The sequence below is a fragment of the Actinomadura decatromicini genome (assembly GCF_008121305.1).
GTDB classification, from domain to species: Bacteria; Actinomycetota; Actinomycetes; order Streptosporangiales; family Streptosporangiaceae; genus Spirillospora; species Spirillospora syzygii.
In genome coordinates this window covers 1-57,671 of record NZ_VSRQ01000009.1, presented here as the reverse complement: position 1 = coordinate 57,671, position 57,671 = coordinate 1, and the positions used below count along the sequence as shown (strand labels likewise).

The window sequence follows — 57,671 nt, the reverse complement described above, 5'->3', positions numbered from 1 at the left end:
CATCGCCATGCGACTCGCCTACCGGCCTGTGCGACCATTCCACCTTGTAAAGGGAATCGCTCGTCCCGCCGGCCGACGTGAGTTGTTCGGGTGACACCGTCCGGGCCGCCAGGGATTCCACGCTGAGCACCGCGCGACCGTTCTCGTCCGCGACCGTCATGCTGGTTGGGCCGCCGTCCCGTCCCAGCCGGGTGTGAACGCGCAGCGCCGACGCGCCAGAAGCGTGCAGTTTCACCCCGCTCCATTCGAAGGGGAGCTGAGTTGCGCCGTCCGGACGTTCGACGTCGAGCAGTTCGGCGTGCATGCTCGCGTCGAGCAGGGCCGGGTGAAGTCCGAACCGTTCTGCGTCGGCCCGGGCCTGTTCGGGGAGGACGGCTTCGGTGTAGAGGTCGTCGCCGTGCCGCCAGGCGGCCCGCAATCCCTGGAAGGCGGGGCCGTAGGCGTAGCCGTCGTCGTGCAAGCGCAGGTAGGCGTCGTCCAGGTTCACGGGGACGGCACCCGGCGGGGGCCACGCGGTCAGGTCGACCGGCGCGATATCGGCACCGGTTCCCAGCACCCCGGTGGCGTGCCGTTTCCACTCCTGGTCGGACGAACCGTTCTCGGGCCGCGAGTAGATGCTCACCGGCCGATCGCCGGAGGCGTCCGCCTCGCCGACCACGATCTGGACGGCGACACCGCCGCGCTCCGGCAGCACCAGCGGCGCCCCGAGCGTCAGTTCCCGCAGCGCGTCGCATCCGACCTCGTCACCCGCGCGGATCGCCAGTTCGACGAACGCGGCGCCCGGCAGCAGGACGGTCCCCAGCACCTCATGGTCGGCCAGCCACGGCTGCGATTCGGCGGACAGGCGTCCGGTCAGCACGGCCCTGCCGGAGTCCGGCGCGACGACCACGGCACCGAGCAGCGGGTGATCGACGGCCTCCAGACCGGCCGAGGTCACGTCCCCGTCCCGGCCGGAGGAGTCGAGCCAGTAGCGCTCGCGCTGGAAGGCGTAGGTCGGCAGCTCGACCACACGGGCCGCGCGTCCGGCGAACACCGCACGCCAGTCGACGTCCAGGCCGTGCGCATGGACCTGCCCCAGGGCCGTCAGCAGTTCCCTGGCCTCGGGACGGTCCCGGCGCAGCACGGGCGCGACGATTTCGGTGTCCGAGTCGCCCCGCACCATCGCCGTCAGCACGCCATCGGGACCGATCTCCAGGAACCGGGTCACACCCTGGTCACGCAGGTCAGTCACGGAAGCGTGGAACCGGACGGCGTCGCGGACGTGCCGCACCCAATACCCAGCGTCCGCCTCCGCGCCCAGGACAGGAATGGAGGGTGCCTTGAAGGTGACGGATTCGGCGACCGGGCGGAAGTCGTCCAGCATCGGGTCCATCAGCGGCGAATGGAACGCATGTGACACCCGCAACCGGGTCGTCTTGCGTCCCAGCCCGACGAAATGTTCGATGATCTTTGCGACGGCGTCCTCGGCACCTGAAACCACGACCGACTCGGGCCCGTTGACCGCCGCGAGACCGACGACCGTCGAGTCCAGCAGCGCAACGACCTCGTCCTCGGTCGCCTGCACAGCCGCCATTGCCCCACCCGGCGGCAGCGCCTGCATCAGGCGACCCCGAGCAGCCACCAGCCGGGCCGCGTCCTCCAGCGAGAACATCCCGGCCACATGCGCGGCCGTCAACTCGCCGATCGAATGACCCGCGAGGAAATCAGGCCGGACAGCCCACGACTCCAGCAACCGGTAAAGCGCGACCTCGACCGCGAACAGACCGGTCTGAGTGAAAACGGTCTGGTTCAGCAGCTCAGACTCAGACCAGACCACTTCCTTCAGCGGCCGATCCAAGTACTCATCCAGTTCCCCACACACCGCGTCGAACGATTCCGCGAAGGCCGGGAAGGCGGCATGCAACTCCCGCCCCATCCCGACGCGCTGGGAACCCTGACCCGAGAACAAGAACGCCGTCTTGCCGTCCGAGCGAACAGGACGGCGCGGCTCCCCGGACGCCAAGCGTCCAAGCCCTGCGAGCAGTTCCGCGCGGTTCTCGCCCACCACGACCGCACGATGCTCGAACGCCGCCCGCGCCGTGACCAGCGAGAACCCGACGTCTTCAGGAAGCAACTCAGGCCGCTCCCCGACGAAATCGAGCAGCCGCGCGGCCTGGGCGGGCACCGCGTCCCGGCTCCGCGCCGAGATCACCCACGGAACCACGCCCGCCTCAGGCGATCCCGAACGCGGCTCCTCCTCCACCGAAGGGGCCTGCTCGACGATGACGTGCGCGTTCGTCCCGCTGATCCCGAACGACGAAATCCCGGCCCGCCGCGGCCGCTCCCCGTCCGGCCATTCACGCGCCTCGGTGAGCAGTTCGACACTCCCAGCCGACCAATCCACGTGCGGTGTCGGCTCGTCAACATGCAGCGTCTTCGGCAACACACCATGCCGCATCGCCTGGACCATCTTGATGATCCCGGCCACCCCTGCAGCCGCCTGCGTATGCCCGATGTTCGACTTGATCGACCCCAGCCACAACGGACGCCCTTCCGAACGTCCCTGGCCATAAGTCGCAAGCAATGCCTGCGCCTCGATCGGGTCGCCTAGGTTCGTCCCCGTGCCGTGAGCTTCGACCGCGTCCACATCAACGGCGCTGAGCCCGGCGCTCGCCAATGCCTGGCCGATCACCCGCTGCTGCGACGGCCCGTTGGGAGCCGTCAAGCCGTTCGACGCGCCATCCTGATTGACCGCCGAGCCACGAACCACGGCCAGCACCGGATGCCCGAGCCGCCGAGCATCGGAAAGACGCTCGACCAGCAGCATCCCCGCGCCCTCGCCCCACGACGTCCCGTCCGCCGAAGCGGCGAACGACTTCGCGCGGCCATCCGCGGCGAGGCCCCTTTCCAAGCTGAATTCGATGAACGTCCCCGGTGTGGCCATGACGGTCACGCCTCCGGCGAGCGCCAGGGAGCACTCCCCGGACCGCAGCGCCTGCACCGCCAGGTGCAGCGCGACCAGCGACGACGAGCACGCCGTGTCCACCGTGACGGCGGGGCCTTCCAATCCCAGCGTGTAGGCGATCCGCCCCGAGACGATGCTGCCGTTGCTGGAGCTGTTGCCGTAGTCGTGGTACATCAGCCCGGCGAACACGCCGGTCCGCTCGCCGTGCAGGGACGACGGGTCGATCCCCGCCCGTTCGAGCGCCTCCCACGACACCTCCAGCAGGAGCCGCTGCTGCGGGTCCATCGCCAGCGCCTCACGCGGGCTGATCTTGAAGAAGGCCGGGTCGAACTCGGCGGCGTCGTGCAGGAAGCCGCCGGTGCGGACGTAGCTCTTGCCGGGCGTGCCGGGTTCGGGGTCGTAGATGCGCTCGGTGTCCCAGCCACGGTCGGACGGGAACGGCGACACCGCGTCCACGCCGCCCGCGACGAGCCGCCACAGGTCTTCCGGCGAGGCGACGCCGCCCGGATACCGGCAGGCCATGCCGACGATCGCGACGGGTTCGGTGGCGGCGGCCTCGAGCGCGGCGCTGTGCCGCCGGAGCCGCTCGTTCTCCATCAGCGAGTCGCGGAGCGCCTCGATGATCTCTTCGACGGACGCGTCCACGGTCAGCCTCCGACCTCGTCCAGGAACTCCGCCAGCACGTCGGTGAAGCGCGCGGGCTCCTCCAGGTGCGGCACGTGGCTCGACTCCTCGAAGACCACCCACCGCCGGACGTCCGGGATCAGTTCCGCGTAAGGGCGCACGGTGGCGGGCGTCGCCTCGTCGTGCCGCCCCGAGAGCAGCATCGTGGGGACGGCGACGCGCGGCAGGCGGTCCTCCACCGTCCAGTCCCGCAGGGTTCCGATCACGTGGAACTCCGACGGGCCGTTCATCGTGCCGTAGACCGTGGAGTCGTTCTGGATCTCCATCAGCGACGCGACGAGATCGCGCGGCCACGGCCGCACCCGGCACAAATGTTTCTCATAGAAGATCTGCATGGCTTGCATGTATTCCGGGCTGTCGGTCGTTCCGGCGGTTTCGTGCTCGGTGAGGGTTTCGTTCACTCCGGGCGGGAGCGCCTCCCTCAGCACTTTCATTTCCTGACGCCACAGCGGATACGAAGCGGGCGAATTCGCGATGACGAGTGCGCGGAGCCCGGCGGGACGGGTCGCGGCGTGTTCCGCCGACAGCAATCCGCCCCACGACTGCCCGTAGAGGACGTAGTCGTCGGCGATTCCGAGCTCGTTCAGCAGGTTGTCGAGCTCGTCGAGGAACAGCCGCACGGTCCAGAATTCCGGGCCGCGGCCGGGCAGCCGCGTGGAGCCGCCGTTGCCGAGCTGGTCGTAGTGCACGACGGGCCATCCGCGCTCGCTGAGCGAGGCGAGGTTCAGCAGGTAGTCGTGGGTGCTCCCGGGCCCGCCGTGGACGACCACGAGCGGCGGGCGGCCGGCCCGGAGGTCCCCCGTGACGCGGTACCAGGTCCCGTGTCCACCGAAGGGCGCTATTCCCTTGGCACTGGGCGCCAATGACACCTGGTCCCCCCTAATTCGGCTCGTGCGGCCGGTGAATTGCCCGCCGCAGGACGGTCCCCCGGACCGGCGGCAGTCCAACTCGACACTAGTGGGGGCCGGCCCGGGCAATGCCCCCTGAACCGACCCCTCCGACCCCCTATTCGCGACGTGCGGGGACGGGTTTCAGTCCAATGCGCGGATCCACTCGTCCACGATCGCGGCGGTGCTCTCCGCCTCGTCCTGCACCATCGAGAAGTGATTTCCGGGTGCCGTTTCGAGGACGTGCGCGGAATCCCAGGGCTTCGCGAGCCGGTCCTCCCCGCCGCCCTCGGTGATGAACGACTCGGCGGCCTGGACGAACAGCACCGGCGCCCGCAGCGCTTTCGGCGTGAACTGGATGAGCAGCTTCGTGTAATGGCCCATCGCGGACAGCCGGGCGCTGTCGAAACGCCCGAACGCCGGTTCCATTTCCAGCATCGCCATCGCGAGCGGCTCGCGTCCGGCCGTCATGGCCTTGTCCCGGGGCTGGAAGGTGTCGAGCATGACGACACCGTCCGGCACGACGTCCTTGACCGTCTCAAGGCGGCGCGCGACGGCGTGCGCGATGAGCCCGCCCGACGAGTAGCCGAGCAGGACGAACGGCTCCCCGTCCGCGGCGCGCAGCACGCTCTCCGTGACCACCTCGGTCAGGGCCGCCAGCGACTTCGCCAGGCTCTCGCCCGGCGCGAAGCCGGGCAGCGGCAGCGCCGACACGTGCCGGTCCCCGCCCAGGTGCGAGACCAGCCGGGCGTGCTGGTGGACGCCGCCCACCACCATCGGCGTGGACACGCAGATCAGGCGCGGGCGCTCGGGCCCGTCCGCGAGGACGACCGGCGCGGGCACCTCCGGCAGGTCGGCGACACCGCCGAACCTCGGACGGATGTCCGCGACCGCGCTCAGCAGGACGAACCCCTGCATCGAGTTCCCCGACAGGACCGCCGAGCGGAACAGGTCGCTGAGCGTGTCCCCGCCGGAGTCGGCGGCCGGTGTTCCGCCGGTCCCGGCGGCGCCGTCGAGGTGCGCGGCGAGTTGGGAGTGGACGTAGCGGGCCAGTTCGCCCGGGTTCTTGGAGTCGAACACGGCCATCGCGGGGAGCCGCAGGCCGGTGGCGGCGTTGAGCCCGTTTCGCAGCTCCATCGCGGTGAGCGAGTCGAAGCCCGCTTCGAGGAAGTCGCGTTCGGGGTCGACGGCGTCCGGGCCCGCGTGTCCGAGGATCCCGGCGGCGTGGGTCAGCACCAGCGTCCGCAGTTCGCTCTCCCGCTCGTCCTCCGGGAGGGCGGCGAGGCGGCGGCGGAGCGCGTCGGCGTCGGCCCGGCCGCCCGCCGCCGACGCGCTGCGGCGGGTCCTCGGCACCAGCCCGCGCAGGATCGGGGGCGTCTCGTCGCCGGTCGCGGCGGCGAGGGCCCGCAGGTCCAGCCGGATCGGGACGAGCGCGGCGGCGTCCAGCGCGCCCGCCGTGTCGAACAGGGCGAGGCCCTCGTCGGTGGGGAGCGCCTCGACGCCGGAGCGGTTGACGCGCTGCATGCCGCCCTCGTCGAGGCGTCCGGCCATGCCGCTGTCGTTCGTGCTCCACAGGCCCCAGGCCAGGGACTGGGCGGGCAGGCCGTGCGCCCGGCGGTGCGCGGCCAGCGCGTCGAGGTAGGCGTTCGCGGCGGCGTAGTTGCCCTGGCCTGGCGTGCCGAGCACACCGGCCGCCGACGAGAACAGAACGAACGCCGCCAGGTCCATGTCGCGGGTCAGTTCGTGGAGGTTCCAGGCGGCGCCGACCTTGGGGCGCAGCACCGTGTCCACGCGCTCGGGCGTGAGGGAGGTGATCACGCCGTCGTCCAGGACACCGGCCACGTGGACGACACCCGACAGCGAGCGTCCCTCCAGCAGCGCGGCGACGGCGTCGCGGTCGGCCATGTCGCACGCCGCCAACTCCACCTCCGCGCCCAGCTCGGACAGCTCGGCGCGCAACTCCGCCGCACCCGGCGCGTCCGCGCCACGGCGACTGGTCAGCAGCAGACTCCGCACGCCACGCTCGACCACCAGATGCCGCGCCACGACCGCACCCAGCGCGCCCATGGCGCCGGTCACCAGGACCGTCCCGGAGAACTCCGCCGCCTCCGGCTCAGCCGAGTCGGCGGGGACCTTGGCGAGGCGAGCCGCGCGGACCGCGCCGTCCCGCAAAGCGACCTGGGGTTCCCAGCCCGCCGCCGCCAGCGCGGGCAAAACCGCCTCGACGTCACCTGGGTCGGGGACGTCGGCGAGGACGATCCGTCCCGGGTCCTCCGACTGCGCCGACCTGATCAGCCCCCACACGGCCGCGCCCGCGAGGTCGGTGACGTCCTCGCCGTCCACGGACACCGCGCCGGACGTGACGACCACGAGCCGCGCGCCGAGGAACCGGTCGTCCTCGAACCACGACCGGGCCGCCGCGAGGACGTGGTTCACGGCCGTCCGCACCGAGGCGGGGTCCGCGCCGCCGGTCACGGGCAGGACGACCACGCCGGGGACGTCGCCGTCAGGTTCGAGCGCATCCCAATCCGTCCATTCCACGGAGGGGACGGACGGCGCCGCAGGCACCGGACTCCATTCCAACTGGAACAGCGACTCGTGGAACGGCGACCCCGCCGCCGCGGAGAGCTGCCCGGCGGTGATCTCCCGCAGGGCCAGCGACGCGACCGACGCGACCGGCTCCCCGGTTCCGTCGGCCACCGTCAGCGCGACGACGCCCGGCCCGGACGGCGTGACCCGCACGCGGAGCTTCGCGGCACCCGAGGCGAACAGGTCCACGCCCGTCCACGCGAAGGGCAGCAGTACGCCATTCCCACTGGTCACGGCGTCGCTGAGGGCGACCGCGTGCAGGGCGGCGTCCAGCAGCGCGGGGTGGAGGCCGAAGTCGTCCGCCGCCACCTCCTCGGGGAGCGCGACCTCGGCGAAGACCTCGCCGTCGCGCCGCCACGCGGCCGTCAACCCCTGGAAAACGGGTCCGTACTCCAGGCCCGCCAGCGCCAGCCCCTCGTACAGTCCGGTGACGTCGACCTCGGACGCGCCAGGCGGCGGCCACTGCTCCAGCCCCGGGCCCTGCGGTGTCGCGACGGCCGTCAGCGTGCCGGTCGCGTGCCGGACCCAAGGCGCGTCAGTGCCCACGCGCGAGTAGATCTCCAAGCTCCGGTTGCCGCCCGGCTCCTCGGCCGCACCGACCACGACCTGGACGGACGCCCCGCCGTCCTCCGGTAGGACGAGCGGCGCCTCCAGGGTCAGCTCCTCGACGTGTCCGCAGCCGACATGGTCTCCGGCGCGGACGGCCAGTTCCACGAACCCGGTGCCGGGGAAGAGCACCACCCCGGACACGGCGTGGTCGGCGAGCCACGGCTGCGCGCCGACCGACAGGCGGCCGGTGAGCGTCACGCCGTCCGATCCGGGGGCGGGGACGACCGCGCCGAGCAGCGGGTGCCCGGGCAGGTCCAGGCCGAGGGACGTGGCGTCGCCCGCCGCCGCCGTCGCGCCGGCCCAGTAGCGGGCGCGCTGGAAGGCGTAGGTCGGCAGGTCGACGTGGCGGGGACGGCGCCCGGCGAAGGCGGCGGACCAGTCGACGTCCGCGCCGCCCGCGAACACCTCGGCGACGGACGCCGTGAAGCGGCCGAGGCCGCCTTCGCCGCGCCGCAGCGACCCTGCCGTCACGCCGGTCACGCCCGCCGATTGCAGCGTCTCCTCCAGCCCGACCAGCAGGCCGGGGTGGGGGCTGCATTCGATGAACGCGGTGAAGCCGTCGTCGAGCAGCGCGCGGGTCGCCTCCTCGAACCGGACGGTCCGGCGCAGGTTCGTGTACCAGTACTCCGCGTCGAGGACGGCGGTGTCGGCGAACCCGCCGGTCACCGTCGAACAGAACGCGATCCGGGACGTCCGGGGCGACAGGCCGTCCAGTTCCGCGAGGATCCTCTCGCGGACGCCTTCGACGAACATGGAGTGGGAGGCGTAGTCGACGGGGATGAGGCGGACGCGGACGCCGTCCTCCTCCAGAGTCCCCTTGAACTCGGCGAGCGCGTCGACCTCTCCGGCGACGACGACCGAGGTGGGTCCGTTGACGACGGCGAGTTCGAGGCGTCCGTCCCATCCGGCGAGCCGCCCGGCGGCCTGCTCGGCGGACAGCGCGACCGACAGCATCCCGCCCTGTCCGGCCAGGTCCTCGCCGATGATCCGGCTGCGGACGGCGACGACGCGCGCCGCGTCGTCCAGGGACAGCGCGCCCGCCACGCAGGCCGCCGCGATCTCGCCCTGCGAGTGGCCGACCACGGCGCCCGGCTCGACGCCGAACGCGCGCCACGTCTCCGCGAGCGCCACCATCACGGCCCACAGGACCGGCTGGACGACGTCGACCCGTTCGAGGGCCGTCCCGTCGCCGCGCAGGACCTCGAACAGGTCGAAGTCGACGAAGGGCGCCAGGGCGCGGGCGCATTCGGCGAGCCGGTCGGCGAACGCGGGCGAGGAGTCGAGGAGGTCGACCGCCATGCCCGCCCATTGCGAGCCCTGGCCGGGGAAGACCAGGACGGGGCGGGCGCCGCCGCCGCGTCCGGCGCCGCTGACGACGGCCGCGTCGGCGGCGCCCGCGGCGATCGCGTCGAGTCCGCGCAGCCCGGCCTCCGTGCCGTCCGCCAGGACGACCGCGCGGTGCTCGAACACCGTCCGGGAGGTCGCCAGCGAGTATCCGACGTCGGCGGCGTTCAGGTCGTCGCCGGAACGGACGGCCTCGGCGACGCGAGCGGCCTGGGCGCGCAGCGCCTCCGGAGTGCGGGCCGTCACCACCCACGGGACGACGCCCGGCTCAGTGCTCTCGGGTTCGGCGTGCTCAGGTTCGGTGTGGTCGGGCTGCTCCAGGATGATGTGCGCGTTCGTGCCGCTGATCCCGAAGGAGGAGATGCCGGCGCGGCGCGGGTGGCCGTTCCGCTCCCATTCCCGCGCCTCGGTCAGGAGCTCGACGCGTCCCTCCGTCCAGTCGACGTGCGGGGTGGGCTCGTCCACGTGCAGGGTCTTCGGCATCAGGCCGTGCCGCATCGCCTGGACCATCTTGATGATCCCCGCGACCCCGGCGGCGGCCTGCGTGTGCCCGATGTTCGACTTGATCGAACCCAGCCACAGCGGCCGGTCGTCCGGTCGGCCCTGCCCGTAGGTCGCGAGGAGGGCCTGCGCCTCGATCGGGTCGCCGAGCCTGGTGCCGGTGCCGTGCGCCTCGACGACGTCGACGTCCGCCGTGGTCAGGCCCGCGTTGGCGAGCGCCTGCCCGATCACGCGGCGCTGCGACGGGCCGTTCGGCGCGGTCAGCCCGTTGGACGCGCCGTCCTGGTTGGTCGCGGTGCCGCGCACCACGGCGAGCACCGGGTGGCCGTTCCGGCGGGCGTCCGACAGCCGTTCCAGCAGGATCATGCCCGCGCCCTCGCCCCAGCCGGTACCGTCGGCGGCGGCGGCGAACGACTTGCTGCGCCCGTCCGCGGCGAGGCCCCGCTGCCTGCTGAACTCGACGAACGTGACCGGCGTGGACATCACGGTGACGCCCCCGGCGAGCGCCAGCGAGCACTCCCCCGACCGCAGCGCCTGCGCCGCGAGGTGCAGCGCCACCAGCGAGGACGAGCACGCCGTGTCGACGCTGACCGCCGGACCCTCCAGCCCGAGCGTGTAGGAGACGCGGCCCGACGCGATGCTGCCGCCGCTGCCGCCGCCCGCGTAGTCGTTGTACATCACACCCGCGTACACACCGGTCGCCGTGCGGCGGAGCGACATCGGGTCGATGCCCGCGCTCTCCACCGCCTCCCACGCCGTCTCCAGCAGCAGCCGGTGCTGCGGGTCGGTTTCGAGGGCCTCGCGCGGCGAGATCCCGAAGAAGTCGGCGTCGAAGTCGCCCGCGTCGTAGAGGAACCCGCCCTCGCGGGTGATGGACCGCCCCGGCTTCCCCGGCTCCGGGTCGTAGATGCCGTCCACGTCCCAGCCGCGGTCGCGGGGGAACTCCGAGACGGCGTCGACGCCGCCCGCGACCATCCGCCACAGGTCGTCCGGGGAGGCGACGCCGCCGGGATAGCGGCAGCCCATCCCGACGATCACGATCGGGTCGTCGTCGGACGGCGCCGCCGTCCGGGCGGCCGGGACGGCGGTGTCGTCGGCCGCGCCGAGCAGCTCGTCCAGGACGTGCAGCGTGACCGCCTGCGCGTTGGGGTGGTCGAACACGAGCGTGGCGGGCAGGCGCAGGCCGGTCGCGGCGGTGAGGAGGTTCCGCAGCTCGACCGCCGTCAGGGAGCTGAACCCGAGCTCGCTGAACGCCTTCTCCGGGTCGACCGAGCGGCCGTCCTCGTGGCCGAGGACGGCGGCGACGTGCGTGCGGACGAGGTCGAGGACGGCCCGGTCCCGCTCCGCCTCCGGCAGCCCGGCGAGGCGGCGGCGCAGCGACGCCGCGCCGCCGGACCGCGCGGCCTGCCGGGCGGGCGCCCCGGTCAGGCCGTGCAGGATCGCCGGGACGCCGCCCGAGCCCGCGAACGAGCGCAGCAGGGGGATGTCGAGGCGGACGGGCGCCAGCACCGCGTCGCCGGCCGCCAGCGCGTCGTCGAGCAGCGCCAGCCCTTCGTCGGCGGACAGGGGCGGCATCCCGGAGCGGCGCAGGCGCTCCGCTCCGGCGTCGTCGAGCCCGTCCGCCATGCCGCCGGCCTCGGCCCACGGCCCCCACGCCAGCGACACGGCCGGGAGGCCGAGGGCGCGGCGATGCTCGGCCAGGGCGTCCTGGAACGCGTTCGCCAGCGCGTAGTTGCCCTGACCCGCGCCGCCGAGGATGCCCGCGACGGACGAGAACAGCACGAACGCGTCCAGCTCCCGGTCCAGGCCGAGGTCGCGGATCAGCTCGTGCAGGTGCCAGGAGCCGTCGGACTTCGGCGCGAGGACGGTGTCCATCCGCTCCGGGGTCAGCGCGGAGACCACGCCGTCGTCCAGGACGCCCGCCGTGTGGATCACAGCGGTCAGCGGTCGCCGCACGGTGGTGAGGAGGGCGGCGACCGCGTCGCGGTCCGCGACGTCGCAGGCCGCGATCTCGACGTCCGCGCCGAGGTTTGTCAGGTCGGCGCGCAGCTCTCGTGCGCCGGGCGCGTCCAGGCCGCGGCGGCTGGTGAGCAGCAACCGCCGGACGCCGTGCGCGGACACCAGGTGCCGCGCCACCAGCGAGCCGAGCCCGCCCACCCCGCCGGTGATCAGGACGGTTCCGTCCGGGTTCCAGGTGCGGGCTGGTGCGGTCTCGCTCTGTTTCCTGGTCAGGCGCGGCACGCGGATCTCGTTGCCGCGCACCGCCAGCTCCGGTTCGCCGGAGCGGGCCAGCGCCGACAGCGTTTCCGGGGTGATCTCCGTGTCCAGGTCGACGAGGACGAAGCGGTCGGGGTTCTCGTTCTGGGCCGTGCGGACGAGGCCGCGGAGCGCCGCCCCGGCCAGGTCGGCCGGGTGCTCGCCGTCCGCGGTGACGGCCGCGTTCCGGGTCACCACCAGCAGACGGGACGCCTCCAAGCGCTCGTCGTCCAGCCATTCCTGGACGATCCGCAGCCCCGCGTAGGCGGTCTCGCGGACGCTGCCGGGCACGTCGTCCGTGGTGGTCGGGGACGCCGCCCAGACGACGGTCTCCGGGACGGTCTCCTGGGCGGCGAGCATCGCCACGTCCGCGAAGGCCGGGACGTCGGCGGGGAGCCCGAGCCGGTCGGTTCCGAGTACCGCGATGTGCGCACCGGGCTGTGTTTCGCCGAGCGGCTTGGCGGTCCACGTGATGGTGAACAGCGCGTCGTTTCCGTCTTCGGGGACGTGCAGTTGCGACGGGGAAACCTGCCGCGACAGCAACGACCCCACGGAGAGGACGGGCTGCCCCGTTTCGTCGGTGACCAGCAGGCTCACCGCGTCGGGGCCCGTCGGGGAGATCCTCACCCTGATGGCGGACGCACCGGCCGCGTGGAGGCGAACGCCGCTCCACTCGAACGGCAGCGGCGCTCCCCCGGCGTCGTCGCCTTCGCCGCCGGACAGGAGGATCGCGTGCATCGCGGCGTCCAACAGGGCGGGGTGAATGCCGTAGGACGCGGCCTCCGCCTGGTCGTGTTCGGGGAGCGCGACCTCGGCGAACAGTTCGTCGCCGCGCCGCCAGGCCGCCCTGAGCCCCTGGAACGCCCGGCCGTAGCCGAAGCCTCGGTCGGCCAGTACTTCGTAGGCGCCGTCGGTGTCCAGTGCGGTGGCGTGCTCCGGCGGCCAGACCGCCTCGTCATGGGCGGGCGCCGCGCCTCCGGCGCCCAGGAGTCCGCCGGCGTTCCTGGTCCACGGGACGTCCACGGGCGCGTCGTCGCGGTGGGAGTAGACGTTCACCGGGCGGGCGCCGTTCTCGTCCGCCGCGCCGACGACGACCTGGACGTCGACACCGCCCTTCTCGGGCAGGACGAGCGGCGACTCCAGGGTGAGCTGTTCGAGGACGTCGCAGCCGACCTGGTCGCCCGCGCGGATCGCCAGTTCGACCAGCGCCGTGCCGGGCAGGAGGACGGCGCCGAACACCTCGTGGTCGGCCAGCCACGCCCGGGATCCGAGGGCGAGCCGTCCCGTCAGGACCACACCGTCCGCGTCCGGGGACATCACGGCCGCGCCCAGCAGCGGATGCTCGGTGGGAAGCTGCCCGAGCCCGGACGCGCCGCCGGACGTCACCGGAGCCTCGAGCCAGTAGTCCTGACGCTGGAAGGCGTAGGTCGGGAGTTCGACCAGGCGGGCGGCGCGTCCCGCGAAGACCGCGTGCCAGTCGACGTCCATGCCGTGCGCGTGAAACTGCCCGATGGCCGCCAGCAATTGCTTGGTCTCGGGACGGTCCCGGCGTAGGACGGTCGCGATGGCGGCATCGTCGATGCTGCTCTGCGCCATTGCGGTGAGGATGCCGTCGGGTCCGATTTCCAGGAATCGGGTGACGCCGCTGTCGTGCAGGTGGGTGAGGGTGTCGTGGAACCGGACGGCCTCAAGGACATGCCGCACCCAATACTCGGGGTCGGGCTCTGCACCGACGACGGGAAGGGTGGGTGTGGTGTAGGCGATGGAGTGGGCGACCTGACGGAAGTCCTCCAGCATCGGATCCATCAACGGGGAATGGAACGCATGCGAGACCCGAAGCCGGGTCGTCTTGCGTCCCAGGCCGGTGAAGTGGTCGATGATCCGGGTGACCTCGTCCTCCGCACCGGAGACCACGGTGGCCTGCGGACCATTGACAGCGGCGATCCCGACCTCACCGGTCAGCAGCGGAGTGACTTCGTCCTCGGTGGCCTGAACCGCCGCCATCGCACCGCCAGGCGGGAGCGCCTGCATCAGCCGCCCTCGCGCAGCGACGAGCTTCGCGGCGTCCTCCAGCGAGAACATCCCGGCGACATGCGCGGCGGCAAGCTCACCGATCGAATGACCCGCCACGAAGTCAGGGCGGACACCCCACGATTCCAGCAGGCGGAACAACGCGACTTCGATGGCGAACAAGCCGGTCTGGGTGAAGGCCGTTTGGTCTAGGAGGCCGGGGTTGGACCAGATGACGTCCTTCAGCGACTGGTCCAGGTGTTGGTCCAGTTCGGCGCAGACGGTGTCGAAGGCGTCGGCGAACACCGGGAACGTCTCATACAACTCCCGACCCATGCCCAGGCGCTGTGATCCCTGGCCGGAGAACAGGAAGGCCGTGCCGCCCGAACCGGCCACGCCGCGAAGCACGTCGGAATGCGGCTGGCCTGCGGCGAGCGCGGTCAGGCCGTCCAGACCGGAGTCCCGGTCACCGGCGATGACGACGGCGCGATGATCCCATCTGGCGCGAGCGGTCGCGAGGGACAGCCCGACGTCGGCATGATCGAGTTCCGGGTGACCCGCAAGATGGGCATGGAGCTTTTCCGCTTGCGCTTGGAGTGCTTCGGCCGTCCTGCCGGACACGATCCATGCCGAAGGCCCAGGGGTGTCGGTCTCGGGGTCTGGAGTCTCGTCGGCCGGGGCCTGTTCGAGAATGACGTGGGCGTTGGTGCCGCTGATTCCGAAGGAGGAGACTCCGGCTCGGCGCGGGTGGCCGTTCTGCGGCCAATCACGCGCCTCGGTCAGCAGCTCGACGTTCCCGGATGACCAGTCGACGTGCGGGGTCGGCTCGTCCACGTGAAGCGTCTTGGGAAGGACGCCATGCCGCATCGCCTGAACCATCTTGATGATGGCGGCGACTCCGGCGGCGGCCTGCGTGTGACCGATGTTGGACTTGATCGACCCCAGCCACAAGGGCCGGTCCTCAGGACGGTCCTGGCCGTAGGTCGCAAGAAGCGCCTGCGCTTCGATCGGGTCGCCGAGGGTCGTTCCCGTGCCGTGGGCTTCGACCGCGTCCACGTCCGCGGTGTCCAGCCCGGCGTTGGCCAATGCCTGCCGGATCACCCTCCGCTGCGACGGGCCATTCGGCGCCGTCAGGCCATTCGAGGCGCCGTCCTGGTTGGTCGCCGTGCCGCGCACGATGGCGAGCACCGGGTGTCCGTTGCGGCGAGCGTCGGAAAGGCGCTCGACGAGGAGCATTCCCGCGCCTTCGCTCCAGGACGTCCCGTCCGCTGAGGCCGCGAAGGACTTCGCTTTCCCGTCCGGTGCCAGGCCGCGCTGGCGGCTGAATTCGACGAACGCCTCCGGCGTCGCCATGACGGCCACGCCACCGGCCAGTGCCAGCGAGCATTCACCCGAACGCAGCGCCTGCGCGGCCCAGTGCAACGCGACCAGGGACGAGGAGCAAGCCGTGTCCACGGTGACGGCCGGGCCTTCCAATCCCAGCGTGTAGGAGATGCGTCCGGACGCGACCGAACCCGTACTGCTGTTGTGCGCGTAATCGTGGTACATGACGCCCGCGAATACGCCCGTCGCGCTCCCCCGCAGCGACGACGGGTCGATTCCGGCGCGTTCGAGCGCCTCCCACGACACTTCCAGGAGGAGCCGTTGCTGCGGGTCCATGACCCACGCCTCGTTCGGGCTGATCCCGAAGAACTCCGCGTCGAACCCGGCCGCCGAGTAGAGGAAGCCGCCCTTGTCCACGTAGGTCTTGCCGGGACGGCCCGGCTCCGGGTCGTACAGTTCTTGGAGGTCCCAGCCCCGGTCGACCGGGAGGCCGGAGATTCCGTCGCGGCCGTCCGCGACCAGGTTCCAGAGGGCGTCCGGCGAGGTGGCGTCTCCCGGATAGCGGCAGGCCATTCCGATGATGGCGATCGGCTCGTCGTCCGCCGGAGCGCGCACCGCGACCGTCCGACCGGCCGACGACGCCGCGCCCATCACCTCGTCGGCCAAGTAGCGGGCCAGCACGACCGGAGTCGGATAGTCGAAGACGAGTGTCGCCGGCAACCGCAGTCCGGTCACCTGGTTCAGCCGGTTGCGCAGTTCCACCGCCGACAGCGAGTCGAATCCCAGGTCGCGGAAAGCGCGGGTGGTGTCGATGTCGTCGGGCCGGTCGAATCCGAGGACCTGTGCCGTCCGGCCCCGCACGATTTCCAGCAGGATCGGCGGACGTTCCGCCTCGGGCAATGCGGCCAGTCGTTGCCGCAGGGCGTCCGCTTCACCGCCGCCGGATGCGGCTGTCCGGCGGGTGCGGGTGGCGACGAGGCCCCGGAGAATGTGCGGCAGTTCGTCCCCGGCACCGGTGAGCGCCTTCGTGTCGAGCCCGATCGGGACAAGGAACGGCTCGCTCAAAGGGGTCGCCGCGTCGAGCAGGTTCAGGCCCTGCTCAGTGGTCAGGGCCCGCACCCCGGACTTGGCCATTCTGCGGACGTCTTCGTCGTCCAGGTGCCCGGCCATCGAGGCGCCGTCCGCCGCCCACAGGCCCCAGGCCAGAGATTGGACGGGCAGGCCCAGCGAAGCGCGATGCGCGGCGAGCCCGTCCAGGAAGGCGTTGGCCGCCGCATAGTTGCCTTGGCCGGGCGAGCCCAGGATTCCCGCCGCGGACGAGAACAACACGAATGCCGACAGGTTCAGGTCGCGGGTGAGTTCGTGCAGGTTCCAGGCCGCCGACGCCTTGGGACGCAATACCGCGTCCATTCGGTCAGGGGTCAGCGACGAGATCACGCCGTCGTCCAGGACACCGGCCGCATGGACGACGGCCGAGATGTCGCGTCCCACCAGCAGCCCGGCAAGAGCGTCACGGTCGGCAATGTCGCAGGCCGCCAACTCGACCTCGGCGCCCAAGCCCGCCAGCTCGCCCCGCAGGTCGGACGCGCCCGGCGCGTCCGCGCCCCGGCGGCTCACCAGCAGCAGACGCTCAACGCCGTGCTCGGTCACCAGGTGACGCGCCACCAGCGCGCCCAGGCCACCGGTGCCGCCGGTGATCAGCACCGTTCCCTCGGTGCGGAACACCGGTTCGGCATCCGACCGGGCCGGGACCTTGGCCAGTCTCGGGACATACGCGGCCCCGCCGCGAAGGGCGAGTTGCGGCTCGTCGGTCCGGGCAGCGACCGCCACGGCTCCGGCCGGGTCCGCCGGGTCGTCGGTGTCGACCAGGACGATCCGTCCCGGATCCTCCGACTGGGCGGAGCGGATCAGGCCCCACGCCGCCGCGCCGGGCAGGTCGCGCACGTCCTCGCCGTCCACGGCGACCGCGCCGCTGGTCGCCACCACCAGGCGGGACGCGGCGAACCGCTCCTCGCCGAGGAACGCCTGCACGACCGCGAGCACGCCGTGGAGGGTGGACGCGGTGTCCTCGGCCCGGCCACCGGCGACCGGCAGCGCCACGACCTCGGGGACGTCGGCATCCGCGTCCAGGTTGTCCCAGCGCGCCCAGGACGACGGCTCGGCGGCCGGCTGGGACGCCGCCGGAGACCAATGGAGCCGGTAAAGCGAATCGTGGAACGCGGACGCGGAAAGCCGGTCCGCCGCGACCGGACGGGACACCAGGGAATCGGCGGCCAGCACGGGACGGCCCGTCCCGTCCGCCAAAAGCAGTTCCATCCCGCCCTGGCCGGTCGGCGTGAGACGCGCCCGGACGGATGATGCGCCCGATGCGTAAAGGCGGACGCCATTCCACGCGAAAGGCAGCACCAGTTCGTCGTCGGACTGCTCGTCCCGGGTGACGAGAGCGGTGTGCAATACCGCGTCGAGGAGAGCGGGGTGCAGGCCGAACGCGGCGGCGTCGTGGCGCGAGTAGTCCTCCTCGTCTGGAAGGGCGACCTCGGCGAACAATTCCGCTCCGCGACGCCAAACGGCGCGCAGCCCTTGGAAAAGGGGGCCGTAATCGTAACCGGCGGCGGCGAGTTCCCCGTAGGCCCCGTCCAGCGGGACGGGCTCGGCGTTCTCCGGCGGCCATACGGCCAGGTCGGAGTCGGTTTCGCCGCTTCCCTCGGCGAGCACGCCGGTGGCGTGCCGGACCCAGACCTGGTCGGACACGTCCGGCTGCGAGTAGACGCCGACCACGCGCCGTCCCGACTCGTCGCCCGGCTCCACCACCACCTGCACCGCGACGCCGCCCTGCTCGGGCAGTGCCAGCGGTGCCTGCAACGTCAGTTCCTCGACCACCGGGCAGCCGACGTGGTCGCCCGCGTGGATCGCCAGTTCCAGCAGCGCCGTGCCCGGCACGACCACGCCGCCGAACATCCGGTGATCGGCGAGCCAGGGCTGCGCGTCGGACGAGAGGCGCCCGGTCAGCACCAGTCCGCCCGATTCGGGCAGCGCCATCACCGCGCCGAGCATCGGGTGCTCGGCGCGTCCGAGGCCGAGGGACGCGGCGTCCTCCGCGCCCGCCGCGCCGTGCAGCCAGAAACGGTCGCGCTGGAATGCGTAGGTGGGCAGATCCACCTTTCGGGCGCCTCGGCCGCCGAAGAAGGCGTCCCATCCGATCCGGGCGCCGTTCACGTGGAGCGTGGCGAGTGCGGTGAGGAGCGCGGCGGGCTCGGGTCGCTTGGCGCTCATCACCGGCACGGCGACGATCTGATCGGACGGTTCGAGAGCGGCCTGCGTCATCGCCACCAGGACGCCATCGGGGCCGATCTCCAAGAACTGGGTGACGCCGTTCTCATGAAGGCCGGTGAGCGTGTCGTGGAACCGGACGGCGTCGCGGACGTGCCGCACCCAGTACTCGGCTTCGGGCAGGGCACCCGCGACGGCGATTTCGGGGGCGGTGTAGGTGATGGATTCGGCGACCTGGCGGAAGTCGTCGAGCATCGGGTCCATGAGCGGGGAATGGAAGGCGTGGGAGACCCGGAGGCGAGTGGTCTTGCGTTCGAGCTTCTTGAAATGCTCGACGACGCGGGCGACTTCGTCTTCGGACCCGGAGACGACAACGGCTTGTGGGCCGTTGACCGCGGCGATGCCGACCTGTTCGCCTAGCAGCGGGACGACCTCGTCCTCGGTGGCTTGGATCGCCGCCATCGCTCCGCCGGACGGGAGCGCCTGCATCAATCGGCCCCGGGCCGCGACCAGTTTCGCGGCGTCCTCCAGCGAGAACATCCCGGCCACATGCGCGGCAGCCAGTTCACCGATCGAGTGACCCGCCAGGAAATCGGGGCGCACGCCCCACGACTCCAGCAGACGGAACAGCGCCACCTCGACCGCGAACAGCCCGGTTTGGGTGAAGACCGTCTGATCGAGCAGTTCGGGCTCAGACCAGATCACGTCTTTCAGCGGGCGGTCCAGGTGCCGGTCCAGTTCGGCGCAGGCCGCGTCGAAGGCGTCGGCGAAGACCGGGAACGCCTCATACAGTTCGCGTCCCATCCCGGGACGCTGCGAGCCCTGGCCCGAGAACAAGAACGCGGTCAGCTTCGGTGCGGCGACGCCTCTCACGGCGGCACGGCCGGATTCGCCTTGCGCGAGTTCCTCCAGACCTGACAGCAGTTCGTCGCGGTCCTGGCCGATCACCACGGCGCGTTGCTCGAACAGGGCGCGCGTCGTGGCCAGGGAGAAACCGATGTCGAGCGGCGAAAGCCGTTCGTCCGCGCGGACGAACGAGGCCAGGCGAGCGGCCTGGGCGCGCAGCGCGGTCTCGCTCCGCGCCGACACGGCCCAAGGGACGACCGGCAACGCCACCTCAGGCGCCCGCTCGTCGTCAACGGCCGGGGCCTGTTCGACGATCACATGCGCGTTCGTCCCGCTGATTCCGAAGGAGGAGATTCCGGCGCGGCGCGGGTGACCGTTCTGGGGCCATTCCCGCGCCTCGGTCAGCAGCTCAACGTTTCCGGATGACCAGTCGACGTGCGGGGTCGGCTCGTCCACGTGCAACGTCTTCGGCAGCAGCCCATGCCGCATCGCCTGAACCATTTTGATGATCCCGGCGACCCCGGCGGCGGCCTGCGTGTGACCGATGTTGGATTTGATCGAACCCAACCACAGCGGCCTGTCCTCCGGACGGTCCTGACCGTACGTCGCAAGCAATGCCTGCGCCTCGATCGGGTCGCCGAGCGTCGTTCCCGTGCCGTGCGCCTCGACCGTGTCGACCTGGTCGGCCGAGAGTCTCGCGCTGGCGAGCGCCTGCCGGATCACCCTCCGCTGCGAGGGGCCGTTCGGCGCCGTCAGGCCGTTGGACGCGCCGTCCTGGTTGACCGCCGAACCGCGCACGACGGCGAGCACCGGGTGCCCGTTGGCGCGGGCGTCCGAAAGGCGCTCGACCAAGAGCATTCCCGCGCCTTCGCCCCACGATGTGCCGTCCGCCGCAGCGGCGAACGACTTGGCTCGGCCATCGGCCGCCAGGCCGCGCTGACGGCTGAATTCGACGAACGCCTCCGGCGACGCCATGACGGCCACGCCACCGGCCAGCGCCAGCGTGCATTCACCCGAACGAAGTGCCTGCACCGCGAGATGCAAGGCGACCAGTGACGACGAGCACGCCGTGTCAACCGTCACGGCCGGGCCCTCGAAGCCCAGCGTGTAGGAAATGCGTCCGGACGCGACCGAACCGGTACTGCTGTTGTGCGCGTAGTCGTGGTACATCATCCCCGCGAAAACGCCGGTGGAACTGCCGCGCAGGGACGACGGGTCGATCCCGGCGCGTTCGAGCGCCTCCCACGACACTTCCAGCAGCAGCCGTTGCTGCGGGTCCATGACCCACGCCTCATTCGGGCTGATTCCGAAGAATCCCGGGTCGAATTCCGCGGCGTCGTGGAGGAAACCGCCGGTCCGGACGTAGCTCTTGCCGGGTGTGCCGGGCTCGGGGTCGTAAAGGCCCGTGTCCCAGCCACGGTCGGCGGGGAACTCCGAGAGTCCTTCCGCTCCGCCGGCGACAAGCGTCCAGAGGTCTTCGGGGGACGTGACGCCGCCCGGATACCGGCAGGCCATGCCGACGATCGCGATCGGCTCGTGGCGATCGGCCGTGATCTTGCGCTGCTGGGCGCGCAGCCGCTCGGTCTCCTTGAGCGATGCCCGCAGTGCGGTGAGGAGTTTTTCGTCATTTTCGGGCATCGTCGTTCACTCTTCCCGCGTCGTGTCGTCGAGGGTCGCGCCGTCGAGCGCCATGCTGATCAGGCTTTCGGCGTCCATCGCATCGATCGAGTCCCGCTCCGCGCCGCCGACCGCGGGCTCGCCGCGGCCGGTCGCGCCGGCGAGTTCGAGGAGGCTGTCCATCAGGCCCGCGTCCCGCAGGCGGCTCAGCGGAATGGCCCGCAGAAGGCTCCGGACCGTCTCCTCGTCGGAGTCGCCGCCGTCCTTTTCCGGAACCATTTCGGCGGCGATGTGGGCGGCGAGGACGCGGGCGTTCGGATAGTCGAACACCAGCGTCGCCGGGAGGCGCAGCCCGGTCACCGAATTCAGGCTGTTGCGGAGTTCGACCGCGCTGAGGGAGTCGAATCCGAGTTCCTTGAAGGCCCGTTCCGGCTCGATCGCGCCGTGCCCGCCGTGTCCGAGGACGGCCGCGGCGTGCCCGCGGACGACCTCCAGCAGGGCGTCCTCCCGCTCCGGCGGGGCGAGCCCGGCGAGGCGCCGCGCCAGCGCCTCGGCCGCGCCCGCGTCGGCGTCGACGACCCGCCGGACCGTCCTGCCGATCAGTCCCCTGAACAGGTGGTGCGGTTCGCCGTCCGCGGCGGCGAGCGCCTTGAGGTCGAGGTGGATCGGCACGAGGACGGGGGTGCCGAGCGCGTTCGCCGTGTCGAGCAGCGCCAGTCCTTCGTCGACGTCCATTCCGTCGACGCCGGAGCGGGCCGTGCGCTGGGCGCCGGAACCGTCCGCCATCCCGGTGCCGCCCGTGATCCAGGGGCCCCAGGCGAGCGACTGCGCGGGCAGGCCGTGCGCCCGGCGGTGGACGGCCAGCGCGTCGAGGAACGTGTTCGCGGCGGCGTAGTTGCCCTGGCCCGGCGTGCCGAGCACACCGGCCGCCGACGAGAACAGGACGAACGCCGCCAGGTCCATGTCGCGGGTCAACTCGTGCAGATTCCAGGCCGCGTCCACCTTGGGACGGAGGACGCCGTCGAGCCGTTCTGGCGTCAGCGAGGCGATCACTCCGTCGTCCAGGACTCCCGCCACGTGGACGACACCCGACAGCGAGCGTCCCTCCAGCAGGGCGGCCACGGCGTCGCGGTCGGCCATGTCGCACGCCACCAAGTCCACCTCCGCACCCCACTCGGACAGCTCAGCGCGCAACTCCGCCGCACCCGGCGTATCCGCCCCACGGCGACTGGTCAGCAGCAAGCTCCGCACGCCCCGCTCGACCACCAGATGCCGCGCCACCACCGAGCCCAACGCGCCCAAGGCGCCGGTCACCAGGACCGTGCCGTCAGCGGGGAAGGGCTGCGGCTCGGTCGGTTGCGCGGACACGCGCGCCAGCCGCATGGCGAACGCCGTGTCTCCGCGGATCGCTACCTGCGGCTCCTTGGTGCCCATCGCGGCGGTCACGTTGTTCGGGTCGTCGAGGTCGGCCAGGACGATCCGTCCCGGGTCCTCCGACTGCGCCGACCTGACCAGGCCCCATACCGCCGCGCCCGCCAGGTCGGTCACGTCCTCGCCGTCCACGGACACCGCGCCGGACGTCGCGACCATCAGCGTGGACGACGCGAACCTCTCCTCGCCCAGCCATGCCTGTAGCGCGGCCAGGACTTCGCGCGTGGAGTGGTGGACGGCGGCGGCGCCCGTTCCACTTGGCACGGCCAGGACCACGACGTCTGGAACCGGGTCGGCGTCGCTCAGATCGTCCCACCGCGCCCAGGACGGGTCGCCGGGCGGGACGAGCGGGATCGGCGACCACTCCGGCTGGAACAGCGATTCGTGGAAGCCCGGACCGCTCGCGGCCGACATCTGCTCCGCCGAGACCTCCCGCAGCGCGAGCGAGCCGATCGCCGCGACGGGACGTCCGGACACGTCCGCGACCTGCAACGACACAGACCCGCCAGGTGCCCGGACGATGCGCACCCGCAACGAGGCCGCCCCCGTCGCGAAGAGTTCCACGCCCGACCACGCGAAGGGGAGGGACGGGCCGTCACCGGCCGTTCCCCCCAGCGCGATCGCGTGCAGGCCCGCGTCGAGAAGTGCCGGGTGCAGCGCGAATCCGTCCGTGGTCTCCGCTGCGGGCAGGGACACTTCGGCGAACAGTTCGCCGTCGCGCCGCCATGCCGCTGTGAGGCCCTGGAACACCGGCCCGTACTCCAAGCCCGCCATTGCCATGTCGGCGTAGAGGCCGTTCGCTTCGAGGGGGACGGCGTCCACGGGCGGCCATTGCCGCAAGTCGAATTCCGGGTCGGTTTCGGCGGCGGACATTTGCCCTGCCGCGTGACGTGTCCACGGCATTTCAGTTCCGGTCCGGGAATAGACGGTGACCGTTCGCCGGTCTTCTTCGTCCGCCGCGCCGACGACGACCTGGACAAGCGTGTGGCCGTCCGCGGGGAGGACGAGCGGTTGTTCGAGGGTGAGCTCGTCGATCCGGCCGCAGCCGACCTGATCTCCCGCACGGACGGCCAGTTCCACGAATCCCGTGCCGGGGAAGATCACGACGCCGCCAACGGCATGGTCGGCCAGCCAGGGTTGCGTGTGCACCGACAGCCGGCCCGACAGCACCACCCCGTCCGACTCGGGCGAGGTCACCACTGCGCTGAGGAGTGGGTGGTCCGCCGATCCCAGCCCCATGGACTCGGCGTCGCCACCGGCCTGCGGAGCCACCAGCCAGAACCGCTCACGCTGGAAGGCGTAGGTCGGCAGTTCGACGAAGCGGGCGGCGTGGTCTGCGAACATCACGTGCCAGTCGACGTCCGTGCCGTGGGCGTGGATTCGGCCGAGAGCCGTCAACAACTGCTTGGCTTCTGGACGATCCCGGCGGAGGACGGGCGCGACGACCGCATCGTCCACGCTGCCGCGCACCATAGCGGTCAGCACACCGTCCGGGCCGATCTCCAGGAATTGCGTGATGCCTTGGTCGCGGAGATCGATAACGGTGTCATGGAATCGGACGGCGTCGCGGACGTGCCGCACCCAATACTCGGCGTCAGGTTGCGGCCCCGCGAGCGGAATCGCGGGTTCGTTGAAGGTGATGGATCCGGCGACCTGACGGAAGTCGTCCAGCATCGAGTCCATCAGCGGGGAATGGAAGGCGTGCGACACCCGCAGCCGGGTCGTCTTGCGCCCCAGCTCCGTAAAATGCTCCACGAGCCGGGAGACTTCATCTTCCGCGCCCGACACCACGACCGAGTCCAGGCCGTTCACCGCCGCGACGCCGACCCGGTCGTTCACATGCGGGACGATCTCGTCCTCGGTCGCCTGCACCGCTGCCATCGCCCCACCAGGCGGCAGCGCCTGCATCAACCGACCCCGAGCAGCCACCAACTTCGCCGCATCCCCCAGCGAGAACATCCCCGCCACATGCGCCGCCGCCAACTCACCAATCGAATGACCCGCCAAGAAATCAGGCCGGACACCCCACGACTCCAACAGCCGATAAAGCGCGACCTCGACCGCGAACAGACCCGTCTGAGTGAACACCGTCTGGTCCAGCAACTCAGGCTCAGACCACACGACCTCCTGCAAAGGCCGGTCCAGATGCTTGTCCAATTCAGCGCAGACCGCGTCGAACGCTTCCGCGAACACCGGGAACGCCTCATACAACTCCCGGCCCATCCCCACACGCTGCGAACCCTGACCCGAGAACAGGAAAGCCGTCCCGCCCAGGGCTGTCGTGCCGTGCACCACGTCAGGGTGCGGTTCACCCGAAGCAAGAGCCGCCAGTCTTTCGAGGGCGGAATCCCGGTCATCGGCCACGACAACGGCACGGTGATCCAAGACGGCACGCGAAGTCGCCAGGGAAAAGGCCACGTCCACGGCACGCAGTTCCGGCTGAGCGGCCAAGTGTGTCCGCAGTTTCTCCGCCTGGGCCCGAAGACCCGGTTCGTCACGCGCGGAGATGACCCAGGGAACGGTCGTCGGCTCGTCCGCCACCAAGACATCGGCTTCAGTTTCGACGGTCGTCGGCTCTTCGAGGATGACGTGCGCGTTCGTCCCGCTGATCCCGAACGACGAAATCCCGGCTCGACGCGGATGACCGTTCTTCCCCCATTCCCGCGTCTCGGTCAGCAGCCGAACGTCTCCCGTCGACCAATCCACGTGCGGGGTCGGCTCGTCCACATGCAACGTCTTCGGCAGCACCCCATGCCGCATCGCCTGGACCATCTTGATGATCCCGGCCACCCCAGCAGCCGCCTGCGTATGACCGATATTCGACTTGATCGACCCCAGCCACAACGGCCGCCCCTCCGAACGACCCTGGCCATACGTCGCCAGCAACGCCTGCGCCTCGATCGGATCACCCAACGTCGTACCGGTGCCATGCGCCTCGACCGCATCCACATCAGCAACGCCCAACCCGGCATTGGCCAACGCCTGCCGGATCACCCGACGCTGCGACGGACCATTCGGCGCCGTCAACCCATTCGACGCACCATCCTGATTCACCGCCGAACCACGCACCACCGCCAACACCGGATGCCCAAGCCGCCGAGCATCAGAAAGACGCTCGACCAACAACATCCCCGCACCCTCACCCCACGACGTCCCATCAGCCGAAGCGGCAAACGACTTCGCCCGGCCGTCAGGCGCCAGTCCACGCTGCCGACTGAATTCGACGAACGCCTCCGGCGAAGCCATTACCGCGACGCCACCGGCCAGCGCGAGCGAGCACTCCCCCGACCGCAACGCCTGCGCCGCCCAATGCAACGCCACCAACGACGACGAACACGCCGTGTCCACCGTCACAGCCGGACCCTCGAAACCGAACGTGTAAGAGATCCGGCCAGAGGCGACGGCCCCAGAATTACTGTTGTGCGCGTAGTCGTGGTACATCACTCCGGCGAACACGCCAGTGGAACTCCCACGCAGCGAAGAAGGGTCGATCCCCGCCCGCTCCAACGCCTCCCACGACACTTCCAGCAACAACCTCTGCTGCGGATCCATGATCCACGCCTCGTTCGGGCTGATGCCGAAGAACCCCGGATCGAATTCCGCCGCGTCGTAGAGGAAGCCTCCCGCGTTCACGTAACTGGTATGCGGACGTCCCCCCTCGGGGTCGTAGAGCCGATCGACATTCCACCCGCGATCGGACGGGAAAGCCGAGATACCGTCACGGCCGTCCAGGACCAGGTCCCAGAGCGCATCCGGCGTGGTGACGTCGCCGGGATACCGGCACGCCATTCCGATGATGGCGATCGGCTCGTCGTCCACGGGGGCGCGCACCGCGACGGCCGCGCCCGCCGACGCCGACGACGCGGCGCCCATCACCTCATCGACCAGGTACCGCGCCAGCACGACCGGCGTCGGGTAGTCGAACACCAGCGTCGCGGGCAGCCGCAGCCCCGTCACCTGGTTCAGCCGGTTGCGCTGCTCCACCGCCGACAGCGAGTCGAAGCCCAGATCGCGGAAGGCCCGCTCAGGCTCGACCGTGCGCGGATCGTCGTGGCCCAACACCGAAGCCGCGTGGGCGCGGACGATCTCCAGCATCGCCTGGGCCCGCTCCGCCTCCGGGAGCGCGGCGAGCCGGGCCCGCAGCGCTCCCGCCGTGCCCGCCCCGCCCGTGCCTGCCTTCGCGGCCTGGCGCGGACGTCCGGCCAAACCGCGCAGCATCGGCGGCAGCGCGTCACCGGCCGCGGCCAGCGCCGCCGATTCCAACCCGATCGGGACGACCAAGGCGTCATCGGCACCCAGCGCCGCGTCGAACAGCCCGAGCCCCTGCTCCACGCTCAGCGGACGCACCCCGGAACGGGCCATCCGCCTGATCTCGCCCTCGTCGAGCCGTCCGGACATCCCGGTGTCGGCCGCCCACAGCCCCCACGCCAGCGACCGTCCGGGCAGCCCGTGCGCCCGGCGGTGCTGGACGAGCCCGTCCACGAACGCGTTGGCCGCAGCGTAGTTGCCCTGTCCGGGCGCGCCCATCACGCCGCCCGCCGAGGAGAAGACGACGAACTCCGACAGGTCCATGTCGCGGGTCAGTTCGTGCAGGTGCCAGGCACCGAGGGCTTTGGGCGCGAGGACGGCGCGCAGCCGCTCCGGCGTCAGGGACGAGATCACGCCGTCCTCCAGGAGCCCCGCCGCGTGGATCACCGCAGAAAGGTCCCGGCCGTCCAGCAGGGCGGCGACGGCGTCTCGGTCGGCGACATCGCAGGCCGCGAGCTCGACCTCCGCGCCCAGCTCCGCCAGTTCGGCCGACAGCTCCGCAGCGCCCGGCGCGGACGCGCCCCTCCGGCTCGTCAACAGCAGGTTCCGGACACCGTGCTCCACCACCAGATGGCGTGCCACGAGCGCGCCGAGCCCGCCCGTCCCGCCGGTGATCAGGACGGATCCGCTCAGCTCCGCCGCACGGTCGGACACACCACCGCCCCGCACGAGACGCGGCACCAGCCCGGCCCCGGAGCGGATCACGAGCTGCGGCTCCCCCGCCTCGGCGGCGGCTACAGCCGCCGCCACCGCGCCACCCAGGTCGGAGACGTCGTCTACGTCCGCGAGCAGGATGCGGTCCGGGTGTTCCGACTGCGCCGACCTCACGAGCCCCCACACCGCCGCGCCCGCCAGGTCAGCGATGTCCTCCCCGTCCACGGACATGGCGCCCGACGTGACGACCAGCAGCCGCGACTCCGCGAACCGCTCGTCGGCCAGCCACGCCTGGAGGTCCGCGAGCGCACCGCCGACCGCGTCGATCGGGTCACCGCCCCCGGCCCGCAGGACGACGAGGTCGGGCACCTCGCCCATTTCCGAATCCCAGAGCGCCCATTTCGCGGCCGACTCAGAAGGAGACGCGACGACCGGGCGCCATTCCAGCCGGTAAAGCGAATCCGTCGCCCCGGCTCCCGCCCCGGCGAGGCTCTCCGAAGGCATCGGCCGCGACTGCAAGGACTCCACGGACATCACCGGCCGCCCGTCCCCGTCGGCCAGTTGCAGCGCGACCGCGTCCGCCCCAGCCGGGGCCAGCCGAGCCCGGACGGACCGCGCGCCGGACGCCACCAGCCGCACTCCGCTCCACGCGAACGGCAGCACCGTCCCGCGCGAGTCGTCCTCGGGCGCGGCGACGAGACCGGTGTGCAGGACGGCGTCCAGCAGCGCGGGGTGCAGCCCGAACCCGGTGGCCTCGCCCCATGCGTCCTCGGGCAGCGTCACCTCCGCGAACAGTTCGTCCTCGCGCCTCCACGCCGCGCGCAGCCCTTGGAAGACCGGGCCGTATTCGTAGCCCGCGCCGGCCAGCGATTCGTACGCGCCGTCCAGCAACAGCGGGTCGGCGCCCTCGGGCGGCCACACGGCGAGGTCGAACACGGGCGCCGGGTCGTCGGGGGCGAGCACACCGGTGGCGTGCCGGGTCCACGGCCGGTCCTCCGGGCCCTCGGCCGGACGCGAGTGGACGCCGACCGCGCGGCGGCCCGTCTCGTCGGCGTCCTCCACCACGACCTGGACGGTGACGCCGCCGTGCGCGGGCAGCGGCAGCGGGGCGTGCAGGGTCAGCTCATCCAGCGTGCCGCAACCGAGCTGGTCCCCGGCCCGGATCGCCAGCTCGACCAGGCCCGCGCCCGGGAACAGCACGTGTCCGAGCACCCGGTGGTCGGCGAGCCACGGCCGCGTGCCGACCGACAGCCGCCCCGTGAGGACGGCACCGCCCGAGTCCGGGAGGGTGACCACGGCGCCGAGGAGCGGATGGTCGGCGGGCGCGAGGCCCGTCCCGGACAGGTCGGCGCCGTCGCCCTGGCCCTCCACCCAGTACCGCCGCCGCTGGAACGCGTACGTCGGCAGCTCCGCCGGGACGGCGGGCGGACGTGCACCGAAGAGAGCCCGCCACCCGACGTGGACGCCGTGCGCGTGCAGGCGTCCGGCCGCGGCGACGGCCGTGACCGGCTCGGGACGGTCGGCGCGCAGGACGGGCGTGACGACGACGCCCTCCGCCGAATCGTCCAGGGCCGTCCGGACCATCCCCGCGAGCACGCCGTCCGGGCCCAGCTCCACGAACCGGTTCACGCCCGCGGCGCGCAGCGTCCGGACGCCCTCGTGGAAGCGGACGGTGTCGCGGACGTGCCGCACCCAGTACTCGGCCGTCCCGAGATCCGCCGCCTCCGCGCCGCGAACGTTCGAGATCACCGGAATGGCGGGCTCCGCGTAGCGGACGCTTTCCGCGACGTCCCGGAATTCGTCGAGCATAGGGTCCATGAGCGGGGAATGGAAAGCGTGCGACACTCGCAGCCGCGTCGTCCTGCGCCCCAGTTCCGTGAAGTGCTCAAGAATGCGGGCGACGTCGCTTTCGGCTCCGGCGACGACGATGGCCTGCGGGCCGTTAACCGCCGCGATTCCGACGTCCCGGCCGTCGAGCAGCGGGACGACCTCGTCCTCGGCCGCCTGGACGGCCGCCATCGCTCCCCCGGCCGGAAGCGCCTGCATCAGCCTGCCGCGCGCCGCGACCACCCGGGCCGCGTCCTCCAGCGGGAACACGCCCGCCACATGCGCGGCCGCCAGCTCGCCGATCGAGTGACCGGCCAGGAAGTCCGGCCGCACGCCCCACGATTCCAGCAGCCGGAAAAGCGCGACCTCGACCGCGAACAGGCCCGGCTGGGCGAACTCCGTCCGGTCGAGGCGCGCCGCGTCCGACCAGAGGACGTCCCGCAGCGGGCGGTCGAGATGCCGGTCGAATTCCGCGCAGACCGCGTCGAAGGCTTCGGCGAAAACCGGGAACGCCTCATACGACTCCCGGCCCATCCCGGCACGCTGCGAGCCCTGCCCTGAGAAAAGGAACGCCGTCGCTCCGGACGCCACGGCGCCGCGCGCCGCGTCCGGGCCCGGCTCGCCGTCGATGAGCGTGTCCAGCGCCGCGAGCAGCTCGGTGCGGTCGCGGCCGACCGCGACGGCGCGGTGTTCCAGCAGGGCCCGCGACGTGACGAGCGCGTGGCCGATCTCGGCGGGGTCGGCGTCCGGGCGCGCCAGGACGTGGTCGCGCAGCCGCTCGCACTGGGCTCGGAGGCCGCCCTCGTCGCGTCCGCTGACCACCCACGGGACGACCGGCAACGCGTCCGCCGAGGAGCGCACACCTTCGCCGTCCACCGGGGGCGCCTCGATGACCACGTGCGCGTTGGTGCCGCTGATCCCGAACGACGAGATCCCGGCACGGCGCGGACGACCGTTCTGGGGCCATTCCCGCGCCTCGGTCAGCAGTTCGACGCGCCCCGCCGTCCAGTCGACGTGCGGGGTCGGCTCGTCGACATGCAGCGTCTTCGGCAGGACGCCGTGCCGCATCGCCTCGATCATCTTGATGATCCCGGCCACCCCGGCGGCGGCCTGCGTGTGCCCGATGTTCGACTTGATCGACCCCAGCCACAACGGCCGGTCGTCCGGACGGTCCTGCCCATATGTCGCGAGAAGCGCCTGCGCCTCTATCGGGTCGCCCAGCGTCGTTCCGGTGCCATGCGCCTCGACCGCGTCCACGTCACCGGCGCCGAGCCCGGCATTGGCGAGCGCCTGCAGAATCACCCGTTGCTGCGACGGCCCGTTCGGTGCGGTCAAGCCATTCGACGCGCCGTCCTGGTTGACCGCCGAACCGCGCACGACCGCCAGCACCGGATGGCCATTGGCGCGGGCGTCGGAAAGGCGCTCCACCAAGAGCATTCCGGCGCCCTCGCCCCAGGACGTGCCGTCCGCGGCGGCGGCGAACGACTTCGCCCGGCCGTCCCGCGCCAGCCCGCGCTGCTCGCTGAACTCGACGAACACGTCCGGCGCCGCCATGACCGCGACGCCCCCGGCCAGCGCCAGCGAGCACTCCCCCGACCGCAGCGCCTGCACGGCCAGATGGAGGGCGACCAGCGACGACGAGCACGCCGTGTCCACGGTCACCGCCGGGCCCTCAAGCCCGAACGTGTAGGAAATGCGCCCGGACGCCACCGAACCCGAATTGCTGTTGTGCGCGTAATCGTGGTACATCATTCCGGCGAAAACACCGGTCGACGTTCCGCGCAGCGACGAAGGGTCGATTCCCGCGCGCTCAAGCGCCTCCCACGAAACCTCCAGCAACAAACGCTGCTGCGGGTCCATGACGCGGGCCTCGTTCGGGCCGATTCCGAAGAACCCGGGGTCGAAGCCCGCCGCGTCGTGCAGGAAACCGCCCGAGTCGACGTAACTGGTGCCGGGCCGCACGCCCTCGGGGTCGTGGATCCGCTCGATGTTCCAGCCCCGGTCGGCGGGGAACCGCGTGATGCCGTCCGCGCCCGCCGCGACCAGTTCCCACAGCGCCTCGGGCGTGCCGACGCCGCCGGGATAGCGGCACGCCATCCCGACGATCACGATCGGGTCGTCGTCCACCGCCGGGCGGACGGCGGACGCCGCGACCGTCACGGCCTGCCGCGCGCCGGAGATCTCGTCCGCGAGATGGCGCGCCAGCACGTCCGGCGTCGGGTAGTCGAACACGAGCGTCGCGGGCAGCCGCAGCCCGGTCACCCGGCTCACCCTGCTCCGCAGCTCCACCGCGGACAGCGAGTCGAAGCCCAGGTCGCGGAACGCGCGCTCCGCGCCCACCGCGTCCGGGCCGTCGAACCCGAGCACGGACGCGGCCTGCGCGCGGACGATCTCCAGCACCGCCGCGCGGCGCTCGTCGTCCGGGAGGACCGCGAGGCGTTCGCGCAGCACCCCGGCCGCGCCTCCCCCGCCGCCGCCCGCGGTCCGTCGACGGCGGCGCGCGAGGCCGCCGAGCAGGGGCGGGAGCTCGTCGGGGTCCTCGCCGAGGACGGCCGTGTCCAGCCCGATCGGCACGAGCAGCGGCTCCGGCCGTCCGGTGGCGGCGTCGAACAGCGCGAGGCCCTGCTCGACCGTCAGCGGACGGACGCCGAACCGCGCGATGCGGCGGACGTCGTCCGCGTCCAGCGCGCCGCCCATCCCCGCCGCCGAGTCCCACAGCCCCCACGCCAGCGACAGGCCCGGCAGGCCGAGCGCGCGCCGATGCTGGACGAGCCCGTCCAGGAAGGCGTTCGCCGTCGCGTAGTTGCCCTGCCCGGCGGAGCCGAGGATGCCCGCTGCGGAGGAGAACACGACGAACGCCGACAGGTCCATGTCGCGGGTCAGCTCGTGCAGGTGCCAGGCGCCGAGGGCCTTCGGGGCGAGCACCGCGTCCAGCCGCTCGGGCGTCAGCGAGGCGAGGACGCCGTCGTCGAGGACGCCCGCCGCGTGCACGACCGCCGACAGGCGGCGGCCGTCGAGCAGCGCGGCGAGGGCCGCCCGGTCACCGACGTCGCAGGCCACCGCCTCGGCCTCGGCGCCCAGCTCGGCCAGGTCGGCGAGCAGCCCGGCGGCGCCCGGCGCGTCCGGTCCCCGCCGGCTCGCGAGCAGCAGCCGCCGCACGCCGTGCACGGCCGCGAGATGGCGGGCGACGAGCGCGCCGAGCCCGCCCGTCCCGCCGGTGACCAGCACGGTGCCCGTGCCGAACGGCTCGTCGGCGGCGGGTTCGGCGGCGGACGTCCGGGCGAGGCGCGGGACGTACGCCGTCCCGCCCCGCACCGCGACCTGCGGCTCGCCCGACGCGTGCGCGACGGCGGCGGCGACGTCGTCCGGGTCGTCGGTGTCGATCAGGACGATGCGGCCCGGGTCCTCCGACTGCGCCGTGCGGACGAGGCCCCACACCGCCGCCGCGCCGAGATCGGTGACGTCCTCGCTGGCCACGGACACCGCGCCCGACGTGACGACGACCAGCGAAGACGCCGCGAAACGCTCGTCCGTCAGCCACGAACGCACGGCCGCCAAGGCGTGCTGCGCCGCGTCGCGCGGCTCCTCCGCCGCGATCGGCAGGACGACGACCTCGGGCACCACATCACCGAGGTCGTCCCACAGCGCCCATGAGGATTCGGCAGGCGTCCCAGTCGACGGCGCGGGAATCCATTCCAGGCCGAACAGCGAATCGGACGCCGGGTCGGTGCCGGGGGCGGCGAGGCGTCCAGCCGGGACGGGGCGCGAGATCAGGGAGTCCACGGCCGCCACGGGACGGCCGGAGTCGTCCGCGAGCCGCAGCGCGACGCCGTCGTCCCCGGCGGGCGACAGCCGCGCGCGCAGCGCCGGGGCGCCCGACGCGTAGAGGCGGACGCCGGTCCACGCGAACGGCAGGACCAGGTCGCCGTCACCGTCGCCGTCTCGGGAGACCGCGCCCGCGTGCAGGACGGCGTCCAGCGCGGCCGGGTGCAGGCCGAAGCGGGCGGCGTCGTCCCAGGCGTCCTCGGGCAGCGCGACCTCGGTGAACAGCTCGCCGCCGCGCCGCCACACGGCCCGCAGGCCCTGGAACACGGGGCCGTAGTCGTAGCCGACCTCCGCCAGGCGCTCGTAGGCGTCGTCCACCGGGACGGGCACCGCGCCCCGCGGCGGCCACGCGGCGAGATCGAAGTCCGGTTCCGGCGCGCCCGGGGCGAGGAGGCCGTCGGCGTGCCGCTCCCAGATCTCGTCCTCGCCGACCTGCGAGTAGATCCCGACCCTGCGGCGGCCCGCGTCGTCGGCGCCGTCCACCACGACCTGGACGGTCACGCCGCCCTGGGCGGGCAGGACGAGCGGCGCCTGGAGCGTCAGCTCCTCCAGCGTGTCGCAGCCGACGTGGTCACCGGCCTGGACGGCGAGCTCCACGAACGCGGTCCCGGGCAGCAGCACCGCGCCGCCGACGACGTGGTCCGCGAGCCACGGCCGGGCCGCCGGGGACAGCCGCCCGGTCAGGACGGCGCCGCCCGTCTCCGGCAGGGTCAGCCGCGCGCCGAGCAGCGGATGGTCGGCGGGACGGAGCCCGGCCGACGCGACGTCGCCGGACCCGCCCGTGCCCTCCAGCCAGTAGCGGCGGCGCTGGAACGGGTAGGTGGGCAGCTCCACGTGCGAGCCGCCGCGCAGCAGCGGCTCCCAGTCGACGGCGGCGCCGCGCGCCTGGAGGCGTCCGAGCGCGGTGAGCAGCTCGGCGGCCTCCGGCCGGTCGCGGCGCAGGACGGGGACGACGAGCGCGCCGTCGCCGGGGTCGTCGAGGCAGGTCTCGGTCATGGCGGCGAGGACGCCGTCCGGTCCCACCTCCACGAACCGGGTCGCACCGGCCTCGCGGAGCGTCCGAACGCAGTCCCGGAAACGGACGGCCTCCCGGATGTGGCGCGTCCAATGCCCCGCCGTCCCCAGCTCCTCGGCCTGCCGACCCGTGACGTTGGAGACGACGGGAATGGTGGGCGCGCCATAGGAGATACCGCCGGCCACCTCCTCGAATTCGGCGAGGATCGGGTCCATCAGCGGGGAATGGAAGGCGTGCGAGACGCGCAGCCGGGTCGTCCGGCGGCCGAGCGCGGTGAAATGCTCGACGATTCCGGCCACGGCCTTCTCCGCGCCGGACACGACCACCGAGTCCGGGCCGTTGATCGCGGCGACGGCGGCGAGCGCCGGGTCCAGCAGCGGGACGACCTCGTCCTCGGCGGCCTGGATCGCGGCCATCGCCCCGCCCGCCGGGAGCGACTGCATGAGGCGTCCCCGCGCGGCGACCAGCTTGGCCGCGTCCTCCAGGGAGAAGACGTCGGCCACGTGCGCGGCGGCCAATTCCCCGATCGAATGCCCGGCGAGCAGGTCGGGTCGGACGCCCCACGATTCCAGCAGCCGGAAGAGCGCGACCTCGACCGCGAAAAGGCCCGTCTGGGTGAACGCCGTCTGGTCGAGCAGTTCAGGCTCAGACCAGATCACGTCCTTCAATGGACGGTCGAGATGCCGGTCCAGCTCGGCGCAGATCGCGTCGAAAGCCTCGGCGAACGCCGGGAACGCTTCGTACAGTTCCCGGCCCATTCCGGGACGCTGCGAGCCCTGCCCGGAGAAGAGGAACGCGGTCAGGCCGGTCCCGGCGACGCCCCGTGCGCTCCGCTCCGCCGTGCCTTCGGCGAGCGCGTCCAGTTCCGACAGCAGTTCGTCGCGGTCGCGGCCCACCGCGACCGCGCGGTGCTCCAGCAGCGCGCGGCCCTTCGCCAGTGAGTACCCCACGTCGAGCGGGGCGAGGTCGGGACGCGCCCGGACGTGCTCGCGAAGCCCGTCGATCTGCTCCTGGAGCGCGGTCTCGTCGCGCGCCGACAGCACCCACGGGACGACCGGCGGGGCGTCCGCCTGGACCTCGGCGGGTTCGGCGGCGGGCGCCTGCTCGATGATGACGTGCGCGTTCGTCCCGCTGATCCCGAAGGACGACACGGCCGCGCGACGCGGCCGCCCGTCCGCCGTCCAGTCGCGCGCCTCGGTGAGCAGCTCGACGCGCCCGGCCGTCCAGTCGACGTGCGGGGTGGGCTCGTCGACATGGAGCGTCTTCGGCAGGACGCCGTTCCGCATCGCCTGGACGATCTTGATGATGCCCGCGACCCCGGCGGCGGCCTGCGTGTGCCCGATGTTCGACTTGATCGAGCCGAGCCACAACGGCCGGCCATCGGGACGGTTCTGGCCGTAGGTCGCGAGGAGGGCCTGCGCCTCGATCGGGTCGCCGAGCGTCGTGCCGGTGCCGTGCGCCTCCACCGCGTCGACCTCGTCGGCGGTCAGGCGCGCGTTGTCGAGGGCCTGCCGGATCACGCGGCGCTGCGCCGGTCCGTTCGGCGCGGTCAGGCCGTTGGACGCGCCGTCCTGGTTGACCGCGCTGCCGCGCACGACCGCCAGCACCGGGTGCCCGTTCGCGCGGGCGTCGGACAGCCGCTCGACCAGCAGCATTCCCGCGCCCTCGCCCCAGGCCGTGCCGTCGGCCCCGGCGGCGAACGCCTTCACCCGGCCGTCGGCCGCGAGCCCGCGCTGCCTGCTGAACTCGACGAACGTGTCCGGCGTCGCCATCACCGTGACGCCGCCCGCGAGCGCCAGCGAGCACTCCCCCGACCGCAGCGACTGGACGGCCCAGTGCAGCGCCACCAGCGCGGACGAGCACGCCGTGTCGACCGTCACCGCCGGGCCTTCGAAGCCGAGCGTGTAGGAGATGCGGCCGGACGCGATCGCGCCGGTACTGCTGTTGAAGGCGTAGTCGTGGTAGTTCACGCCCGCGAACACGCCGGTGGGACTGCCGCGCAGGGACGACGGATCGATGCCCGCCCGCTCCAGCGCCTCCCACGACACCTCCAGCAGGAGACGCTGCTGCGGGTCCATCGTGAGCGCCTCGTTCGGGCCGACGCCGAAGAACGCCGGATCGAACTCGCCCGCGCCGTGCAGGAAGCCGCCCCGGTCGACATAGCTCTTGCCGGGACGGCCCGGCGTGGAGTCGAAAAGTCCCGCGTCCCAGCCGCGGTCGCCCGGGAAACGGGAAATGCCGTCCCGCCCGGCGGCGACCAGTTCCCAGAGTTCCGCGGGCGAGGCGACGTCGCCGGGAAAGCGGCACGCCATTCCGACGATCGCGACCGGCTCCCGGTCGCGCGCTTCGAGTTCGGTGACGCGGCGGCGCGCCTCACGCAGATCAAGGGTCGTGCGCTTGAGATAGTCGAGAAGTCTTTCCTCATCGCTCATCTCGGCCACCTCACTCAGGATTGGAAAGGCGCGAACGTTCGCCAGAAAGCCACTATTCGGCAATCAAAACGCACGTTACCGAACTGCGGTGAGGGGTCACTACCCTTAACCACCCCTACCCCTGCTCGCGGTACCGGAGGCCCGCGGACCGGGTGGGATCACATCACGACAATGGCGGTCATCAGCAGGCCGGAGGCGGTCGTCCAGCGTCCGGTGAAGCCGTCCGGCGGGATGCCCTCGCCGGGTCGCGTCGCGGCCAGGATGCGCGCGGAAAAGGTCCCGTCGGCGCGCAGCACGATGTCGGCCTCGTCGAAATCGAGCCAGCGCCGGGTCAGCGGAAACCACGCTTTGTAGACGCTCTCCTTCGCGCTGAAGAGAAGCCTGTCCGCGTGGACGCCGGGGACGGTGCGCAGTTGCTCCTCCGGCAGCGCGATCGTCTCGAATACGCCCTTGGGCAACGGCGCGTCCGGTTCGGCGTCGATTCCTATGCTCCGCACCTCGCCCGCCCTCGCCACGGCGGCGGCGCGATAACCGTCGCAATGGGTCATGCTGCCGACGACGCCGTCCGGCCACCGCGGCGCGCCGCGCTCGCCCGGCAGGATCGGGCCGGGCGGGACGCCGAGCTCGGCCATGGCCCGGCGGGCGCACCACCGGGCGGTGGCGAACTCCCGGCGCCGCTTGTCCACGGCCTGGCTGACCACGGCCTCCTCGGCGGGCAGCAGGCGCGCCTCGGGCGGGTCCTCGAACGCCTCCACGACCGTCACGGCCGGCGGCAGGATCTTCTCCATCAGGTCCGCGCGCCCGGGAAGACCCGCTTGAGCCCGACCGGGCCGCCGCGCGGCCGCCATTCACGCGGATAACCCACGGAGACCTCCTCGAAACGCACGCCGTCCTGCCACAGAGTGCGCGGAATGTGCAGATGCCCGTAAACCACCGCGGCGGCGTCGTATTTCCTGTGCCAGTCGGCCGTGCGCTCGGTTCCGCACCACAGCGCGAACTCCGGATGGCGCAGGATCCTGGTCGGCTCGCGGACGAGCGGGAAATGGTTGACCAGAACCGTGGGGAAAGCGGTGTCCCGGACGGCGAGCCGCCTTTCGGTCAGCTCGATCCGCGCCGCGCACCAGTCGTCGACATTCCGGTACGGCTCGGGATGCAGAAGCACTTCGTCGGTGCACAGAACGCCCGCGTCGTCCGCGATCGCCAAAGCCTGGCTCTTCGACGCGGCGCCGGGCGGACGGAAGCTGTAATCGTAAAGCAGGAACAGCGGCACAATGGTCACCGGCCCGCCCGCACCGCGCCACACGAGATACGGGTCTTCGGGGGTCGTCACGCCCAGCCGCCGGCAGGTGTCCACCAGATGCCGGTAGCGCCGCTCCCCGCGGAGTTGCACCGGATCGTCGCGCGGAGTCCAGAGTTCGTGGTTGCCCGGCGTCCAGATGACCGTGTCGAACCGTTCGCTCAGGACGCCCAGCGCCCATTCCACGTCGGCCGCGTATTCTCCGACGTCCCCGGCCACCAGCAGCCAATCGTCCGGCGACTCCGGGCGCAGCCGCTCGACGAGACTCCGGTTCTCCTCGAACGCCACGTGGAGATCGCTGACGGCCCACAGCGATCCGCTCATGAACAGCAGGCTACGCGCCGCGAATTCTCCCGCAACCCCAGAAAAGGGCCCCTGACCCCTAACGGTTCCAGCCCGCCCCCTAGGGCAGCAGGCCGAGCCTCCGGGCGTGCAGGACCGCCGCCATCGTGAACGAGTCGGTCAGCTCGCCCTCCGCCAGCAGGGCGTCGAGCTCGTCCGCGGTGAACCGGCCGCGTTCGGTGATGGCCTCGTCCCGCGTCTCGTGCGGCGCGAGAGCCGGGAGCGTCGTGGCGTACAGGGTCGTCGCCGACGCGCTGAGCCCGGTGTCGACATGGATCACCCCGAGGCGCTTCAGCCCCTGGGGCGCGACGCCGAGTTCCTCGACCAGCTCGCGGTGGGCCGTCTCCTCCGGCGTCTCCCCCGGGTCGGAGAACCCGCGGGGGATCTCCCAGTGCCAGTCGCGCGTGGCGTGGCGGAAATGGCGGATCAGGACGACCCGCTCCCCGATGATGGGGAGGATCGCCGCGCCGCCGCTCTCCGCCCTCGGCAGCAGCCGGACATAGCCGCCGACCGCGCCGTTCGGGAACCGCACCGGGTCGCGGACCAGCGTGACGAACGGATCCCGGTACCGGACGCCGTACGGCCCGCGTTCGGGCGGCGCGTCCGCCACCGGCAGGATCTCGTAGCCCGCCCCGGGAGGGTTGGCGAACAGGGCGGGCCGCTCCCGGCGGAGCCGCTCGTACGGGTCGTCGTCACTCGTCGGCGCCGCTGAGGTCCCTGCCATTGCGGGGAGAACTCCATTTCGGGTGGTCGGACAGGCTCTTGATCAGTTCCAGGGCGGCGTTGTGCGGGTTGGCGAGGCGCAGTTCGAGGATCCTGACGCTGTTGTCGACCCGCTCCCGGGAACGGGACTCGACGAGCCGCCCGACGCCGATCCGCACCGCCACGTTGACGATACCGCGACCGACGAGCGCGCTCAGGTCGCCGACCACGGCGTGCACGATCGAACTGTCGGGCAGGAACACCACATTGACCGTCAGCGTCCCGATGTCGAAGGCGAGCTGCACGATCCCCTGGACGCGGTTCTGCTGGGTCTGCTTCCGGCGGGCGAGCGAGATGCGCTCCGCCTCCCGGATCATCCGCTGGTAGGCGCCGACCACGGCGGGCGCGCCGCGCTCCTCGTCGACGAACGTCTCCAGCGACGGACCTTCCAGCAGCGCCGCCATGCTCGTCCGGTATTTGTTCCAGGTGCCGGTGCGGCGGACCCTCCAGACATCATCGAGGGAAAGCTCGTCGATCACGGGGACGGCCTGCAGAAGGTCGTTCACCGAATCGAAGGTCAGGTTCCGCACGAGCTGGATCAATTCTGCGGCGTCGACCTCTTCGGCGTCCTCTTTGAGTAGCCGGACGTCCTCTTGGAGAGCGGACCGACGCAGCGAGTCGGCGGGCGTCAGCGTATAGGCCTGGAGGGTGTCTCCGAGATTGGTGTTGTACTTGAGGTCGACGATCTGCTTGGTGGCGAGGGCGAGCGGGTCGTCCCAGCGGTACAGCCTTTTGCTGTTGTCCGTCCCCTCCTGGGTGACCGCCTGCTGGTACAGGAATTCGCGGGTCACCTTCTCGCGCTGGTTCCCCTTTTCGAAGGCCAGGTTTCCGACCTCCACGAGCCGGTCGAACAGGGCGCGCGCGCCGTCGTCGTCCAGGCCGAAGTCGCGTTTGAGACCGGAGGGCTCCATCTGGTTGAGGTTCTGGAAGTACTCGTGGAACTTCCGGAACATCCGCTGCACCGCCAGCTCGTTGCCCTGGGTGTCCCAGGACAGGCGCAGGCAGCCCATCTCGACGTCGGAGGCGACGCGCAGCCACGCCTCCCAGCCGCGCTCGTGCCGCGCGAACGCGGGCGGGACGACCGGCGAGTCCTCGAAGAGGAGGAACGGGATGATCGTCCTTTCCTCCACCATTCCCCGGAACGCCTCGTAGTCCTGGCTCTTCGGGTCGAGGAAATCCCGGAAAACCTGGGGGTTGTTGTAGAAGTAGGCGCGGTTGACGACGGCCTTTTCGGCGTTGAGGAGCGTGCGCAGGTACTCCGTCCGGACCTGGCGGGCGTTCTCCTCTTCGATGGCCTTCGTGATGCGCCCGCGCTCTCTCGCCGCGGCGAGCAGCGACTGGCTGAGCCACTGGTTGTCGAGCGACTGGCTGATCGCCGTGATGTGCTTGACGACGGCGGGCGTCTCCAGCCGCTCGAAAGACACGGAACCATCATGCGAGATCGTCATGGGTGCTCCCCGACACGGACCGACCTGCGGAATCAATGCGTCCGACGGTCCTGTGGCACGGGGCGCGCGTCACCCGGCCGACATCGGACTTACGGAAACCGAACCTATCACCCTGACCAGGGCCGAGAACCGCTTCGACGAAACCGAATTGTCCACGTTCACGGACCACATCACGGCCCCATTCCGAGCCTTTCGTTTTTGGTCCTCGCCCAGCGGTGTTACCGTCCGCCGATAGCGCGCCGCCCGTGCCCGTCCGGTCACCAGCACACCTCCAGGATCACCAGCCGGTGGCAACTGTCGAGGGACGAGTCGCCGCCCACGGACGGCACCGGCATGAACGGCGTGGAGCGGCCGCTGACGGTGTAGACCAGCGTGAACCCGCCGTAGGTGATGCCCAGCGCCAGGACGGTCACGGCGATGCCCGCGCCGATGCGCAGGCCGTGGAACCGTCCGGCCGTGCCGACCAGCGCGCCGAACGCGGCGCCGCCCGCGGCGGCGACGAGGCTGGTCGCCGGCGACTCGCCGATCGCGATGGTGATGAGGGCGCTGAGCACCGAGCCGCACACGGCCGCGAGCATCGCCACGGCCACGCCCGCTCCAGAGCGCGAGGATGTGTTCGTCACCGGGTCTCCAGGAGGTGAGAAGCGGACCGTGATCCGCGGGGGCCGGGCATGGGTCTCTCCGATCAGGGTTCGGGCCGGGCGCCGGGGCGTCCGGCCGGTGGGACGAGGCGCACCCGGCGATGCCAGGTCACCAGGGCGACGGCGGTCAGACCGCAGGCGTAGGCGGTTCCGTGGACCACCAGCGGCAGCGCGGCGGGCGGCGGCACGGTCACGTCGGTGAAGCGCAGCAGCGCGTGGAACGGCAGGCAGGCGGCGACCGCGCCGGGCGCGGTCGGCGAGATCCCGGCCACGCCGATCAGGACGAGCGTCGCTTCGAGCTCGTGCGGCAGCACCGCCGCGAGCGCCCAGCCGAGCGCGACCGCGACGAGCCCGCCGAGCGCGAGGCCGAGGAACAGGCGGCCGGGCCGGTCCGGGCGCGAGCAGACGAGGATGAGCGCGCCGAACGCGGCGGCGATCGCCAGGGCCAGGCCGAGCAGGACCGCGAACCGGCCCGCGAGGATGTCGGCCGCCCGGTACCCGGCCTGGACGAGCCGCGGGTCGACGCGGCGGCCGCCGAGGACGGCGAACAGCGCGGCGGCGCCGCTCGTCCAGCCCATGGCGAGGGCGCCCGCGCCGATCGCCCACGGCGCGCCGGACGCCCGTTCCGCGAGGTACCAGGTGGCGGGCAGGCCGAACAGCAGGCCGAGCGTGACCCAGCGGCGCGCGAGGTCGCGGGCCTGCATCTCGGCGATCGTCAGCCAGCGCCCGCGGCTCATGCGGGCAGCTCGATCGCCCGGTCGACCCGCCACAGCTCGGCGAGCAGGTGGGTGACGACGACCACGGCGCGGCGCTCGTCCCGCCACGCGTTCACCGACTCCCAGAAGTCGATGTAGGCGCCGTGGTCGAAGCCCTGGTAGGGCTCGTCCAGGAGGAGGACGGCCGGGTCGCCGAGCAGGGCGAGCGCCAGGTTCAGCTTCTGCCGGCCCCCGCCCGACAGCCGCCGGACCGGGACCCGCCGCTGCCCGGCGAGCCCGACGTCCGCGAGGATCCGGGTGCCGTCCTCGACCGCGCGGGCCGGGTCCCAGCCCGCCGCCCGGCCGAACAGGACGAGGTGGTCGCGGACGGTGAGCCGCTCCATGAGCTGCGGTTCCTGCGGGCAGTAGCCGACCCGCCCGTCCCGCGTCACCCGCCCCGAGTCGGGGCGGAGCAGGCCCGCGCAGATGCGCAGCAGGGTGGTTTTGCCCGTCCCGTTCTCGCCGACGACCGCGACCACCTCGCCGGGACGGACGGTCAGCGCGGCCCGCTCCAGGACGACCCGGCGGCGGAACCGCTTGCCGATGCCGGACGCGGTCAGCGCGGGCCCGCTCCTCATGCCCGCGCCGCCCGCCGGAGCGACGCCAGCGTGAGGCCGAGCCCCGCGACGGTCAGCGCGATGCCCGCGCCGACCGCGGCGTAGACCCAGCCGGGCGCGCCGATGAAGTACGCGGGGACGCCGAACGCCAGCGCCGAGGTCAGCCTGCTCGCGACGACCAGCACGACGCCGCTCCGGCGTCCGCGCCAGGCGGCCACCGCGCCCACGCAGGTGAGGAACCCGGCCGTGGCGGTCCCGATGGCGACGCCCACTGGGGGCGGGTCGTTCTGGCCGAGCGCGACGACGCCGTCGAGGTCGAGGACGGCGGACAGGACGCAGAGCAGGAGCCCGAGCTGATACCGGTTCATGGGGTTGTCCCTTCGATGTGGGGCGGCGTGCTCGCGGAACACGGCCGACTGCGGACGGTCACCCGCCTTTCCATGGCGACGACGGTAGGAATCGGGCACGCTACGCACATCTGGGAAACCACTCACCGAGGTACTCAACCGATGTTCGTGGGGCGCGAACGGGAGCTCGCCTTCCTGCGGGAACGCCTCGCCGAGGCGCGGGACGGCGAGGGCGGCGTCGTCCTCGTCGAGGGCGAGGCCGGGGCGGGGAAGACGGCGCTGGTGCACGCGCTCGTCCGGGAGGCGCGGGCGGACGGCGTCCGGACGGCCTGGGGCGGCTGCCTGGAGGGCGACGGCGCGTCGCCCTACCGGCCGTGGGCGCAGCTCTCCCGCGCGCTCCGGCTCCCCGACCTGGACCTGTCCGGCGTGAGCCGGCCGCGTCTGTTCGACCACGTCGTCCAGGTGCTGCGGGACGCCGCGCCGCCCGGGCTGCTGCTGGTGATCGACGACCTCCACTGGGCCGACCCGTCCTCGCTGGCGCTGCTGCAGGTGGTGGCGGCGGAGGTCGCGGACGTCCCGCTGCTGCTCGTCGGCCCGTACCGGGGGCCGGGCCCGTCGCCCGCGCTGCGCTCGGTGCTGCGGGAGCGGGCCTGCTCGCACGTCGCGCTCGGCGGGCTGAGCCCCGGCGAGGTCGGACGGCTCGCGGCGGGCACCCTCGGCCACGACCTCGGCGGCGCGGAGGTCGCCGGGCTGCGCCGCAGGTCGGGCGGGAACCCGCTGTACGTCCTCGAACTGCTGCGGCTGATGCGGGTCACCGGCTCCAGCGCGGGGCTGCCGCGCGGCGTGCGCGAGGTGATCGAACAGCGCGTCGACCGGCTGGCCTGCGCGGACGTGCTGCGCGAGGCCGCCGTCCTCGGCCAGGAGTTCTCCCTCGCCGTGTTCACCGCCGTGACCGGCTCACCGCCCGACGTCCTGGACGAGGCCGTCGCGGCGGGCCTGGTCGAACTCGACGAGGGGACGGCGCGGTTCTTCCACTCGCTCGTCCAGGAGGCGCTCTACGCCCGGCTCGGCGGCGTGGACCGGCGGCGGCTGCACGCCCGCGCCGCCGAGGCGCTCCGGCCGGACGGCATGATCGAGGCGGTCGCGCACCACCTCCGCCAGGCGGGCGACCGGGACCGGGCCCTCGACGCCACGCTCGCCGCGGCCCGGCACGCCGAGGCCCGCTCCGCCTACGAGTCGGCGGCGGCGCAGTACCGGGCCGCGCTCGCGCTCCCGGCGGCGGGGCCCCGACGGGCGGAGCTGCTCATCGCCCTGGCCCGCTGCCGGTTCCGGTCAGGGGACATGGAGGAGGCATGGGGCCACTGCGTCGAGGCCGCCGACCTCGGGCGCGCGTCCGGCGACGCCCGGATCATCGCGGACGCCGCGACCGCCCCGCGCGCCGACTACTTCTCCGGGCTGACCGGGCAGGTCCACGCGCTGTGCGAGGAGGCGCTGCCGCTGCTCGCGGGCACCGACCCCGTCCGCGAGACGCGCCTGCTCGCCCAGCTCGCGATCACCGCCGACCCGTGGCAGGCGGACGCGGCGGCGGGCCTCGGGGAACGCGCGCTCGCCGCCGCCGAGGCCACCGGCGACCCGGACGCGCTGCTGCTGGCGTTGAAGGCCCGGCACACCGAGCTGGTCCACCCGCGGCACGTCGAGCGGAGGCTCGCGCTGTGCGAGCAGGCCGTCCGGCAGGGCTCGGAATGCGCGCTGTGGGGCCGGTTCTGGCGGCTGTCCGCCTTCACCGAGCTGGGACGGCGGGTGGAGTTCGACACCGAGCTGGCGGCGCTCGGCAGACTGGTCGCCCAGTCCGGCGAGCCGCTGTGGCGCTGGCGGCACGCCCTGACGACGGCGTCGCTGGCGTTCCTTGAGGGCCGCTTCGAGGACGGCCGCGCCCGGGTCGCGGAGGCGCGGACGATCGGCCGCCGCTGCGGCCACGAGGGCGTCGAGTTCCTGGACCTGATCTTCGCCGCGCACGACGCCGTCCTCACCGGCACCGGGCTCGCGGACGTGGAGCCGCGGGTCCGCCGCTTCACCGAGCAGGGGCCGTTCTTCGCCCGCGCCTGGCACGCGCTCCTGCTCGCCAACCTCGGGCGGGTGGACGACGCGTCGCGCATCTGGCACGGGCTCGTCCCGCATCTGGGCCGGGTTCCCGAGCGGAGCCCGGAATGGCTCGTCATCGGCGTCGGCAACGCCGACCTGCTGAGTCTCCTCGGCGAGACGGCCGGGGCCGGGGAGCTGTACGAGAAGCTGCTGCCTTACGCCGACGTCCAGTCCGGTGGGGCCGCCGCCCACACCCCGTGGGGCACGCCCGTCGCCCTCCAGCTCGGCCGGCTCGCGTTCCTGCTCGCCGACTGGACGGCCGCCGAGACCCATCTGACCAGCGCGCTCGCCCAGAGCCAGGCGATCAACTCCGCGCCCTACCAGGCCCTCGCGCACCTGGAGCTGGCGCGGCTGTGCCTCGCCCGCGGGGCGCCCGGCGACCCGCGTTCCGCCGCCGCGCACCGCGAGCGGTGCCACCGGGAGGCGGCGCGGCTCGGCATGCGCCCGCTCGCCGAGCGCGCGGCGGCGCTCCGCGGAAAGGACGGCGGGACGCCGTTGTCGAAACGGGAGCAGCAGATCGCCGCGCTCGTCGCCGACGGCCTCACCAACCGCCAGATAGCCGCGCGCCTGCACCTCTCGGAACGGACGGTCGAGAACCACGTCTCGCACATCCTCACGAAACTCGGCGTGCACAACCGCGCGCATATCGCCACCTGGCACGCCACCAACGCCTAGTTTCGTTCAGAGGCTTGTCCGCCATTGGCGGCGCCGGGCCAGTAACGGCCGTCCGCGACGGGACGCGCGCCGAAGATCGCCTGGCCGACGCGGACGACCGTGGCGCCTTCCTCGATGGCCGTCTCGTAGTCGCCGGACATGCCCATCGACAGCTCCCCCGGCCCGACCAGGTCGAGGTCGCGTGCCTGGTCGCGGAGGGTGCGCAGGAGGCGGAAGCAGGTGCGGACCCGTTCGGTGTCCGGGGTGAAGACGGCGAGGGTCATCAGGCCCCGGACGTTCAGCGCCCCGTATTCCGGAAGCCTTTTCAGGAACGGGATGAGTTCGTCCGGCGGCAGGCCGTATTTCGATTCCTCGGCGGACGTGTTGACCTGGACGAACACGTCCAGGCTCCGGCCCGCCGCCTGGAGCCGCCGGTCCAGCGCCTCGGCGGCGCGCAGATTGTCGAGCGCCTGGAATTCGTCGGCGAACGCGGCGACGTCCTTGGCCTTGTTGGTCTGCAAATGGCCGATCACCGACCAGGAGACGTCGAGATCGGCCAGGTTCTGCCATTTCCGCCTGGCCTCCTGGACCTTGTTCTCGCCGAGCGTCCGGCAGCCCGCCTCGACGGCCAGGCGGATCCGCTCCTCCGGGACGGTCTTGCTGACCGGCAGCAGCCGCACTCCCGCGCCTGGCCGCCCGGCCCGCCCGGCGGCGGCGTCGATGCGCTCGCGGACCTCCGCGATGTTGCGGGCGAAGTCGGCGACGCTCTCGGCCTTCGGATACCGCTGCGAGTCATCTGGCATAGGACAAAAGCTAACATGTCCCATGCCAGGGGGTAGGAGGCAGCATGGAGACCAGCGGCACCGAGATCACCGGGCGCACGGCGGGCGAGATCGCGGCGAGCGTGCGCGCCCTCGCGGACGCGGGAGGGCTCGTGCCCGGCACGCCCCTGCCGCCGGTGCGGCGGCTCGCCGAACGGCTCGGCGTGAACCGCAACACGGTCATGGCGGCCTACCAGCGGCTCGTCCAGGCGGGCGTGGCCGACACGCGGCGGCGCGCGGGAACCGTGATCGCGGACCGGGCGGCCGCCGTCGTCGAGCAGGAAGGCTTCGCCGCCGGGAGCCCGCTCCGCGACGTGGGCAGCGGCAACCCCGACCCGGCTCTGCTCCCCGACCCGTTCGGCGTGCGTCCGGCGCGGGGCGAGGCCGTGCTGTACGGCGAACGCACGACCGATCCGGAGTTGGCGCGGTGGGCGCATCGGTGGCTGGAAACCGATCAGCCCCGCGAAATGCGCCTCACGGTGACGGCCGGTGCCGTGGACGCCGTCGAGCGGCTGCTCGCCCAAGCCCTGACGCACGGCGATTCCGTCGCCCTGGAGGACCCCTGCTTCTTGGCGAGCATCAACACCGTCCGGCTGGCGGGTTATCGTCCGGTCGCCGTCCCCGTGGACGCGGACGGGATGACGGCCGACGGGCTCCACGCCGCGCTCCAGCAGGGAGTGCGCGCGGTGGTGTGCACACCGCGTGCGCATAATCCGACCGGGGTGAGCCTTTCCGCCACACGCGCAAAAGAACTGCGCGCCGTTCTTTCCGGGCACCCTCACGTGCTGGTCATCGAGGACGACCATTTCTCCATGCTGTCCAATGCGCGATACCGCAGCATCATCGGTCCCGGGCACGCGCGCTGGGCGCTGGTGCGGTCGGTGTCGAAATTCCTCGGGCCCGACCTCCGCCTCGCCGTCGTCGCCAGCGATCCGCACACGGCGGACCGCCTCGCGACCCGCATCGGCCCCGGACGGACCTGGACGAGCCACCTCCTGCAACGCCTGGCCGCCTCGCTGCTCACCGACCCGTCCGCGCTGGCGCTCGTCGACCGGGCCCGTGCGCACTACGCCGACCGCAACGCCCGGTTCGCCGACCTGCTGGACGAACGCGGCATCGGCATCCGTCCCGGCGACGGTCTCAACCTCTGGATATCGGTCGGCGCGAACAACGCTGGGGCGGTGTCCGAGCGGCTGCTGCGCCGGGGCTGGCTCGCCCGCACCGGCGACCGCTTCGCGCTCGACCGTCCGGCCGGCGCCGGGCACCTGCGGCTCACCGTGCACCACCTGAACGACGAGCACGCCGCGCTGCTGGCCGACGACCTCGCCGAGGCCATCGCCGGGTAGACGCAGCACCGGGTAGACGCGGCACCGGGTAGGCGCGGGGCGGGTCAGCGGCCGAGGCCCGCCTCGCGGGCGCGCAGGACGGCCTGCGTCCGATCCGCGACCTGGAGTTTCGCGAGGACGGCGGAGACGTTGTTGCGGACCGTCTTCGGCGACAGCGAGAGCCGGTCCGCGATCTGCTTGTTCGTCATGCCTCCCGCGATGAGCGTGAGCACCTCCCGTTCGCGGCCGGTGAGCTGCGGAAACGGGTCCGTCTCGGCGGTGCGCGCGGCGGCGAGCCGGGCGAAGTAGGCGGTGATCCGCGCGGCCAGCGCCGGACCGAAGATGATCTCGCCGTGCGCGACGGCGTTGATCGCGCGCAGGATCTCCGCCTGGTCGGCGCCCTTGATCAGGTAGCCGCGGGCGCCCGCGAGCATGGCGGCGAGGACGCTCTCGTCGTCCTCGTGCATGGTCAGCGCCAGCACCGCGACGTCCGGATGCCTGCCGGTGATGCGGCGGGTCGCCTCGATGCCGTCCAGCCGGGGCATCTCCAGGTCCATGACGACGACGTCGGGCAGCAGGCGGCGCACCAGGTCGACGGCGTCGATCCCGTCGGCGGCGGTGCCGATCACCTCGACCGCCCCGGTGGACGTCAGCATCAGCGACAGGCCGCTGCGATAGACAGGATGGTCGTCCGCCAGCAGGACGCGGGGCCGCACGTCGGTGGTCATCGCGCTCCTCCCAGGTCAGCCACGCGCGGCGACCCCGCCCCGGCCCCACCGCCGTGCGGCCGTGCCACCGCGCGGTACGGGACCACGGCGTGCACCCGCGTCCCGCCTTCCGCCACGGGCGCGAGCCGCCGACCCGACCGGCGGGGACGGGAGGTCGGGGACGTTCTTCCCACCCCACCGAGGATGGCATGGCCGCCGTCCCGGGTTCCGGGACGAACGGCCCGGATCGTCCGGGACGGTATCCCGATTCGCCTGGGCGGATCCGGGACCACCCGCACCCCCGCCCACCGGCTGAAAGGGTCATCCGGGACGTCCGAGCAGTTCCTCGATCGCGGCGGTGACGGCCTCGGGCTGCGCTTCGGGCAGGAAATGGCCGCCGGGCAGGGTCAGGGTGCTGAGGTCGGGCGCCCATTCCCGCCAGACGGCCGCCGGGTCGAAGGGCAGGACGACGTCGCCCGGGTCCTGCCAGATGGCGAGCGTGGGCGCCCGGATCAGGCGTCCGGCCCGGCGGTCCTCGTCGTCGTGGACGGCGTCGACGAACGCGCCGGCCCGGTAGTCCTGGCAGATCGCGTGGATCGCCGCCGGACGCCGGGCGGCCGCCAGGTACGCCTCGCGGACATCGGCGCGGATCACGTCGGGGCCGTCCACCCAGGCGTCGAGGAAATGGCCGAAGAACGTGTCGGAATCAGCGCCGATCACCCGTTCGGGCAGATCTCCGGGCTGCGCGAGAAAGTACAGGTGGAAAGCGAAGACGCCGCCCACCCCGCGCAACGACGCCCACATGTCGGTGGCGGGGATGACGTCGATCACGCCGAGGCGCTCGACCACGGCGGGATGGTCCAGGGCGGCGCGGAAGGCGACGAGCGCCCCGCGGTCGTGGCCGACCACGCTGAACCGCTCGTGCCCGAGGCGCCGCATCAGGGACACCATGGTCGCGGCGGTCGTCCGCTTGGCGTAGTGCTCGTGCCCGCCGTCCGGGCCGTCGCTGGCCCCGTATCCGGGCAGGTCAGGGCACACGACATGGAACCGGTCGGCCAGCGCGGGCGCGACCCGCCGCCAGGCGAGGTGCGTCTGCGGGAAGCCGTGCAGCAACAGCAGCGGCGGCCCCTCCCCCGCCGCCGCCACGTGCAGGTCGAGCCCGCCGGCGCGGACCGTCCGACCGTCGAATCCAGGGATCGTCGGTGTCATGCCTTCACGCTGTCACGGACCACTGACAGACCGGCACGACCGGAACCGCGGGGCACGTCGGCGGCGCGTCAAGATCCGCGGTTTCGGCGTCAGGAACCCGTCAAGATCTGCAGTTCACCGCAGAAAGGCGAATTTACTCCCACTGAGTCCGAAATAGCCGGGCTTGTTCGGGACGGCGCGGAGCGGCCGTCCCGGCGCCGGAGTTCGACAGAGGTGGCGATCCCGAATGAGCGACCTGGCCTTCGTCCTGCTGACCGTGGCGGTCTTCGCCGCGCTCGGCCTGCTGGTGAAGGGCGTGGAGAGACTGTGACCGCCGTGAACGCGACCGGGCTGGTGCTGGCGGTGCTGCTGGTCGGCTTCCTGGTGGCCGCGCTGCTGTTCCCGGAGCGGTTCTGATGAGCCCGACGCTGGCGGGGATCCTGTTCCTCGGGTCCCTCGTCCTCGCCGTGGTCGCGGCGCACCGGCCGCTGGGCGACTACATGTTCCGCGTGTACACCGGACGGTCCCACAACCGGGTGGAGCGCGGCGTCTACCGGCTGATCGGCACCGACCCGGACGCGGAGCAGACGTGGGGCGCCTACGCGCGCAGCGTCCTGGCGTTCTCCGTGGCCGGAATCCTGTTCCTCTACCTGCTCCAGAGAGTGCAGCAGCATCTCCTGCTGAGCCTCGGAATGGACCCGGTGAAGCCGGACCAGGCGTGGAACACGGCGGTCAGCTTCGTCACCAACACCAACTGGCAGTCGTACTCGGGCGAGTCGACGATGGGCCATCTGGTGCAGATGGCGGGACTCGCGGTGCAGAACTTCGTGTCCGCGGCCGTGGGAATGGCCGTCGCCATCGCGCTGGTGCGCGGGTTCGCGCGCAAGAAGAGCCCGCACCTCGGCAATTTCTGGGTCGACCTGACGCGCGGCTCGCTTCGTATTCTCCTGCCGATCGCGTTCGTCGGCGCGATCGCCCTCATCGCGGGCGGGCTCGTCCAGAACTTCCACGACGGGACGACGATCAGCACCCTGACCGGCGGTTCCCAGACCGTCACCGGCGGTCCCGTCGCGAGCCAGGAGGCCATCAAGGAGCTCGGGACGAACGGCGGCGGCTTCTACAACGCCAATTCCGCGCACCCGTTCGAGAACGGCACCGCCTGGACGAACTGGCTGGAGATCTTCCTCATCCTGCTGATCCCGTTCGCGCTGCCGCGCACGTTCGGCCGAATGGTCGGCCAGAAGCGGCAGGGGTACGCGATCGCCGCGGCGATGGGCGTGATCGCGATCGCGAGCGTCGTCCTGACGATGGCGTTCCAGAGCGTCCACCACGGAACGGTCCCGACCGCGGCGGGAGCGGCGACCGAAGGGACGGAGACCCGGTTCGGCGTGCTGAACTCGGCGGTGTTCGCCACCGCGACGACCCTGACCTCGACCGGCGCCGTCGACTCCTTCCACGACTCGTACACGAGCCTCGGCGGCATGATGACGATGTTCAACATGATGCTGGGCGAGGTCGCGCCCGGCGGGGTCGGGTCCGGCCTGTACGGGATGCTGGTCCTCGCGGTGATCACGGTGTTCGTGGCCGGGCTGATGGTCGGCCGGACGCCGGAGTACCTGGGCAAGAAGATCGGCTCCCGCGAGATCAAGTTCGCCGCGCTGTACTTCCTGATCACGCCGATCCTGGTGCTGGCCGGGACCGCCGTGGCGATGGCGACGCGCGACGGCCGGGCGGGCATGCTCAACACCGGCCCGCACGGGCTGTCCGAGGTGCTCTACGCGTTCACGTCGGCGTCCAACAACAACGGCTCGGCGTTCGCGGGCCTGACGGTCAACACCGTCTTCTACGACACGGCGCTCGGCCTGTGCATGGCGTTCGGCCGCTTCATGCCCATCGTCTTCGTCCTCGCGCTGGCCGGTTCGCTGGCCGGGCAGGGCCGCGTCCCGGCGTCGAAGGGGACGCTGCCGACGCACCGCCCGCAGTTCGTCGGCATGGTCGCCGGCGTGACCGTCGTCCTCGTCGCCCTCACGTTCCTGCCCGCGCTCGCGCTCGGGCCGCTCGCCGAAGGAATCCGCCGATGACCACCCAGGCCGTTCAGAAGGCCGCCGGGTCGCCCGCCGCGAGCCGCGACCGCCGCCGTGTGCAGGGCGGGCTCCTCGATCCGAGACTCCTGGTCGCGTCCCTCCCGGACGCGCTCCGCAAGCTCGACCCGCGCACCCTCTGGCGCACCCCCGTGATGCTGATCGTCGAGGTCGGCGCGGTGTGGACGACCGTCCTCGCCGCGCTGGACCCGACCGTGTTCGGCTGGCTGATCGTGGTGTGGCTGTGGCTGACCGTCCTGTTCGCGAACCTGGCGGAGGCGGTCGCGGAGGGACGCGGCAAGGCGCAGGCCGAGGCGCTGCGCCGGACGAAGGCCGACGTCACCGCCCGGCGCCTCACCGGCCCCGACCGGCGGGAGGAGCGGGTCGGGGCGTCCGAACTGCGGCCGGGCGACCTCGCGGTGGTCGAGGCGGGCGAGATCATCCCCGGCGACGGGGACGTGGTCGAGGGCATCGCCAGCGTGGACGAGTCGGCGATCACCGGCGAGTCCGCGCCGGTGATCCGGGAGTCGGGCGGCGACCGGTCGGCGGTGACCGGCGGCACGAAGGTGCTGTCCGACCGGATCATCGTCAAGATCACCCAGAAGCCGGGCGAGTCGTTCATCGACCGGATGATCGCGCTGGTGGAGGGCGCGAACCGGCAGCGGACGCCGAACGAGATCGCGCTGAACATCCTGCTCGCCGCGCTCACGGTGATCTTCCTGCTGGCGGTGGCGACGCTGCAGCCCCTCGCGATCTACTCCAAGTCCGGGAATCCCGGCATCGGGGACACGGCGGCGCTCGACGCCCACGGCGTGACCGGGATCGTGCTGGTGTCGCTGCTGGTCTGCCTGATCCCGACGACGATCGGCGCGCTGCTCTCAGCGATCGGCATCGCGGGGATGGACAGGCTGGTCCAGCGGAACGTCCTCGCCATGTCCGGACGCGCCGTCGAGGCGGCGGGCGACGTCAACACCCTCCTGCTCGACAAGACCGGCACGATCACGCTGGGCAACCGGCAGGCGGCCGAGCTCGTCCCGGTGAAGGGCGTCACGGGCGCGCGGCTCGCGGACGCGGCGCAGCTGTCCAGCCTCGCCGACGAGACCCCGGAGGGACGCTCGGTGGTCGTGTTCGCGAAGGAGCGGCACGGCCTGCGCGAGCGGACGCCGGGCGAACTCGGCCACGCGACCTGGGTCCCGTTCAGCGCGCAGACCCGCATGTCGGGCGTGGACCTGGAGGCGTCAGGTGACGCCCCCGCGCGGATGCTCCGCAAGGGCGCCGCGTCGGCCGTCGCGGACTGGGTCGGCGGGCACGGCGGGACGGTCCCGTCCGAGCTCGGCGCGATCGTCGAGGGGATCTCGGCGTCCGGCGGGACCCCGCTGGTCGTCGCCGAGCACGCGCACGGCCGCGCCCGCGTCCTCGGGGTGATCCACCTCAAGGACATGGTGAAGGAGGGCATGCGGGAGCGGTTCGACGAGATGCGCCGGATGGGCATCCGCACCGTGATGATCACCGGCGACAACCCGCTCACCGCGCGCGCCATCGCGGACGAGGCCGGGGTCGACGACTTCCTCGCCGAGGCCAAGCCGGAGGACAAGCTCGCGCTGATCAAGCGCGAGCAGGAGGGCGGACGGCTCGTCGCGATGACCGGCGACGGCACCAACGACGCGCCCGCGCTCGCCCAGGCCGACGTCGGCGTCGCCATGAACACCGGCACGTCCGCCGCCAAGGAGGCCGGGAACATGGTCGACCTGGACTCCGACCCGACCAAGCTCATCGAGATCGTCGAGATCGGCAAGCAACTGCTCATCACGCGCGGCGCGCTGACGACGTTCTCCATCGCCAACGACATCGCCAAGTACTTCGCCATCATCCCGGCGATGTTCATGGCGCTGTTCCCGGGCCTGGACGCGCTGAACGTGATGCGCCTGCACAGCCCGCAGTCGGCGATCCTGTCCGCCGTCGTGTTCAACGCGCTGGTCATCGTCGCGCTGATCCCGCTCGCGCTGCGCGGCGTCCGGTACTCGCCGGGCAGCGCGTCCAAGCTGCTGTCGCGCAACCTCTGCCTCTACGGGATCGGCGGGATCGTCACCCCGTTCATCGGCATCACGCTCATCGACCTGTTCGTTCGGTACCTTCCGGGGATGTCCTGACATGTTCAATCTCTCGTGGGTCCGGCGGCACCTGGCGGCCGTCCGCGCCCTCCTCGTGTTCACCGTCGTGCTCGGCGTCCTGTACCCGCTCGCCGTGTTCGGCGTCGCGCAACTGCCCGGCCTGCACGGCAAGGCGGAGGGGTCGCTCATCACGTCCGACGGCCGGACGGTCGGCAGCGCGCTCATCGGGCAGTCGTTCACCGACAAGGACGGGAACCCGCTCAAGCAGTACTTCCAGAGCCGTCCGTCCAACGCCGGGGACGGCTACGACCCGACCGCCACCTCCGCGAGCAACCTCGGCCCGGAGGACATCGTCGACACCCTGCCCGACCCGAAACTCCTCGCGGCGGGCAAGGAGGACGAGAACGCGAAGCAGAGCCTGCTCACGCAGGTCTGCGAGCGCAGCAAGGCCATCGGGGAACTCGACGGGGTGAGCGGTGCGCGTCCGTTCTGCGCGCCGAGCGGGGTCGGCGCCGTCCTCGCGGTGTTCGGCGCGCGGACCACGGACGGGGACGTCCCGCACCCGACCCGCGTCGTCAGCCTGAACGAGCAGGAAGGCGTCGTCAAAGCGCCGTTCGTCGCCACATACAAGGGCGTCCGGGTCGAGCTGGCCCGGTACGGCGAGGACTACGCGACCGGCCTGGTCGTGCCCGTCCGGGGGGACGCGCCCGCCGACCCGGCCGTCCCGCCGGACGCCGTGACCGCGAGCGGCAGCGGCCTCGACCCGCACATCTCCCCCGCCTACGCGCGGCTCCAGACCGCCCGGGTCGCCAAGGCGCGCGGCATCTCGCCCACCCAGGTCGCGGAGCTGGTCGAGCAACAGACCGGCGACAGGGCGCTCGGCTTCATGGGCGAACCGGCGGTGAACGTCCTGGAACTCAACCTCGCGCTGGACCGGCGGTTCCAAGGCCGGTGATTCTGTACCTACTGGTATGTACACTCGGCGCATGAACGCCAGGGAGCGGCTGATCGAGAGCACACGTGAGTTGCTGTGGGAGCGCGGCTACGTCGGCACCAGCCCGAAGGGCATCCAGCAGCGGGCCAACGTCGGGCAGGGCAGCATGTACCACCATTTCGCCGGAAAGGAGGACCTTGCGCGGGCCGCCATCGCCCAGACCGCCGACGATCTGCGGGCCGCCGCCGACGAGCTGCTGTCCGCGCCCGGCACCGCCGCCGACCGCTTCACCGCGTATCTGCGCCGGGAACGGGACGTCCTGCGCGGCTGCCCCGTCGGACGCCTCACTCAGGACCCGGACGTGATGGCCACGCCCGCCCTCCGCGCGCCGATCGAGGAGACGTTCACCTGGCTCCGCGCCCGCCTGGCCGAAGTCCTCCAGGAGGGAGTGGATCGCGGGGAACTGAACCCCTCGGTGAATCCCGTGGCCACCGCGTCCGCGATCGTCGCCTGCCTCCAGGGCGGATACGTCCTGGCCCGCGCCGCCGACTCCACCGAGCCGTTCGACCAGGCCATCGCCGGGATCCTCGCGCTGCTCGACGCGAACGCCGCCCGCCCCGCGGCCGGGGACGGTGCGCCGATCAGGCGCACCGTCGTCCTCGACCAACCTCTGGCGGAGCCTCAGGACACGCATCGGGTCGAGGTCCGCCGCATCACCATCGCTCCCGGCCACGCGGGCGGGCTCCACGTGCACAACGGTCCGGTGTTCGGCAGTGTCGAGACCGGCTCGGCCGTCTATCAGATCGAGGGTGACGCGGCGTCGGTGCTCCGTCCCGGCGACGTGTTCTACGAACCGGCGGGCGTCCGCATAGCGCGGTTCGACGCGCGGGACGAGGGTGTGACGTTCCTCGGCTACTTCCTCCTCGCCGCCGGCGAGACGCCCGAGATCACGTTCCCCGAGGCGGCGGACGGCTAGCCGTCCCGGTCCGGACGCGGCTCGTGGACGACCGCCACCGGGCACGAGGCGTGCTCCACGAGCGCCTGGCTCACCGAGCCGAGCAGCAGCCCGCGGAAGCCGCCGAGGCCCCGCGAGCCGACGACGAGCAGCCGCGCGTCCGCCGCCGCCGCGAGCAGCACCTCGCGCGGCGATCCCGTCACGACCTCCGCTTGGACGTCCACGCCGGGGTGGCGCTCGCGCATCGGGATCATCAGCCGGGCCTGCCGCGCCTCCGCCGCCGCGCGCATGCCGTCCTCGTCCGCGAGCGGCGGGAGGTCCTTCACCGGGACCGACTCCCACGCGGTCACGGCGTGGACGGAGTGCCCGCGCGCGTCCGCCTCGGCGAAGGCCAGCTCCAGCGCGGACCGGGACGCGGCCGAGCCGTCCACGCCGACCACGACGCGGCCCGGCCCGGCGTCGAGGTCGCCCCGGACGATCACGACCGGGCACGCGGCGTGCGCGGCGACCTGCGCGCTGACGGAGCCGAGCACGAGCCCGGCGAACCCGCCGAGGCCGCGCGGGCCCAGCACGATGAGGTCGGCGCTCCGTCCCGCGTCGATCAGCTCGGCCGCCGCCGGGCCGCGCGCGAGGACGCCCCGCACCGACAACTCGGGCGCCGCCCTGCGGACATGCTCGACGCCCTCGTCCACGGTCTCCTGCCCAAGCGCCTGCAAGTCGACGACGGGCACGGCGACCGGGCCGCCGACGTAGACGTTCCACGCGTGCAGCACGGTCAGCGGGACGCCCCGCGCCCGCGCCTCCCCGGCCGCCCAGTCCAGCGCCTGCACGCCCTTCTTCGAACCGTCGTAGCCGACCACGACACCGGTGATCATCAGTCCCGCACCTCCCGTTTCTCGGCCCTGCGGCCACCTTCACCCTGCCCCGGCCGGCGCCGTCCGAAGAGAGGCGTCGGTCCAGATCAGCGGGGACCTTCGGCCCTTCCCGGGACCTTGGTCCCTAACGCGCCGCGCGGCGGGGCGGCACGCTGGACGCATGAAGCTCGACCAGAGCGGCCTGGAGATCCTCGACCGGGACGAGTGCCGCGCTCTCCTCAGCCGCGCCGCGATCGGACGGATCGTCTTCACCCACCAGGCGCTGCCCGCCGTCCAGCCGGTCAACTTCATCCTCAGCCGGGGCGACATCGTGTTCAGGACGTCCGGGACGTCGCGGCTCGCCACGGCCGCCGCCGACACGATCGTCGCCTTCGAGATCGACGACTTCGACACCGCCGCCCGGACGGGCTGGTCGGTGGTCGTCGTCGGCCGCGCCCGCCGCGCCACCGACCCCCGCGAGATCGCCGCGCTGGCCGCCCTCCCGCTGGAGAGCTGGGCGCCGGGCACCCGCGACACCTTCATCCGGATCCACCCCGAGCTGATCACCGGGCGCCGGATCGGCGACGGCGCGCTCGCGTCCTAGGACCCGCGCGCTCGCGTCCTAGGACCGCGCCGGGTCGCCCGCCGCGGACAGCTCCAGCAGCCGCGCCTGAGTCGCCTCAAGCCTCCGCACGACAAGTTCGGCGAAGCGGCGCGTCAGCTCGTATCCCATGGCCGGGTCGACCGCGCAGAGCGTCCGGACGAGCCGCCCGTCGAACTCGATCGCCCGGACCGGAGTCCCGGCGACCCCGCCGAACCGCCATTCGTACGGGCGGAACAGCCACGACCAGCCCAGCACGGACCCGGGGCCGTAGGTCTCGATGACGACCGGGCCGCGGCCCGGCGTGTCCAGGTCGACGGCGACGGTCCCGTCCTGGACGAGCCAGAACCGCTCCGCGGGGTCGGACTCGCCGAAGACGCGCCGTCCCGCCGGAATCGCGACGGGCCGGGCCGCCTTCGCCAGCCTGGCCAGGTCGGTGCTCCGCATGCCGCCCAGGAACGGCTCGCGCGCCAGGTCCGTACCGGTGACGATGCTCATCCCGTCCCCCTTTCGATAGCGGGAAAGGCGCCCACCTGAGGGCGGGCGCCTTTCGCGTCGAGGTCGCCTACTTCAGGATCGGGAGGCGCTGGACGAGGCGGGTGCCGCCCCACCAGCGTCCGAGGCCCAGGGTCTCGCCCGCGCCGACCAGTGCCAGGCCGACGATCAGCAGCGCGTAGATCAGGTGGTCGTCCATGAACGGGTTGTTGGCCGGGGGCAGGACGGCCGACCACATCATGACCAGCAGCGCGGCGCCCGCCACGGCGGCGATCCGCATCC

The 57,671-nt window shown here is 72.3% G+C and carries 25 protein-coding genes and 1 pseudogene (1 of these 26 running past the window's edge); 8 read left to right on the top strand and 18 right to left on the bottom strand.

Annotation, left to right across the window (positions count from 1 at the left end; genetic code table 11):
* The 12 genes from FXF68_RS35035 to FXF68_RS34980 form a co-directional block, all read right to left on the bottom strand.
* Positions 1–3,541, bottom strand: the 5' end (the start) of a protein-coding gene (locus tag FXF68_RS35035; RefSeq protein WP_187438287.1) for a type I polyketide synthase. 6,878 nt of this gene lie to the left of the window's left edge; only the first 3,541 of its 10,419 coding nucleotides appear in the window; its start codon is at positions 3,539–3,541; its stop codon lies off the left edge, out of view.
* A 50-nt stretch (positions 3,542–3,591) separates the two neighbouring features.
* The gene (locus FXF68_RS35030) at positions 3,592–4,497 is read right to left on the bottom strand and encodes a proline iminopeptidase-family hydrolase (protein ID WP_148767042.1); all 906 of its coding nucleotides are present in this window, start codon (positions 4,495–4,497) and stop codon (positions 3,592–3,594) included.
* 162 nt (positions 4,498–4,659) lie between these two features.
* Positions 4,660–20,901, bottom strand: coding sequence for a type I polyketide synthase (locus FXF68_RS44235; protein ID WP_148767040.1), 16,242 nt, complete (start codon positions 20,899–20,901; stop codon positions 4,660–4,662).
* 6 nt (positions 20,902–20,907) lie between these two features.
* Positions 20,908–36,372 (bottom strand): type I polyketide synthase, encoded by a 15,465-nt coding sequence (locus FXF68_RS44230; RefSeq protein WP_148767038.1) that lies wholly within the window; start codon positions 36,370–36,372, stop codon positions 20,908–20,910.
* Between the two features lie 158 nt (positions 36,373–36,530).
* Positions 36,531–37,160: a 4'-phosphopantetheinyl transferase family protein gene (locus FXF68_RS35015; protein ID WP_246179108.1), complete on the bottom strand. Its 630-nt coding sequence runs from the start codon at positions 37,158–37,160 to the stop codon at positions 36,531–36,533.
* Positions 37,160–37,993, bottom strand: a complete 834-nt coding sequence (locus FXF68_RS35010; RefSeq protein ID WP_148767036.1) for a metallophosphoesterase family protein — start codon at positions 37,991–37,993, stop codon at positions 37,160–37,162. The genes FXF68_RS35015 and FXF68_RS35010 overlap by 1 nt, the downstream gene beginning before the upstream one ends.
* A 79-nt stretch (positions 37,994–38,072) precedes the next feature.
* A complete protein-coding gene (locus FXF68_RS35005; RefSeq protein ID WP_148767034.1) occupies positions 38,073–38,735 on the bottom strand; it encodes an NUDIX hydrolase in 663 nt (220 codons plus the stop codon).
* Positions 38,704–40,197, bottom strand: coding sequence for a hypothetical protein (locus FXF68_RS35000; protein WP_148767032.1), 1,494 nt, complete (start codon positions 40,195–40,197; stop codon positions 38,704–38,706). Before FXF68_RS35000 ends, FXF68_RS35005 begins: the two co-directional genes overlap by 32 nt.
* A gap of 281 nt (positions 40,198–40,478) precedes the next feature.
* Positions 40,479–40,844: a hypothetical protein gene (locus FXF68_RS34995; protein WP_187438267.1), complete on the bottom strand. Its 366-nt coding sequence runs from the start codon at positions 40,842–40,844 to the stop codon at positions 40,479–40,481.
* 62 nt (positions 40,845–40,906) lie between these two features.
* A complete protein-coding gene (locus FXF68_RS34990; RefSeq protein ID WP_148767028.1) occupies positions 40,907–41,599 on the bottom strand; it encodes a hypothetical protein in 693 nt (230 codons plus the stop codon).
* Positions 41,596–42,195 carry an ABC transporter ATP-binding protein gene (locus FXF68_RS34985; protein WP_148767026.1) on the bottom strand — a complete coding sequence of 200 codons (600 nt, stop codon included), beginning with the start codon at positions 42,193–42,195 and terminating at the stop codon, positions 41,596–41,598. Before FXF68_RS34985 ends, FXF68_RS34990 begins: the two co-directional genes overlap by 4 nt.
* Positions 42,192–42,542 (bottom strand): hypothetical protein, encoded by a 351-nt coding sequence (locus tag FXF68_RS34980; protein WP_148767024.1) that lies wholly within the window; start codon positions 42,540–42,542, stop codon positions 42,192–42,194. The genes FXF68_RS34985 and FXF68_RS34980 overlap by 4 nt, the downstream gene beginning before the upstream one ends.
* Before the next feature lie 141 nt (positions 42,543–42,683).
* Between FXF68_RS34980 and FXF68_RS34975 the strand changes: the two genes are divergently transcribed.
* Positions 42,684–45,338, top strand: a complete 2,655-nt coding sequence (locus tag FXF68_RS34975; RefSeq protein ID WP_187438266.1) for an ATP-binding protein — start codon at positions 42,684–42,686, stop codon at positions 45,336–45,338.
* On the opposite strand, the gene FXF68_RS34970 is transcribed toward FXF68_RS34975, so the two are convergent.
* Positions 45,335–46,120 (bottom strand): YggS family pyridoxal phosphate-dependent enzyme, encoded by a 786-nt coding sequence (locus FXF68_RS34970; RefSeq protein WP_148767020.1) that lies wholly within the window; start codon positions 46,118–46,120, stop codon positions 45,335–45,337. The two genes, FXF68_RS34975 and FXF68_RS34970, sit on opposite strands and share 4 nt — an antisense overlap.
* A gap of 44 nt (positions 46,121–46,164) precedes the next feature.
* Here FXF68_RS34970 and FXF68_RS34965 point away from each other — a divergent pair, with 44 nt between their 5' ends.
* On the top strand, positions 46,165–47,484 hold the full coding sequence (locus FXF68_RS34965) for an aminotransferase class I/II-fold pyridoxal phosphate-dependent enzyme (RefSeq protein WP_148767018.1): 1,320 nt from the start codon (positions 46,165–46,167) through the stop codon (positions 47,482–47,484).
* 44 nt (positions 47,485–47,528) lie between these two features.
* Here the strand turns inward: FXF68_RS34965 and FXF68_RS34960 are convergent, their stop codons facing one another.
* Together FXF68_RS34960 and FXF68_RS34955 are read right to left on the bottom strand one after the other, a co-directional pair.
* Entirely contained in the window at positions 47,529–48,191 is a 663-nt protein-coding gene (locus FXF68_RS34960; RefSeq protein ID WP_148767016.1) for a response regulator transcription factor, read from the bottom strand.
* A 300-nt stretch (positions 48,192–48,491) separates the two neighbouring features.
* Positions 48,492–49,379 carry an alpha/beta fold hydrolase gene (locus FXF68_RS34955; protein ID WP_148767014.1) on the bottom strand — a complete coding sequence of 296 codons (888 nt, stop codon included), beginning with the start codon at positions 49,377–49,379 and terminating at the stop codon, positions 48,492–48,494.
* Positions 49,380–49,685: 306 nt separating this feature from the next.
* On the opposite strand from FXF68_RS34955, the gene kdpF reads away from it, so the two are divergent.
* From kdpF to FXF68_RS34925, 5 genes are read left to right on the top strand one after another with little or no spacing between them, the layout of a single operon-like run.
* Positions 49,686–49,775 carry a K(+)-transporting ATPase subunit F gene (gene kdpF / locus FXF68_RS44225; RefSeq protein WP_148767012.1) on the top strand — a complete coding sequence of 30 codons (90 nt, stop codon included), beginning with the start codon at positions 49,686–49,688 and terminating at the stop codon, positions 49,773–49,775.
* The gene (gene kdpA / locus FXF68_RS34940) at positions 49,775–51,439 is read left to right on the top strand and encodes a potassium-transporting ATPase subunit KdpA (protein ID WP_148767009.1); all 1,665 of its coding nucleotides are present in this window, start codon (positions 49,775–49,777) and stop codon (positions 51,437–51,439) included. Before kdpF ends, kdpA begins: the two co-directional genes overlap by 1 nt.
* Positions 51,436–53,589 (top strand): potassium-transporting ATPase subunit KdpB, encoded by a 2,154-nt coding sequence (gene kdpB, locus FXF68_RS34935; RefSeq protein WP_148767007.1) that lies wholly within the window; start codon positions 51,436–51,438, stop codon positions 53,587–53,589. Before kdpA ends, kdpB begins: the two co-directional genes overlap by 4 nt.
* Position 53,590: 1 nt before the next feature.
* A complete protein-coding gene (locus FXF68_RS34930) occupies positions 53,591–54,505 on the top strand; it encodes a potassium-transporting ATPase subunit C (protein ID WP_148767005.1) in 915 nt (304 codons plus the stop codon).
* Positions 54,506–54,536: 31 nt separating this feature from the next.
* Positions 54,537–55,460: a TetR family transcriptional regulator C-terminal domain-containing protein gene (locus FXF68_RS34925; protein WP_148767003.1), complete on the top strand. Its 924-nt coding sequence runs from the start codon at positions 54,537–54,539 to the stop codon at positions 55,458–55,460.
* Here FXF68_RS34925 and FXF68_RS34920 read toward each other — a convergent pair.
* Positions 55,457–56,314, bottom strand: a complete 858-nt coding sequence (locus FXF68_RS34920; protein WP_148767001.1) for a universal stress protein — start codon at positions 56,312–56,314, stop codon at positions 55,457–55,459. The two genes, FXF68_RS34925 and FXF68_RS34920, sit on opposite strands and share 4 nt — an antisense overlap.
* Positions 56,315–56,474: 160 nt before the next feature.
* Here FXF68_RS34920 and FXF68_RS34915 point away from each other — a divergent pair, with 160 nt between their 5' ends.
* Positions 56,475–56,897, top strand: a complete 423-nt coding sequence (locus FXF68_RS34915; RefSeq protein ID WP_148766999.1) for a pyridoxamine 5'-phosphate oxidase family protein — start codon at positions 56,475–56,477, stop codon at positions 56,895–56,897.
* An 18-nt stretch (positions 56,898–56,915) separates the two neighbouring features.
* Here FXF68_RS34915 and FXF68_RS34910 read toward each other — a convergent pair whose 3' ends face one another.
* Positions 56,916–57,392: a cyclic nucleotide-binding domain-containing protein gene (locus tag FXF68_RS34910; protein ID WP_148766997.1), complete on the bottom strand. Its 477-nt coding sequence runs from the start codon at positions 57,390–57,392 to the stop codon at positions 56,916–56,918.
* A 67-nt stretch (positions 57,393–57,459) separates the two neighbouring features.
* A pseudogene (locus FXF68_RS34905) lies at positions 57,460–57,671 on the bottom strand (hypothetical protein); the annotation flags it as partial.

Coding starts and splice junctions, on each gene's coding strand:
- FXF68_RS34965 (WP_148767018.1), top strand. CDS start 46,165: ATGGAGACCAGCGGCACCGAGATCACCGGGCGCACGGCGGGCGAGATC.
- FXF68_RS35005 (WP_148767034.1), bottom strand. CDS start 38,735: ATGGCAGGGACCTCAGCGGCGCCGACGAGTGACGACGACCCGTACGAG.
- FXF68_RS34960 (WP_148767016.1), bottom strand. CDS start 48,191: ATGACCACCGACGTGCGGCCCCGCGTCCTGCTGGCGGACGACCATCCT.
- FXF68_RS34920 (WP_148767001.1), bottom strand. CDS start 56,314: ATGATCACCGGTGTCGTGGTCGGCTACGACGGTTCGAAGAAGGGCGTG.
- FXF68_RS34990 (WP_148767028.1), bottom strand. CDS start 41,599: ATGAGCCGCGGGCGCTGGCTGACGATCGCCGAGATGCAGGCCCGCGAC.
- kdpA (WP_148767009.1), top strand. CDS start 49,775: ATGAGCCCGACGCTGGCGGGGATCCTGTTCCTCGGGTCCCTCGTCCTC.
- kdpB (WP_148767007.1), top strand. CDS start 51,436: ATGACCACCCAGGCCGTTCAGAAGGCCGCCGGGTCGCCCGCCGCGAGC.
- FXF68_RS34985 (WP_148767026.1), bottom strand. CDS start 42,195: ATGAGGAGCGGGCCCGCGCTGACCGCGTCCGGCATCGGCAAGCGGTTC.
- FXF68_RS34955 (WP_148767014.1), bottom strand. CDS start 49,379: ATGACACCGACGATCCCTGGATTCGACGGTCGGACGGTCCGCGCCGGC.
- FXF68_RS34980 (WP_148767024.1), bottom strand. CDS start 42,542: ATGAACCGGTATCAGCTCGGGCTCCTGCTCTGCGTCCTGTCCGCCGTC.
- FXF68_RS34975 (WP_187438266.1), top strand. CDS start 42,684: ATGTTCGTGGGGCGCGAACGGGAGCTCGCCTTCCTGCGGGAACGCCTC.
- FXF68_RS44235 (WP_148767040.1), bottom strand. CDS start 20,901: ATGCCCGAAAATGACGAAAAACTCCTCACCGCACTGCGGGCATCGCTC.
- FXF68_RS34915 (WP_148766999.1), top strand. CDS start 56,475: ATGAAGCTCGACCAGAGCGGCCTGGAGATCCTCGACCGGGACGAGTGC.
- FXF68_RS35010 (WP_148767036.1), bottom strand. CDS start 37,993: ATGAGCGGATCGCTGTGGGCCGTCAGCGATCTCCACGTGGCGTTCGAG.
- FXF68_RS35015 (WP_246179108.1), bottom strand. CDS start 37,160: ATGGAGAAGATCCTGCCGCCGGCCGTGACGGTCGTGGAGGCGTTCGAG.
- FXF68_RS34930 (WP_148767005.1), top strand. CDS start 53,591: ATGTTCAATCTCTCGTGGGTCCGGCGGCACCTGGCGGCCGTCCGCGCC.
- FXF68_RS34925 (WP_148767003.1), top strand. CDS start 54,537: ATGAACGCCAGGGAGCGGCTGATCGAGAGCACACGTGAGTTGCTGTGG.
- FXF68_RS44230 (WP_148767038.1), bottom strand. CDS start 36,372: ATGAGCGATGAGGAAAGACTTCTCGACTATCTCAAGCGCACGACCCTT.
- FXF68_RS34910 (WP_148766997.1), bottom strand. CDS start 57,392: ATGAGCATCGTCACCGGTACGGACCTGGCGCGCGAGCCGTTCCTGGGC.
- FXF68_RS34970 (WP_148767020.1), bottom strand. CDS start 46,120: ATGCCAGATGACTCGCAGCGGTATCCGAAGGCCGAGAGCGTCGCCGAC.